We start from the raw sequence: 57,671 nt of genomic DNA, 5'->3' as shown, positions 1-57,671 counted from the left end.
CGAAACATGGCTAGAGCCCGGTGAGACGGCGTAGTTGAAAGGAGTTCATGATGGTCAAAGTAGTCGCGGAACTTAGCGCCTTCTTCTTCTTTTCCCTCAATCACTTTGGCCGCCAGATGGGCATTCTTCCACAGATAATCACGAATTTTACCCAACAGTGCAGCATCTTCGGCGAAGCGTTCCATTAGAATGTAGCGAGCCCCGTCCAGCGCTGCTTTAGTATCAGCCACGCCCTTATCATTGTCGACGTAGGCGGCCGCGGTGGTTTCAGGATCTTGTTGAGGATCCTGCCATAGGCTGTCGGCTAAAGGCTCAAGGCCCGCTTCAATAGCAATTTGGCCACGAGTACGGCGTTTTGGTTTATAAGGCAGGTAGAGGTCTTCTAGCTCGGTCTTACTCATTGTGCCATTTAGCGCAGCGGCCAGTTCAGCAGAGAGCTTACCTTGTTCATCGATTGATTTAATAATGGTCCGGCGGCGATCCTCCAGTTCACGCAGGTAAACCAATCGGGTTTCAAGCTGCCTGAGCTGTGTGTCATCTAGGCCGCCCGTGACTTCTTTACGATAGCGGGCAATAAAGGGAACCGTGTTGCCTTCATCCAGCAGGTTGATGGTAGATAAGACTTGCTCAGGCCTTACCTGTAATTCATTTGCAATAATGCGGCTGAGTGGATTATTCATAAAAAATGCTATCTATCTAAGTGAAAAAATTAATGTCGTTATACGGATTGCTGCATAAAAATGCTAGCAGAACCAGAGGTAATCGGGTGTTAATACGTATAAAATGGGGTCAATTAGCGCTAATTGCGCTACAATTTGAAACAGTTTGAAGCGCTGAGAATCTAATGGCAAGAAGCAATTACATTACCCGCCAAGGCTGGCAGGCACTGGATGATGAGTTGAAATATTTGTGGCGGGAAGAACGCCCGATAGTCACTCAGGCGGTGTCTGAAGCAGCAGCAATGGGCGATCGCTCTGAGAATGCAGAATATATTTATGGCAAAAAGCGATTACGTGAAATCGATCGTCGGGTCAGGTTTTTAACCAAACGCCTTGAAGTGCTAAAAATTGTTGATCCTAATGTGCAACAAGAAGGTAAAATTTTTTTCGGGGCTTGGGTTAAAGTTGAAAATGAAGAAGGCGAAGAGAACGTTTTTCGCTTAGTCGGTCCAGATGAGTTTGAACCGGCGAAAAAGTGGATTTCTATTGATTCTCCAGTAGCACGTGCGCTCTTAGGTAAGAAAGTCGATGATGAAGTGAGCGTACAAACGCCAAATGGTATTGCGACATACTGGGTTTTAGACATTAGCTATCAGCCGGTTGACTAAGTTATGGACATAAATTTATAGTCAGCGTCGGGTTGCTAGCGAGTTTTCCTGATAAGAATAAGCGTATGTTTGACGGCTAAATTTTAGCTAATTTGTTGATAATCAATCTTTGTAACAATTTACTCTTGTCAGTTATGCAATTTACATTGTCTCAGCTAATTATTCATTTCGAATTTATTTGTTGTCAGGCAATAAAACCTTTGGAGCAAAATTATGCAAGAGAATCATAAAATTCTGGTCGTTGATGACGATATGCGTCTACGTGGCTTATTAGAACGTTATCTTACCGAACAGGGTTTTCAGGTTAGGGGGGTGGCTAATGCAGAGCAGATGGATCGCCTGTTAACCAGAGAGTCATTTCACCTGATGGTGCTTGATCTCATGCTTCCGGGTGAAGATGGCCTGTCCATTTGCCGCCGCTTGCGTAGCCAGAGTAACCCGATTCCTATCATCATGGTTACGGCCAAAGGTGAAGAAGTTGACCGTATTGTCGGCCTAGAAATTGGGGCTGATGACTACATTCCTAAGCCGTTTAATCCACGCGAACTTCTGGCTCGTATACGGGCGGTGTTAAGGCGTCAGACCAGTGAGCTACCCGGGGCGCCTTCTCAGGAAGAAGCCGTGATTCTATTCGGGAAATTCAAACTGAATCTGGGAACGCGTGAAATGTTCCGTGATGATGAGCCTATGCCTTTAACCAGCGGTGAATTCGCAGTATTAAAAGCTTTAGTGAGCCATCCGAGAGAGCCATTATCTCGCGATAAACTGATGAACTTAGCACGCGGCCGTGAATACAGCGCAATGGAGCGGTCGATTGACGTTCAAATTTCCCGCTTGCGTCGTATGGTTGAAGAAGATCCGGCTCATCCACGCTATATCCAGACTGTATGGGGCTTAGGCTACGTATTTGTGCCAGACGGTAGCGCTGCATGAGTTTTTGGCGATTTCCTCCCCGGAGTTCAGTCGCTCGTACATTATTATTGATAGTGTCGTTATTGTTTATCAGTCTGGTAACGACCTATTTTGTAGTCCTGCATTTTGCCATTCTTCCGAGTATTCAACAGTTCAACAAGGTATTAGCATACGAAGTCCGTATGCTAATGACCAATCGACTCAAGCTTGAAGATGGTTCCTATCTCATTATTCCTCCCCAGTTTCGGCAAGAAATGTACCGTGAGCTGGGAATTTCGCTTCATACCGATGCCTCTGCCGAAGAGAGCGGTTTACGCTGGGCCCAGAGCTATGACTTCTTAAGTAAGCAGATGGAACAGCAGCTCGGTGGGCCAACTGAGGTCCGGATTCAGGTTGGTAACCACTCCCCGGTAGTCTGGCTGAAAACCTCCCTTTCACCTGATGTTTGGGTCAGAGTACCGCTGACCGAAATACGGCAAGGCGAGTTTGCTCCACTATTTCGTTACACCATGGCGATAGTTTTGATGGTGATAGGGGGCGCTTGGCTGTTTATCCGCATTCAGAACCGACCATTGGCCGATCTTGAACATGCAGCTCAGCAGGTCGGCATGGGCATTGCTCCGCAGCCATTGCGTGAGTATGGAGCATCGGAAATCAGATCGGTTACCCGAGCGTTTAACCAAATGACATCCGGCGTGAAGCAGTTAGATGATGACCGAACGCTATTGATGGCCGGCGTTAGCCACGATCTCCGTACGCCTTTAACCCGGATTCGTTTAGCAACGGAAATGATGAGCGTGAAAGAAGAGTATCTGGCCGAGTCAATCAATAAAGATATTGAAGAGTGCAACGCCATTATTGAACAATTTATTGATTATCTACGTACCGGCAAAGAGCTTCACACTGAGCCTGGCGACATTAATAGCATTCTGGCTGAAGTGGTCTTAGCCAGCACCGGCTATGAGGAAGATATTGAAACCGACCTGTATAACGGTGAGCTGATGGCCAATATCCATCCGTTATCCATCAAGCGTGCGGTAGTCAATATACTGGTTAATGCTTCCCGCTATGGAAATGGCTGGATCCGCATTAGCAGCGGGCGGGAAGATCATCGAGTTTGGTTCCAGATTGAAGACAATGGCCCGGGGATCCCTGAGGATCAGCTAGAAATACTGTTTCAACCGTTTGTTCGTGGCGATAGTGCCCGAAGCATCAGTGGTACCGGGTTAGGTTTGGCTATCCTGAGGCGAATTGTTGATGGCCATAACGGTGAAATTCTGATGGGAACTAGCTCTCAAGGGGGGCTGAAGGTCACGGTATATCTGTCAGAATGGAAAGACTATGGACTGGTGTAATTAATGAATTGTACTGGCTTATACGTATAACGGTAGAAAGGCGCCCAACGGCGCCTTTGTCTTATTTAACCGGCAATGATTTGCCGGATTATCGAGGATTAAACTTTCTCTTCTTCTAAATGCGGGCCTGCAGTAATCAGCGCCTCACCGGCTGGTGTATCGGTGTATTTATCAAAGTTGGTGATAAACAGCGTGGCCAGCTCTTTGGCTTTCTTTTCCCACTCATCTTCGTTGGCGTAAGTATCCCGTGGGTCGAGAATGGCAGGATTAACGCCCGGAAGGGATGTTGGAACAGCTAGGTCAAAAATTGGCAAAGTAAACGAATCGGCTTTATCAATTTCACCGTTTAGGATGGCGTCAATAATGGCTCGGGTATCCTTGATGGAGATTCGCTTTCCTGTGCCATTCCAGCCGGTATTCACCAGATAGGCATGAGCGCCAGAGGCTTTCATTCGCTTAACGAGAACTTCCGCATATTGCGTCGGGTGCAAGGATAAGAAGGCTGCGCCAAAGCAGGCTGAGAAGGTAGGCGTAGGCTCAGTAATTCCGCGTTCAGTTCCCGCCAGCTTAGCCGTAAATCCAGACAGGAAATGATACTGAGTCTGGTCTGGAGTTAAACGGGAAACGGGAGGCAATACGCCAAATGCATCGGCAGTTAAGAAAATAACCTTTTTAGCGTGTCCGGCTTTAGATACCGGTTTGACGATATTATGAATATGATAAATCGGATAAGAAACCCGCGTATTTTCGGTTTTAGAACCGTCGTTAAAATCAACGCTACCGTCATCTAGTACGGTGACGTTTTCCAGCAGTGCATCTCGCTTAATCGCGTTGTAAATATCTGGCTCAGCTTCTTGAGAAAGCTTAATGGTTTTGGCGTAGCAGCCACCTTCAAAGTTAAATACCCCGTCGTCGTCCCAGCCGTGCTCATCGTCGCCGATAAGCTGGCGTTTAGGATCGGTCGACAGCGTGGTTTTTCCGGTGCCGGACAGGCCGAAGAAGATTGCGACGTCGCCCTTATCGCCCACGTTGGCAGAGCAATGCATCGAGGCAATACCTTTAAGCGGAAGCAGATAGTTCATGATAGAGAACATACCCTTTTTCATCTCTCCACCGTACCAGGTTCCGCCGATCAGCTGTATCCGCTCGGTCAGGTTGAAGGCCACAAAGTTTTCAGAGTTAAGGCCCTGCGCTTTCCAGTCAGGATTGGTGCATTTCGCCCCGTTCATCACGATAAAATCAGGCTTAAAGTTTTGTAATTGCTCATCAGTCGGGCGAATAAACATGTTCTTAACGAAGTGCGCTTGCCACGCCACTTCAGTGATAAAACGTACCTGAAGCTGGGTGTCCGTATTTGCTCCGCAGTAGGCATCAACCACAAACAGGCGCTTACCAGAAAGCTGATTTGCTACTAGCTTTTTCAGGTCGCCCCACACTGCCGACGTAATCGGTTTATTGTCGTTTTTGCCTTTTCCCTGATCTGCCCACCAGACGGTATTTCGGCTTGTATCATCGCGGACAATATATTTATCTTTAGGCGACCGGCCGGTAAAAATACCGGTATCCACGGCGATTGCACCTAACTTAGTCATTATGCCTTTTTCAAATCCCTGCAGATCTGAACGTGTTTCTTCTTTATATAGGTAATCATAGCTTGGGTTATAAACGATCTCAGTAACGCCTTGTATCCCATAGGTTGTCAGGTCTTTTGCTGTGATGCGATTTGTGCTCATAATTTTTCCTCAAAAAGATGAATGCTGAATATGATTGTAAAGTCTTTCCTGACGATGACTGAGACAACTATCAAGGTTCGGCATATTGTTCTAAATTTTGATAAGAGATGCGATCTAGGTCGCTGGATTATGAGACGTGAAACGATTAAGGCGAGGTATTTAGCCTCAAAATAGGACTAATGTGTCGAGAGTGAAGGCGTTTCACTCTCGACTTTATTATTTAGTGGCGGGTGTCATTTCCAATATCGCTACCGTTATTTACACGAATCGCTTCAATATCCATTTTTTCGAAAATATAGTGATTACCGCAATAGTCACAGTGCATATCAATATTACCTTCTTCAGTGAGAAGTGAGTCAATCTCTGATGGTGCAATGGCAATCAGGGCCTGAGCACAACGATCTCTGGAGCAGGTACAGTGAAAGCTGACGTTCTGGGATTCAAACAAGGTGACATCTTCTTCATGGTATAAACGGTGCAAAATCTCTTCAACGTTTAGGCTAAATAGCTCTTCTGCCTTGATAGTCTCAGTCAATACGGCAAGATGTTCAAATTCACTGATGTTACTTTTATGCGCAGGCAAAACCTGAAGTAACATACCCGCAGCAGCAGCCTTACCGTTATGCGCTCCGGTTTTAATAAACAGGCGGGTAGGAAGCTGCTCTGACTGACGGAAATAATCTTCAATGCATTCAGCGACCGTTTCACCCTCAAGGCCAACAACGCCCTGATAGCGTTCACCTTCTTTTGGCATGATAGTGATTACTAAGTAACCATGACCAATCATCTGCTTTAATGAATCGCTATCGCCGACTTCGCCCTGTAGCCGAGCAACACCGCGCATTTGCTGTAAGTTATCACCGTTAATCACTGCCAGTTTCACCGGCCCATCACCCTGAAGTTGAACGGTAATATCACCATCAAATTTTAACGTGGCGGTTAATAAGCTGGTAGCAACCAACATTTCACCTAACAGGCGCTGAACGGCAACCGGATAGTCATGGTTTTCAAGGACCTGACTATAAGTATTGCTGAGGGAGATAAGCTCACCCCGGACATCGTGTTTTTCAAATAGATAACGGTGTAGCGTGTCTGCAGTTGGCATTTGTCTTCTCTCATTAAGGTAAGCAACGATTAGGGGCTTGGCTGAAAATCTAGGCCCGTTACTCGTTTTCACCATATTTAAATTTGATTAAGCTGCGGCGCTCTTTCTTGTCTGGCCGGCGATCGGGATGAGGCATCGTTAAGGCATTCAATTTACGAGCCTGAGAAACACTCTCTCTTTTGGCAATGCTTTCATCTGTTTCAATATAGAGTTGCTGAGCCTCATTGGCCCCGCGTCGCTGAAGGCTGAGGGCGGTAACTTGTATCGTTTTCTCATCGTTGCCCTGGCGTAGTCGAATTTCAGCGCCAATTTCTACTAGTTTACTCGGTTTAGCCCGTTGGCCGTTGTAGTGGACTTTACCACTGTCCGCCATTTCTCTGGCGATGGCTCTGGTCTTATAGAAACGAGCCGCCCAAAGCCATTTATCGAGCCGTATTTCCTGCTCTTGCGCTGCGTTTGCTAACATAGATTCTCCCGACGTGTTCTGCGGTAGTTGATACAATCCGACAGCGTAAAACTGGGTGAAAAATTGAGATAACTAAACATATGGGCGAAATGCCAGAAATCAAGATGCATCTCTCGGGGTGAACCATGAGATGCACCGAGATAATTAGCTTTGCTGAACCTTGAGGCTCCGATCGTTAGCAAAACACAGGTCATAATAATTTTGAATTTTTAGTATTCGCTGTGAGTTCTTACTGACGCGGATGATTAGCATAATTGTATTATAGAGCAGGCTACCGATCATCATGATAAGCAGTAGGCTGGCCCCAAAGTAGCGCCAGAAAGAGATCAGGCTAGATTCGCTGTGTAATGAAATTTTGGTTGTTTCGTTATCTATTTTTTTGATTTCAATAACAATACCGCTGGTTGAAAATGGCGTATTCAGCAATGAACTAGATAGTTGCTTAAGTTCAAACCATTGTTTTATCGCGATGTTGTCATATAACGTATCAAGCGAAATATCAGGATGAGTTAAATCTTTCGCCGCATCACTACTCACCATTTGCTTCTCATCGTCATCGTTTCTGATATAAAAACCGCCCTGAGGCTTGATATATAGTGCCTGAGCCGCGAGGTGGGTTTGACTATAAAAGAAAGACGAAACAATAGAATTAACCTGTGAACGAAGGGCATCTGCTGTCATCGGTCGCAAGAACACGTCAGTATTTTTTAGGGTATGATTCTGCGACTTTTCGACTAAACCTTCCCACTCTTTTTCGTTACTAAGCACTAATAAGGAATTCTTTAGTCTGCGGCAATCGCCGGAATCCCGGCACAGGTTTTCGGTCTTCAATATAATGTCAGAAAAGTTTGGAACTACCGTCATTCCTGCGCGTTGTGCTGCTTTCGCTAATTCAGGATTCCTGTGGAGCACTTCATTATTCAGCGGATTAAGCTGGTAGTTCACGCTATCCAGTAACGCCATCGCATTATCAATGATTTCGGAAGAGGGGAGCGACGGTAAGTTTTCAGCTCCCCAGTACATTTCTGTACAGTCAAAAGGCATGAATGGATAGATAATATCACTGCGATATATTGCGGGAATACTGCACATCCCGGTGCCGCTGATAGTCAAATTATCGCCAATTTTTACTTTAGCCTCGGTTAATTGTTCCGGGGTAGCCACGGTAATATTTTTTGTACCCTGAAGCCATGCCGCACTTAGCTCAAGAGGCAGCTTTAACGAAATAAATGACGTTAGCAAGATAATGATAAACAGAGACGCGATAGTCAGAATTAAGTTTTTCCCCCAGTGGTGCAGCGGGAAATTAACTGATTCATCATGCAGAGATAAGAATTCGCCTTGCTTAACGACGTAGCGATTGGGGTAAATATCAATGTTGGTTGGGTGCTCGATATCACAACCAACATACGGCTTCCAGTGAGGGGGATAAATCAAATCAATCGTACCAACTGAAATACTGGTCAGTTGATCGGTATCAGATTCACCGAATAGGCCCCAACGTTTAGGCACGCCCCGCAAACAGTGAATCGTAAACTGGGTACGTTTGGTTGAGTCGCGCAGTAATCTCCATATGCCAATGGCCAGTAATATCAAGGCTAAAATAATTAACCACGGTAGTAGCATCGTCGGGCTAAGCAGACTAAAGAAAATAATGGTATAGGCGATGGAAAGAATAACTGATTCATACAGCCGCCTTTTATGTTTTAAGTTAAATTCCTCAACGGTTTCTTGCCGTAGCCGGATTAATTCAACGTTTTCATCTTGTTCTTCAATTTTACGTTCAGCCTGTTCGGAATAGTGCGTCGGTGATGGTCCCTGCTGGCGTTTACTTAATACGTAGTCAATCAGCTTTTGGTCATTTAGCTCAAGGACTAGAGGGATGGTTTGAGTTTTAACTACGCTTACCTGATTGACGTCCTGAAGATATTCCGCCCAGCTCGGCTCGAGGGCAATTTCAATGCCATCCATGTAATAGCGCTTTCCCGGACTCTTTTCATCAGAACCGTTGATGATCGTAATCGCAGAATTGAAATAATAAAGATTATCGCTATATGGCATAAGGGATAATTTAATCGGTGTTGCTGACTTGCTACCGTCTTGATTATCGGCTTCTAGAAATTCGAGATATTCATCAATAGCCAGCTTTTCTACTGAAGATAGTTTACGGCTCTTGTTGTGTACAAATGGCAAATGGTGGTAGTCATTCTTACTATTTTTGGCTTTATTGCGTAACTTCCATTGGTAAATGGCCATGCTAAAGAGCACAACAAAGGTAATAAGCAATAATAGGGTGAATGCGTTTACATCATCACTTACTAGCATGGAAAACTCTCACAGATAATCCTGTTAACTTTTTTAGTTGATTGTTATTTAACGTAATTAAGACTGTTCTCGGCATCACTTATGGTATGGGCACGCGTCATTATTTTCGCAATGTCTCTTCTTATTTGTAGTGTGCGGCCGACCAATTTACCAGAAATAGACGGTTAACTATTGCCTATATTAAAATGTGATAGGCTAGAATACAAAATCAGGCGTGCCGTCGGGCATTTTTCAATGTTATCTTGGTGGCTAGGTTATAACCATTATCGGCCGTATTATAAACAAAATCAGATATTTTTCATTATGGGAATTTTTTCGCCCGGGGCATCGCCAATGAGTAAAACACATCAGAAACCCAAAATACTTAACGTTGAGACCGTAGCCCGTTCCCGTATGTTTCGGATTCAGTCGGTCAATTTAATCTTTAGCAACGGGGAAAATCGGGTTTATGAGCGGCTATTACCCGAAGGGCGTCAGGCGGTAATGATTGTGCCAGTTATGAATGACAATATTCTGTTAATTCGTGAGTATGCTGTAGCAATAGAAGACTACGAGCTTGGCTTTCCTAAAGGGTTGGTTGAGCCTGATGAAGATATCTTGGTCGCAGCAAATCGGGAAATGATGGAAGAGATAGGGTATGGCGCAAGGAAGCTGACGGTTTTGTCTAAACTTACTCTTGCTCCGTCTTATTTTGCCAGCTCAATGACGATTGTACTGGCGGAAGATTTATATGAACACCGGCTTGAAGGCGATGAACCCGAACCTTTAACGCTGGTTCCATGGCCGAGAAGTCATATGATGAAACTACTTGAGCAACATGATTTTAATGAAGCCCGTAACGTTAGTGCGTTATTTCTGGCCCGGGAATATTTAAATCAGCGGTAGTGGGTGGTTATCTTATTGCGCGGGTTAATATCTAATTTATTGAGTCTGCCGACAGCGTAGTTCAATAACTTGCCAACAGTTAGAAAAAAGCCGTTCAGTTGAACGGCTTTTTCGTGGGACCCATTAGAACAACTCTTGGGTTTCTCCGCCTTCCGTTACCGTTGTGCCGATTTCAGAAGTCGTGTGAGACGTTGGCTCAGTGCCTTTAATAAAGTATTCTGATTTACTCCGCCCGCCACCGGCCAGCTGGCCGTTGTACATATCGATCATCACGCTGATGATACCTTTAGGTTTTGGCGTTTGCTGAACGGGTAGGCCGTTTAATGCAACTTTCATGTAGTCAATCCACGCCGGCTGAGCGCTTTGCGCACCCGCTTCACCTCGGCCTAAGCCACGGCGATGATCGTCAAAGCCAATCCAGACTGACGTCACGGTTGAAGGACCAAACCCGGAGAACCATGCATCTTTTGAACCGTTGGTGGTGCCCGTTTTGCCACCAATATCGCTACGTTTCAGGTCTCTTGCCGCACGCCAGCCGGTACCGTTCCAGCCACCGCCCGGTTCACCCGCGATATCACTTTTTAACGCATCCTGCATCAGGAACGCTAATTCCGAGCTGATAACGTGCGGTGCATACGGTGAATCAACCTTTACAGGCACTTTATTAGGATCGATTTTTTCCAGATTAGGCACAGGAGCAATACTGTTTACAGCACTTTCTGTCAGCGGATCAACTTCATCGCTGCCATCGTCGCTAGGATCGGTCGATGGAGGCGTTGTTGCTACCGCATTGGCGTCCGTTTGAGTACTTAAATCAATCGTATTACTGATTAATGCCTGAGACTTTTCGGTATTGCCGAAAACAACTGGAATATCACATTCAAATCCGCAGGCGACTTTCGGTTTGGCTTCAAATACTACGCTACCATCGTCTTTCTCTATTTTTGAAATAAAGTAAGGGTCGATAAGGTACCCGCCGTTGGCAAATACCGCATAGCCCCGGGCTATCTGCATTGGCGTAAAGGATGCTGCGCCTAATGCCAGAGATTCTGTTCGTGAAATATTTTGCGCAGGGAAACCAAAACGCGGCAAATAATCTACAACATAGTCAACGCCGACCGCACGCATAGCACGAACAATCATCACGTTTTTAGACAGGCCAAGACCGACCCGAAGACGTAGCTGACCCTCATACTGAGGTGGGGAGTTTTTCGGCGACCAAATTTTACCGCCGCCAACGCTCAGGCTGATTGGTAAATCGGTTAATAGCGTCGAAAGCGTCAGACCTTTGTCCAATGCGGCAGTATAGACAAACGGTTTAATGTTTGAACCCGCCTGACGAACGGCTTGTGTAACTCGGTTGAATTTACTGTAGTTAAAATCGAATCCACCGACCAGCGCCTTAACGGCTCCGTCGTGAGGATTTAACGAGATTAAGGCCGAGTTTACATTAGGTACTTGTGACAGAACCCACTCGTTATCGTTGTTCTTACGTATCCAGATTTGCTGACCGGATTGAACGACATCGGTCACTTTTTTCGGGCTTGCACCTACCGCACGATCGTTGAGAAACGGGCGCGCCCAGCGCATGGCTGAGAAAGGTAAAACGAGCGGTTCGCCGTTAGCCAGCATCAGAGTTGCCTGCTGTGCTTCAGTGTGCGTTACAACTGCTGGCGTTAGCGGACCGTAACTTGGTATCGCTTTCAGAGAATCAACTATTTGCTGCTTAGCCCACGGCGTTTCGTTAGGTTTCCACAGGACGTTTGACGGGCCATGGTATCCGTGGCGAATATCATACTGAATTACATTGTTACGAACGGCGTCCGTTGCGGCCGTTTGCAACGTTTTGGTGATGGTGGTGTAAACCTTATAGCCGTCGGTATAGGCATTTTCACCATAGCGATCCATCATTTCCTGACGTACCATTTCAGCTAAGTAAGGGGCCGCGAAGGCCATTTCAGGCTCATGGTAGTTAGCAATTAGAGGGGTATTTTTTGCATCGATGTACTCTTGCTGGGTGATGTATTTTTCTTCCAGCATGCGGTAAAGCACAGTATTACGGCGGGCAAGGGCTCGATCGTGTGAGTAAAGCGGGTTATAGGTCGACGGCGCTTTCGGTAAGCCTGCAATCATAGCCATTTCGCTTAACGTCAACTGACTAACATCTTTACCAAAGTAAACGTGGGCCGCAGAGCCAACGCCATAGGCTCGATAGCCCAAATAAATTTTGTTCAGATAAAGTTCAAGAATCTCATCTTTAGACATTGAACGTTCTATGCGCATTGCAAGAAATGCTTCTTTAGCTTTTCGAGTGATTGTTTTTTCAGGGCTTAAGAAGAAGTTTCTGGCCAGTTGCTGGGTAATGGTACTCGCCCCTTGTTTAGCCGAACCCGCACCAACAGCGACAACGGCCGCACGCACAATGCCAATTGGGTCGATTCCGTGATGCTCATAGAAACGGCTATCTTCAGTTGCAAGGAATGCATGAATTAGCTGTGGCGGGATTTGCTCCAGCGTCAGGGGAATTCGGCGCTTCTCACCGAACTGAGCAATAAGCTCACCATCAGCACTGAACACCTGCATAGGCGTCTGTAAGCGCACTTCTTTTAGGGTAGAGACATCTGGCAATTCTGGCTCAAGGTATTTATAGAGGCCAAAAATCGAGCCAATTCCCAAAAAAAAGCAACAGACTGCAATAATGAAAAGATACTTTACGAACTTCACCTGAGATTTCCCATAACGTGGCCACTGTGTGGTTTATAAACAGCTGCTGGATAGTATAAAGGCAACGTTGCTTTGTGGATACGTTCTTTTATCTGCGAAATGAATATAAAGGAGATTTCAAGATATGCAGATCTGGCAAGTGGGTTTAGACATTCAGGAAAGTGGTTTTTATGCGTTCGCCGTCCAGCGCCAGCGCTATGGTTGGCAGCTCAGGCATTGGTGGCATCAGTCGGTTGCAGCGCCATTTTTTAGCAGTTCAACGCTAACTGATTCGCACCTATTTATTGATTCTCTGAAAAAGTGGCGTCAGAAGTTACCAAAGGGCGTTTCCATCCGGATAGCATTACCGGCAAGTGCGATACTTCAGCAATCAGTGGCTTTACCCGATCAAAAGCTTTCACCGCAGGAGCAAGATTGGTTTGTTGGTGCTTCAGTAGGAAGACTATTCCCTCTGGCGGCCAGAGAGCTGGCGGTTGACTATCGGATAACCCGCTCCGTTTCAACTGAACCACCTACTTCCACGGACGTTGTTATTACCGCTGCCAAACGTTCAGACGTTGACCGTTGGGTAACAATACTGGCGAAAGCCAATATTATTCCCACCATTATAGATACCGTCCCGTGCGTTTTAAGATCGATGGCCAGTATGGCCGGGCTTAATCCTGACTATTTACTCGTTCATCAGTTGGAGCATCAGTATTTATTGGTTTCTCCGCTCAAAGCCGAATTTAACTATCGCTTGCTGCCTAATGACGGGCAATCATGCCCGCAGCGCGTGGAGTGTGCACTTCTGACTTACCGGCAGCTATCCGGATGCCAGGTTGATAATGTCTACTTCAGCGGGCTAGAAATATTGCCGGAGCAACCGGATAACGTTCACTGCTGGTCACCTATGGTAGCACTGCATCAGATGCAGCCGCCGCTACCCGAAGTTCCTCATCAGTTTGTTTTAGCCTGTGGTCTGGCGCTAAGACGTGAGGATGCCTGATGCTACAGGTTAACTTTTTACCCTGGCGTAGGGTGAAGCAGCGAAAACAGATGAGGCAATTTATTCTGCTGGTTCTCTGCTATCAGGCAAGCATTGCTGTTGCACTGGGTGCGGTGTATTCCTCAGTTCATGTTCATCAAAATCTATTATCAGGAACGCTGGCTGACCTTGCTGCATCTAATCGGCTGATGGTCCAGAAAGTGGTACAGGTCAAGCAATATCAGAAAGACCTCGCTGAGTTGAGTGCCCGGCAAGAAGAGATCCAGAATATTAAGCAGTCCGTTGCTAATCTGGAGCAACTTTTTGCGTACTTTGAACAGATATTGACGCCGGACGTCGGCTTCAAACGTATCGATCTTACCCATGCTAGATTAAGCGTTGAAGGGCAGGGGCGAGGGTACTCATCGATTGTCGATTTTTATCGTAAAGCAGACGCAGCACCCCTTATTCACGACGTTCAGTTAGGCAAAGTTACCGTTTCTGCAACCGATAGTTCACAGTTCCTGTTTTCTTTGACGGCCGAACTGTTTGAGATATTGCCATGAATCTTAATATTGATATTGACTGGCAGTACGTTGCTTCCGGTCCACTCTGGCTGCGTCATCTGATCCCCCTATTGGCCGGGTTAATACTCATTGCTGCCGTGTTGTACCTTTATATTATGCCAGCTCGGGCCGACAACCAGGACATTGACCAGCAAATTCAGGCGGCTGAGCAAATGTCAGCGAGTTATGAACAGCAGTTAGCGGCTCTGCCTTTAGTTAATCAGTTAAAACAACAAATTCAGGCGCTAAAAGAGCAGCAAAAAATTTATCGTTATTCTTCTTCGGCGGCGGCGAAATTAACCAGTGCCATAACTGACTATGTAGCGGTATCCGGTGGGCAACTTATCGATTTGAAGCGTGAGTCTGGGTTGAATAAGGAGTTGAACAAGGCCGATGCCAACGTCATGGTTTACCGCTGGAGATTAAATATGAAGGCAACCTATTTTCAATTCTTTGAGTTTACCCGATTGATTAATCAAGGCGTTTTACTGTTGACCATTGACAGCTTGGCAATGAGTACCGAATCAGAGCGGCTCAATCTAACCATGAACTTAAGCCTATATCAGCTAAAAATGGAGTACCCATGAACCGGCTATTGCTCACCGTTTTCGGATTTATCATGAGTGCATCCACTATATCGATCGCTTTTGCCGCCGAGCCGGACGTTCAGCTGTCAATGCAGGACAGGCGTAATCCTTTCATTTTCGACGATAAGTCTGAGTGCCGAAAAGAGATGGCTGAGGAAGGGAAGATCCTCTCAGGTTGGCGGCTTTATGGCACTATTGGTCAGATGCCTGATTTGCGGGGGTGGATAAAATCATCATCCGGGGAATGGGTGAAAATATTTACTCAGGCCAAGCTGCCGCTACTGTACTGGCAGCTTAGTGAGATTAATTCCGGCGCAGTGCTCTTTTCCTCTCTGGCTACCCCGCAAGGGTTTTGTAATACGGCCGAAATAATCGAACTTAGAATAAGGAAGTGATGATGAGGTTTATGCGCAGCTTCGGGGATTTTTCTGTGTTTAAAGCGTTCTTATTGATTTTTAACCTGCTCTTTACCAGCTCTTTATTCGCCCAACCTGCAGTACAGGATAAACCTATCTCGCTGGAGTTTCAGGATGCACCGCTAAGCGTGATATTACAGGCATTAGCTGATTATCAGCATCTTAATCTGGTCGTTATGGATAGCGTCGGCGGTAAACTGAGTATTCGCCTTGATAATGTTCCATGGAAACAGGCTCTGTCTGTGATTTTGAAAGCCGGCCAGCTTGATGTTGAACTAGACGGAAACGTGATGGTAGTTATGCCTCTTCAGGAAAAAGATGCCCGCCGCCAGCGCAGTGAGCAGACTCAACAAGAACAAACGGCACAATTACCGTTAACGACTTTTAAGCATGTCGTTCAGTATGCGGATGTCAATGAACTGGTGAAGATGGTCAATAGCCAGAAAGGTAGCCTGCTGTCTGAGCGCGGAAGTGTGATTGCTGATGCCAGAACCAATACGATTATTGTGCGAGACCTTGGTGATTCGTTACCGGCGGTGGAAGAATTTATTAAACACATTGACCAGCCGCAGCCGCAGGTTTTACTCACGGCCCACATCGTGACGATGAATCATGAGAACCTTGAAGAGCTGGGGGTGAAATGGGGATTAAGCAGCGATGTTGATTCCAGTAGCAACGCGATGGGCGGTATGTTTGATGTTAATCTTTCGGTTGCTAATCCGACGGCTCGAATCGGGTTTCAGGTTGCCCGGTTAAAGGGTAAGTTTCTTAATCTGGAGCTTTCTGCGCTAGAGTCTGAAAACCATGTTGATATTATCGCCAGCCCTCGCTTGCTTACCGTGAATAAACAAACGGCAAGTATTAAGCAGGGGACTGAAATTCCATATGAGGTTTCCAGCGGATCCAACGGCGCGACGTCTATTGAATTCAAACAGGCCGTTTTAGGGTTAGAGGTCACGCCCCGAATTTTTCAGGGCGGGCAGCTGGAGCTCGATTTATTGATTAGCCAGAATATGCCGGGTAAAAGCCTGAAGAAGGGAGACGGTAGCGAAATACTGACGATCGATACTCAGGAAATTAAAACTCAGGTTTCAGTATTCGACGGTGAAACTATTGTTTTAGGTGGTATCTTTCAGCAAACCAATATCTCGGGAACGGAAAGTGTACCGCTGTTAGGTGATATACCTTTGCTGGGTACACTTTTTCAGCGCAAGTCGGATAAACAGAGTCGGCGGGAACTGGTTATCTTTATTACACCGACAATCGTTACGCCTTCGCCAATAATTTCAGAAAATAAAATAGAAAGTGGTTAATATCTGGTGAGATAAAGCCGATAAGCTTAATTTTCAAAGGTGAATAATAAGTAGGTCAACCGGTTTATTTTCTTTTTTAAGCTCATGGAAGTTTGACGAGTTGACTGATTTAGCTTACAAGTGTCTATCTGAAACAAACTAGGCGATGAGGTTTAGGGTTGGATTTGATGGGGATTTTTAGTTTCACCCATCTGAAGTTAGTGCTCCGTATTTATTCGGTTGCCAAACTACCTATAGTGTTGAGATAATTTCCAGTCTGATCTCACACATAATGCTTATGAGGTTTCAGGTGTACTCCCGTAGCTGTTTAGATTTGGCGGGGCGGGTTGTCATTAACGAATTATCTTAGTAATACCAAAAAACATGGCAGAAAAACGCAATATCTTCCTGGTCGGCCCTATGGGTGCGGGTAAGAGCACAATAGGTCGTCAGTTGGCTCAACAGCTTAATATGGAGTTTGTTGACTCCGATCACGAGATTGAACGCCGTACTGGAGCTGATATAGCCTGGGTATTCGACGTTGAAGGCGAAGAAGGTTTTCGCGATCGTGAAGAGAAAGTGATTAATGAACTGACGGAAAAGCAAGGTATCGTCCTCGCAACCGGCGGTGGTTCTATAAAATCGAAAGAAACGCGTAACCGCTTGTCTGCTCGAGGTGTGGTTGTTTATTTGGAAACCACCATTGAAAAACAGCTAGCCCGTACTCAACGTGATAAAAAGCGTCCGCTCTTACAAGTAGATACGCCACGTGACGTTCTAGAAACATTAGCGCTTGAGCGAAATCCTCTGTATGAAGAAATTGCTGATGTAACAATCCACACTGATGAGCAAAGTGCAAAAGTTGTTGCGAATCAAATTATTCAACTGATTGAAAACAGCTGATTTCAAAGCAGCTATCCTGCTTTGGGCCCAATAACAATATATAAGAAAGGCATATCATGGAGAGGATTGCAGTTACTTTAGGCGAGCGTAGCTATCCTATTACGATTGAAGCGGGGCTATTTAATGAGCCAGCTTCCTTTCTTCCTCTTCGTGCTGGGGACAAAGCGTTACTTGTCACCAACGATTCAATTGCGCCACTCTATCTTGATATTATTCAACGCAGTTTGCAGGCATTGGGCGTTACTGTGGATACCGTTATATTACCCGATGGTGAAAAATATAAGACGTTGTCCATTATGGATCGGGTCTTTACTAAGCTATTGGAGAATAATCACGGTCGGGATACTACGCTTATTGCTTTAGGTGGTGGCGTTATCGGGGACCTGACCGGTTTTGCAGCGGCCAGCTATCAGCGAGGAGTGCGCTTTATTCAGGTGCCTACCACGTTGCTATCTCAGGTGGATTCGTCCGTTGGTGGCAAAACCGCAGTGAATCATCCGCTGGGTAAAAACATGATTGGTGCGTTTTACCAGCCGGCCTCTGTTGTTATTGATATCGACTGTTTGAAAACGCTACCCAAGCGTGAGCTTTCGTCTGGCCTGGCCGAAGTGATTAAATATGGCATTATTCTGGATGCTGATTTATTCGTTTGGCTTGAGGAAAATATAGACTCTTTATTGGCACTTGATGCGCAGGCACTGGCTTACTGTATTCGCCGTTGCTGTGAAATAAAAGCTCAGGTCGTCGCTGCTGATGAACGCGAAGGCGGTATTCGCGCTTTATTGAATTTGGGCCATACTTTTGGCCACGCGATTGAAGCTGAAATGGGATACGGTAACTGGTTGCACGGTGAAGCAGTTTCCGCCGGAATGGTCATGGCGGCTGAAACTGCTCGGCTATTAGGGCAATTCAGTCAGCATGATGTTGACCGGATTAAGCGTTTATTAAAGCGTGCAAATCTTCCCATTACGGGGCCAGAAAGCATGAGCCCTGAATCCTATATGCCCCACATGCTTCGAGATAAGAAGACGTTAGCGGGTGAGTTACGTTTAGTTTTACCAACGGCTATTGGCCAGTCTGAAGTCAGAGGTGGCATTGCTCATGAAGTTGTATTGTCGGGTATAGTCCATTGCCTGATATGATATAGCGGTAGTCGTTCTAATAATCCGTATAAGTATCAGTTTTAGCGTGTAGTTGTGGTGTTGTGTCATTTATTGTGAGGGGTGGGAAAGTGCAAGAAGACTTCGAATCTGAATCTAATGGTAACGATAATAGTATGAGACCTGATGCCAGCGATCGTGCTAATCAGCGTGAACGCTCGAAGCCTCGTAAAAATATGCCTATGTCCCGCCAGCATATAAAGATAGGTATCGGAATATTAGTTCTGTTGCTCTTGATTTTACTGGTCAGCTCAGCGCTTAAATCGCCTGTGCCAGAAAGTAACGGTAATAGTAATAATCAGCCTCGTGAAGTTAATTTAGGTAATACGCCATCCAATACTTCTCAGCCAGCGCCAGCCGATGCGAATACGCAGTCCGCAACTACAGCGCCGCTGACTGGGGCCACACCCGCACAAGAAATCAGTGCTCCACCTGTTTCAGGTACACCAACGCAGTCACCGCCATTGCCAGAAGTTGCTAATCAGCAGCGGGTAGAAATACCGGGTGAAATTACTGATGCGCTTTCCGCACAGCAAGAACAATTGAACAAATTGAAAGAGACTGAGATGTCCGGTTCGCCGTCAACGTCAAATACTGCGCCGTTGCCAAAAGAATCGCAGGCGATGCCGTCGTCTCAAGGCTTGCAGACTGCCACATCTCACCAAAGTGGCGCAACTCAGACTCAGTCAGGCCAGGTTAAGAATAAACCTGTAACAGAAGCTAAGTCACCAGCTAAGCCTACTGAAACTGCAGGAACTAAGCCACCAAGTACTAAGCCATCCAGCACTCCGGTAAGTACTCCGTCAAGTAATAAGGCTCCTAGTCCTAAAGGTTCAGTAACGGCAGGTTCGGTGGCTGAACTAACGGCAATTCCAGCAAGTCATGTGACTTTGCAAGTGAGTAGTGCCTCTCGTTCTGAATCGCTGTTAGCGTTTGCGAAGAAGAATAACATGACTGACTACTGGGTTTATCCTACCCGCCGGGATGGAAAACCTTGGTTTATTTTAATCACGGGTAACTATGCTTCTTCTTCTGAAGCCCGTGCTGCTTTATCAACTCTACCGACAGACGTTCAAGCTAACAAACCATGGGTAAGATCTGTGCAACAAGTGCACCAAGATCTAAAACAAAAATAAATTATAGATGTGCAAATGTGCTGCTTAAAACAGAGTGCAAAACGCCGTTTTGAATTGTATAAGTAGCTGACTCGCAGCATGAAAAAAAGCCGTTCTTTTTTAAAGTGGGCGGGAGGAAAGTATCCTCTTGTTAATGAGATTCGCGAACATTTACCGAAAGGTGAACGTTTAATTGAGCCATTCGTTGGCGCAGGCTCGGTGTTTTTAAATACGGATTATGAAGAGTATATTTTAGCTGATATTAACAGCGATCTAATTAATTTGTATAACATCGTTAAACAATGCACGGACCAAGTCGTTCAGGATTCACGAGAACTTTTTACTGACGAATATAACCAGGAATCGGTTTACTACCAACTGCGAACTGAGTTTAATCAAAGTCGTGACTCATACCGGCGTGCATTGCTATTTCTTTATCTGAATCGCCACTGTTATAACGGGTTATGCCGTTATAATTTGAGCGGTGAGTTCAACGTGCCTTTTGGTCGTTATAAGAAGCCCTATTTTCCTGAGTTTGAGTTGTACCGTTTTGCTGAAAAAGCCAAACGAGCGACATTCTTTTGCGAAAACTATGAGCAGACCATGAGGAAGGCTTCACAAGGGGCGGTGGTTTATTGCGATCCGCCTTATGCACCTTTGTCGGCAACGGCTAATTTTACGGCTTATCATACCAATAGCTTTAATATTTACGATCAGCAGCAGTTAGCACTATTGGCTCAAGATATCTCAGAAAGTATGGGCGTACCGGTATTAATCTCTAATCATGATACGGAGTTAACCCGAGAATGGTACAGCGCCGCAGAGCTGGTGGTTGTTAGAGGGCGTAGAACTATTAGCCGTAACGTTTTGGGCCGTACAAAGGTAGATGAACTGTTGGCGTTATATAGCCAGCGTTAATTAAATTTGGGACACTATTTTTTGGCTATACGTCGTTATGTAAAATAGTATCCTGAATTTTTTACTCTATTGCTAACACGTAATTTTCTATAACGAGTGGATACGCAGATGAAAAACTTTCTGATAGCTCCTTCGATACTTTCCGCTGATTTTGCGCGGTTAGGTGATGATACCGCGAACGTTCTGGCCGCCGGCGCTGACGTAGTACATTTTGACGTTATGGATAATCACTATGTGCCTAATCTGACCATTGGTCCTATGGTGTGTAAGGCATTACGTGATTATGGTATTACGGCGCCGATCGATGTGCACCTAATGGTAAAACCGGTTGACCGTATCGTTCCTGATTTTGCCAAGGCGGGAGCCAGCTATATTTCGTTTCATCCAGAAGCCTCCGAGCACGTCGATCGCACTATCCAATTAATCAGAGAGAACGGTTGTAAAGCAGGGCTGGTTTTTAACCCTGCCACGCCGCTAAGCTATCTTGACTATGTCATGGATAAGCTGGATATCATTTTACTGATGTCAGTCAACCCGGGTTTTGGCGGTCAGTCATTTATCCCTTCGACGCTTGATAAGCTTCGTCAGGTGCGCAAGTTAATCGATGACGGTGGTTATAATATTCGTCTGGAAGTTGATGGTGGCGTTAAGGTTGATAATATTGGTGAAATCGCTGCTGCAGGTGCGGATATGTTCGTTGCCGGTTCAGCTATTTTCAATCAACCCGATTACAAAACGGTGATAGACGAAATGCGCGCTGAGCTGGTTAAGGTGAGTGAATGACCATATTCACCGGAATTAAAGGGCTAGGATTCGATCTTGATGGCACTTTAGTGAATAGTTTACCGGGATTAGCCAGTGCAGTTGACGCTACGTTAAAAACGCTGGGTTTACCACAACCCGGTCAAGAGCGCGTTTCTCACTGGATTGGAAACGGTGCCAGCGTATTGATTAAGCGGGCATTAAACTGGGCCGGGTGTGATACGGCAAAAGAGCAGTTAGACAGTGCCAGAATATTGTTTGATCGTTACTATAGCGAAATGCTTGAGACGGGGACTGAGCTTTATCCTCAGGTGGCATCGACCCTGAAACAGCTGGCGGGTGCAGGAATGAAAATGGCGTTAGTGACTAATAAGCCAACGCCTTTTGTCGGTCCGTTATTGAGCTCCCTTGGTATTATCGATTATTTTAGTGTGATTATCGGTGGTGATGATGTGGCTGAAAGAAAGCCGCACCCTGCACCGATTTATTTAGTGTTAGGGCGGCTAGGGTTAAGGGCCAATGAGCTGATTTTTGTGGGCGATTCCCGCAATGACATTCAGGCCGGTCAGGCGGCGGGTTGCCCGACTATCGGTTTATCTTATGGATATAACTACGGTGAGTCGATTGCACTGAGCCAGCCCGATCGCGTTTTAACCTCATTTGCCGATATTTTACCCGTTGTTGGCCAACTGACTTCAAAGATTAATTAGGAATAACTCATGAGTAAACCCATTGTATTTAGTGGCGCACAGCCATCCGGAGAACTGTCCATTGGTAACTATATGGGAGCGCTGCGTCAGTGGGTACAAATGCAAGATGAGTATGATTGCATCTACTGTATTGTTGACCTGCACGCGATTACCGTTCGCCAGGATCCGGAAAAACTGCATAAAGCAACCTTAGATACCCTTGCGCTGTATCTTGCCTGCGGTATTGATCCTAAGAAAAGCACTATTTTTGTTCAGTCCCATGTGCCTGAGCATGTGCAGTTAGGCTGGGTTCTGAACTGTTACACCTATTTCGGCGAACTGAGCCGCATGACCCAGTTTAAAGATAAGTCTGCCCGCTATGCGGAAAATATTAATTCAGGCCTGTTCGGTTATCCGGTGCTGATGGCCGCAGATATACTGCTGTATCAAACCACGCAGGTACCCGTTGGTGAAGACCAGAAGCAGCACCTCGAATTAAGCCGTGACGTTGCACAACGCTTTAATGCGCTGTACGGCGATATATTCGCGGTACCTGAGCCATTCATTCCTAAATCCGGTGCGCGGGTAATGTCGCTGCTTGAGCCAACCAAGAAAATGTCTAAGTCAGACGAGAACCGCAATAACGTCATTGGTTTATTAGAAGATCCTAAATCAGTGACTAAAAAGCTGAAACGGGCGGTGACTGATTCCGATGAGCCGCCGGTTATTCGTTACGATGTTGTCAATAAGGCCGGCGTTTCTAATCTGTTAGATATTCTGTCGGGCGTTACCGGTAAGTCTATTGCTACTCTGGAACAAGAGTTTGAAGGCAAAATGTATGGTCATTTGAAAACAGAAGTGGCCGACGCCGTTGCCGCAATGCTGACCGAACTTCAGGCTCGTTATCATCATTTCCGCAATGATGAAGCTTTTTTACAGCAGGTTATGCGTGAAGGTGCTGCTAAAGCCAGCGCTAAAGCTAAAGAGACCATGGCGAAGGTGAATAAAGCCGTTGGGTTTGTGACTTTGCCATAAGGTTCTGTTTTATTTTATCTATAAGAAAATGCCGCTGATAAAGCGGCATTTTTGTGATCCGAATAATATAATTATCGCGCTACTTTACTGAATGACTGTCGTCCGGGTGGTTAATCTGCGCCCGGATACTGTCGATATCAACTCGATCAATATACTGAACAATATTGTAATAAGCCCACTGGTGATAGCCGAACTCCGGTTGCTTAAGCTCAGCCAGCGCGGCATCTTTCGGCCAGCCCTGATAAACCATACGGTACATTGCCACCATCAGGCCCGTTCTGTCGCTGCCGTGCCAGCAGTGGACTACCATCGGTTTTGGCGCATATTTCATCACCCTTAGTGCAGAAATAAGCTGCGGTTCTGTTAATCGCCCGGCTTCCATTGGCACATGATAAAGCTTTAGCTGAGTTCCTTTGGCCTCATTATTGTCCGTATGGAAATTACGCAGGTTGAGAATAGATTTAACGCCCCGCTGTTCCAGTTCTTTCATTTGAGGGGCACCAGGTTGGCCGGAACGATAGAGCTCATCACTGACCTGATAAAAATTATCTACGCTTGAATTTGAGACCTGTTTAGCTGCCTGAATAACGCCTGTTTCAGACGTTGCCATGGCATAACCGCAGGTAAAAAGAATAAAAAATATTGCCATACGCGGTAAGAATTGAGGGAGTAGTCTCATTAATCGTCCATTTTTTATAAAAAAAATCATCTTAATTTTCATCACTATGACAGGTTACGGCCTTTGGCGAAAGACGAAATCGATTGCTTTATTAGCTAGAGTATATAAGATACGGCCGATTTTTTGGCCCGAATTTACTATGAGGAGGTATTGTGTCGCAGGATAACAATTATAGTCAGGGGCCCGTCCCTCTGGCTGCGCGAAAAGGCGTAATTGCACTGACTTTTGTCATGTTGGGATTAACGTTTTTTTCAGCCAGTATGTGGACCGGCGGTACGCTCGGTACCGGTTTAAATTTTCATGATTTCTTCCTCGCAGTGTTCTTTGGTAATCTCCTCCTCGGTATTTATACAGCTTTCCTCGGTTATATCGGTGCTAAAACCGGACTCTCTACCCACCTCCTTGCTCGTTATTCATTTGGTATTAAAGGTTCATGGCTTCCCTCTTTCCTGCTTGGCAGCACGCAGGTCGGCTGGTTTGGCGTAGGCGTTGCCATGTTCGCGATACCGGTGAGTAAAGCCACTGGTCTGGATACCAATATGCTGATTATGGTCTCCGGTATCTTAATGACGGCGACCATTTTCTTTGGCATTTCAGCGCTCACTATTTTATCGGTTATCGCCGTACCTGCGATTGCCATTCTGGGGAGCTACTCTGTTTATCTGGCCGTTAATGACGTTGGTGGGTTGGACCATTTACGGCAAATTATTCCTACCGCTCCGCTGAGCTTCTCAACGGCAGTCGCTCTGGTTGTCGGCTCTTTCGTTAGTGCAGGTACGTTAACCGCCGACTTTGTGCGCTTTGGGCGTAACGCTAAAGCAGCCGTGCTGGTTGCGATGATTGCCTTTTTCTTGGGTAACTCGCTGATGTTTATCTTCGGTGCGGCGGGTGCGGCAGCGGTAGGGCAGGCGGATATTTCTGACGTGATGATTGCCCAAGGTTTGCTAATTCCTGCCATTGTTGTTCTGGGACTGAATATCTGGACTACTAACGATAATGCTCTATATGCATCAGGTCTGGGTTTTGCCAATATTACCGGGCTTTCCAGCCGTAATTTATCCATTATGAACGGTCTGATCGGTACCCTGACGGCGCTATGGTTATACAATAACTTCGTAGGCTGGCTAACCTTCTTATCAGCAGCGATTCCGCCTATCGGTGGGGTTATTATTGCCGACTATCTGATGAATCGTCGTCGCTACAATAGCTTTACGGATGCAAAATTTATGGTAGTTAACTGGATTGCCATTCTGGCCGTTGCGCTTGGTATCGCTGCCGGTCATTATTTACCGGGTATTGTTCCGGTGAATGCCGTGTTGGGCGGAGTGCTAAGCTATCTGGTTCTGAATCCTATTTTTAATCGTAAATTTAATCAGTTACCTAAGGTTAGCCATGCAGAATAATTCGTTAACTATCACCGATGTTCGCCTGCAAGACCGCGAAGGGCTATGGCAAATAAGCATTGAGAATGGTGTTTTTAAAGCGATTGAACCTCAGCAATCTGCGGCGCCAGCGTCTGGCAATGTGATTGATGCCAAGGGCGGGCTGGCGATCCCTCCGTTTGTTGAACCGCATATCCATTTAGATACTACGCAAACGGCCGGTGAACCTAGCTGGAATCAGTCTGGAACCTTATTTGAAGGTATTGAGCGTTGGGCCGAACGCAAAGCCATGCTGACTCATGATGATGTGAAAAAGCGCGCGATGCAGACGTTGAAATGGCAGATGGCCAATGGTATTCAGCATGTGCGTACTCACGTAGACGTGTCTGACCCAACGCTAACGGCGCTTAAAGCCATGCTGGAAGTGAAACAGGATGTGGCACCGTGGGTTGATGTGCAGATAGTTGCTTTTCCGCAAGAAGGGATTCTTTCTTATCCTAATGGCGTGGAGCTATTGGAAGAAGCGATGCGCTTAGGCGCTGACGTTGTTGGCGCTATTCCACACTTTGAATTCACCCGTGAATACGGCGTGGAATCGTTGCATAAGGCTTTTGCTCTGGCTCAGAAATACGACCGTTTAATCGACGTTCACTGTGATGAGATTGACGATGAGCAGTCGCGTTTTGTTGAGACCGTTGCCGCATTGGCGCACCGTGATGGTATGGGTTCGCGAGTAACCGCCAGCCATACTACCGCGATGCACTCTTACAACGGCGCTTATACTTCTCGCCTGTTCAGGCTGTTGAAAATGTCCCATATTAACTTTGTCGCTAATCCGTTAGTTAATATTCATTTACAGGGGCGTTTTGACACCTATCCTAAACGTCGCGGTATTACGCGGGTTAAAGAGATGCTGGAAGCTAATATTAACGTTTGCTTCGGTCATGATGACGTGTTTGACCCTTGGTATCCGTTGGGAACGGCCAATATGCTGCAGGTTCTGCATATGGGGCTGCACGTTTGCCAACTGATGGGATATGGTCAGATTAATGATGGTCTGAACCTGATAACGACACACAGCGCCAAAACGCTAAATCTGCAGGATTATGGTTTAGTCGTTGGGAACACTGGTAATCTGGTTATTCTTCCTGCAGAGAATGGCTTCGATGCCGTTCGTCGTCAAACTGCCGCGCGCTACTCTATTCGTCGCGGAAACGTGATTGCCCAAACGGTGCCAAGTCAGACAACTTTATTTTTAGACAAAGAAGAGTCGGTTAACTTTAAGCGTTAAGGTTTAAACGGCCAGCTGCTAAGGGCTTCAATATTTTATTGAGGCCCTTTGTTTATTCGGAATAAAGTTAAAACGATAAATTAGTAGCTGATAGTGGCTAAAGCCTCTAGAATTTGTTGAAACTTATATTGATGATTTATCAACAACAAGAAGGTGTATACCTATGTTTAAACGTATCTGTATGACTCTGGCAGCTTTGTTTTCACTGGTATTGATTGCGCCAGCGGCACTGGCGGCTAACGCTCACGTACTGTTGACGACTGCTGCAGGCAATATCGAAATTGAATTAGATAATGAAAAAGCGCCGGTTTCTACCAAAAATTTTCTGACTTACGTCAACGATGATTTTTATAATGGTACTATTTTTCACCGTGTAATCCCGGGTTTTATGGCTCAGGGCGGTGGTTTTACTGCTGATATGAACCAAAAGAAACCGAATGAGCCTATTGCCAATGAAGCAAAGAATGGTTTGAAAAACGTAAGAGGTTCTGTGGCAATGGCCCGCACTAACGTGGTCGACAGCGCCACCAGCCAGTTTTTCATCAACGTAGTAGATAATGATTTTCTGGATAATACCCCGGATAACTTTGGCTATGCGGTATTCGGTAAAGTGGTTAAAGGTATGGACGTTGTCGATAAAATGATGGTGGCTCCGACTCAGTCCGTTGGCGGACATCAGGATGTGCCGGTTACGCCGATAGTGATTATTTCGGCCAAAGTTTTACCGTAACGGTGAATTGTAGTTGGCATTGATGCCGATGCCTATAGGATGAATGCGAATGTTTGAACCCCTAATGATTGCCAAAAGTAATGACTTAGCGCTGGCAATTCTGCCCGCTCTGGCTAACCGTCATGGATTGATTACCGGAGCAACGGGAACCGGAAAAACCGTCACGTTGCAAAGAATGGCAGAAAATTTTTCCCGGATCGGCGTGCCCGTTTTTATGGCCGATGTAAAAGGTGACTTATCCGGTATTGCCGCCCCGGGCGTATTATCGCCAAAGCTTCAGTCTCGCTTGGAAGCGTTAAACGTTACCGACTGGGATCCTGCCGCTTGTCCGACGGTTTTCTGGGATGTGTTTGGTGAGAAAGGTCATCCGGTTCGCGCCACCGTTTCTGATATGGGGCCAATTCTGTTAGGCCGCCTGCTGAATCTTAACGATGTGCAGTCTGGCGTTTTACAGCTAGTTTTTAAAATTGCTGATGATAAAGGGCTGTTGCTGCTCGACATGAAAGACTTGCGCTCTATGGTGCAGTTTGTCGGTGATAACGCGAAGCAGTTCCAGACGGAGTACGGTAATATCTCCAGCGCTTCGATCGGAGCTATTCAGCGAGGTTTACTGACCCTTGAGCAACAAGGTGCGGAACACTTCTTTGGTGAGCCGATGCTGGACGTCTTTGACCTTATTAAGACCGACGCCTCAGGGCTGGGCATGATCAATATTCTGGCGGCAGACAAGTTATACAATCAGCCTAAGCTGTATGCGATTTTTCTGCTGTGGCTATTGTCGGAGCTGTTTGAACACCTGCCAGAAGTCGGGGATATGGATAAGCCGAAAGTGGTGTTCTTTTTTGACGAAGCCCATTTGCTATTTAGCGATGCTCCCGCCGCGTTATTACAGAAAATTGAGCAAGTGGTTCGTTTGATCCGTTCCAAAGGGGTTGGTGTCTACTTTGTAACTCAAAACCCTCTGGATATTCCTGACAGCGTGTTGGGGCAATTGGGCAATCGAGTTCAGCATGCGCTGCGGGCATTTACGCCACGAGATCAAAAAGCGGTAAGAGCCGCGGCGGAAACCATGAGAGCTAATCCGGCATTTAATGCGGAGCAGGCGATTACCGAGCTGGGCGTGGGTGAGGCGTTAATTTCTTTTCTTGATGAGAAAGGCCGGCCAAACGTGGTTGAGCGCGGTTTTGTTATTGCGCCTTGCTCTCGCATGGGGGCATTAGCTGACGATGAGCGAAATAGCTTGGTTAATCATTCGCCGCTGTACGGTCGCTATGAAGATAGGGTAGATCGGGAGTCTGCTTATGAAAAACTGGCTACCGGTTCAGCACCGTCGGCGGGAAATTCATCCGACGGTTCATCTCATCCTGCTTCCGCTGAACCAGCCGCTCAGTCAGACGACGGTGGTTTGTTTGGTGGGCTGAGCGATATTCTGTTTGGTACTACCGGCCCAAGGGGCGGTAAGAAAGATGGTCTTGTTCAGACTGCGGCTAAATCGATGACCCGACAGTTGGGGAATCAAATTGTCCGCGGTATTTTGGGCAGTATTCTTGGTGGCCGTAAGAAGTAAAATAAACCCGAACGACATGGGTGAAAAAGGGGGGGCAGCCGAAAGGCTGCTCCCCCTTTTCTAATTACATCAGATGGTTTGTTCGACCGGTTCAAACCAGTCAGTATTGCGGGTTGATATGGTGGTCAGTGTGGATACCATCTCAATCAGATGCTGGTGGATAGCCTCTTCTGCGGCGTCCGGGTCGTGTTTTTCTAACGCATGATAAATTCGGTAATGCTGTTCTATCAAACTTTCTGGCGGTGACACATCGGCCAGGCTCATAAAGCGCACGCGGTCCATGGTGGCTTTAATACTTTCGATCGTTTCCCATGCCATAGGGCAGTTGACGATTTGGGTAAACGAACGGTGAAACTCGTCGTCTAGTTCCAGAAACTCTTTGATGCGTTTATTGTTAGACGCGAGCTCTTGACGGTGCAGATTATGCTTTAGCTGCATAAGCTGCTCGGCCGTAATCACGGAGGCAACCCGGCGGATAATCGCCGATTCAACCGCTTCGCGAATAAAACGGCCATCGGCTACCCGTTTAGCCGATATCTTCATAACGAAGGTACCGCGCTGAGGCAGGATCTGTACTAAACCCGTTTCAGATAGTTTGATAAAAGCCTCTCTGACGGGCTGTCGGGAGACGTTAAAGCGGGTTGATATCTCTTTTTCTGACAACAAAGTTCCCGGGCGGATCGTACAGTCGACGATTTCCTGTCTTAATAAACGGTAAATCTGTTGATTAACCGGTTCATTGTTGGTGAATGGGTAGACAATGGTCATTAGACTTAACAATACTCTTATCGTTATTAGCAATTTCTTGCATTATAAAGGTATTTAGCTGGCGCTTCGCTAAATTAATTCTGCAAGATTATCACTATTTAATGAAATTAATCATTCAAATGTCAGTTTAATTTGTGGTTTTCAGCTTAGCGGTTCCATTCACTGAAAATAAAGGCACCCGAAGGTGCCTTATGCGCTAGTTATTTTCTGAAGTTCCAAACTAGAATCGTTGAGCTAACTTCGCTACTGATTCTTTGGCTCCGAATTTAAGCAAATGCTCATAGGCTTCAGTTACTGCAGCCACAAATTTAGGATTTTGTGGTAACTCGTTACCAAATACAACTTCCAGCGACAGCAGAGCTTTAACGCGCGCAGAACCTTCTTGGCTTCCGCTAACCAGCGCTTGAAGTTGGGCAAGCAGCGGATCGCTGACTTCAATTGCCAGACCTTGCTCATCAACTCCTCCGACGTAGCGGATCCAAGCAGCGATGCCCAGAGCCAGACAGTCGAAGTTGCCGTTGTTGGCCAGATGATAGCGAACTGAATCCAGCATACGCTGTGGCAGTTTCTGCGTACCGTCCATGGCGATTTGCCATGTGCGGTGCTTCAGGGCCGTATTGCGATAGCGGTTAAGTAGTGAATCAGCATAGGCAACTAGGTCCACGCCTTGGGTTCTTAGAGTAGGAGCCTGTTCATTCAGCATCAGATGACGGGCCGCGGCCGCATAGTTATCATCCTGCATACAGTCATTAATATGCTGATAGCCTGCCAGATAGCCAAGATAAGCCAAGAATGAGTGGCTGCCGTTTAGCATTCGCAGCTTCATCTCTTCAAACGGCAGTACGTCCTGTACCAGCTCAGCACCGACTTTTTCCCACTCAGGGCGACCGTTAACAAAGTTATCTTCAATCACCCACTGACGGAATGGTTCACAGGCAACGCCGGCCGGATCGTTGATCCCACCCAGTTGCTGCGCGATCTTTTCTAAGGTTTCCGGCGTGACGGCAGGAACGATACGATCGACCATGGTTGAAGGGAAGCTAACGTTAGCTTCGATCCATTCCGCGAGTTTCTCGTCCTGCAGCTTGGCTAACCCTAAAATAACGTTGCGGGTTACGTGGCCATTTTCCGGCATATTGTCGCATGACATGACGGTAAAGGCTGGTAGCTGGCGCTCACGGCGTAAACGCAGCGCTTCAACGATGACGCCCGGAGCCGATTTTGGCACCCTCGGGTTAGTCGTATCATGCTGAATCAGTGGGTGGTCTTGAATCAGTTTTCCTGTAGCAGGCTGATAGCAGTAGCCTTTCTCAGTAATCGTGATTGAGACAATGGCCACCTGTGGCTCAGCCATCGCTTCAAGTACCGTATCGATACCTTCAACTTCAGCGTGAATTGCCCGGCAAATGACGCCAATAACGCGGCCTGACCAGCCCTCAGAAGCCATTTCGGCAACTGAATACAGATTGTCCTGTGCGTTAAGGTCGGCAATTTGCTGCTCACCACCAATCAGGTTAACTTCACAAAAACCCCAGTCACTGTCGAACTGCGAGGCCAACTGGTCCGCATAGACTGCCTGATGGGCGCGGTGGAACGCGCCAAAGCCTAAGTGTACGATCCGAGTTTTAATCTTCGTTCTATCATAAGATGGAACAATGATACCTGTCGGAAGATTTGATAACGTCTTACTGGATAATTTCATTTAATTTATCAACCATTTACATTGGTAACGGCATTGGGCATTAGATCTTGTATATGACTAAACTTCTGCCGCATCTCTTGGGTCAGTTAAATCACGATCTTTCACTTCTGGCATGCATATTGCCGAAATTAAGCCAATAACTGAATAAGTAATTAGCATAACAACAATCGGCCACCAGGATTGAGTCATATTGCAGAAGATACCTGCTAATACTGGACCAAATCCCACCGCGACTAAGCCACCGGTTTCTTTCGAAATAGCCATTCGGGTAAAGCGGTTTCGTGAACCGAAGATTTCCGCCATGGTAATGTTTTCAAGAGCAAACAGGCCTAATACAGCAACGTTATGAATAACGATGATACAGGCCATGATGGTGTTGACGTCGTTACTCTTATCAACAATCATCGAGATAGTTGGGTAGGCTAAAACGATTGCTGAGACGCTCATAATCATATAAGGAATACGACGGCCAATTTTGTCTGACAGCCAGCCCAAGAACGGTATGGTAAAGAATCCAATGATAGAACTGATCATCAGTGCATCGGTTGGAATTTTCTTTTCAAACAGTAAGGCTTGAACTAAATAACCTGCGAGGAAGGTTTGGATTAAGCCTGAGTTACCGGCCTGCCCAAAGCGTAACCCTGTTGCTATCCAGAATGATTTACTGGTAAACATCGCTATCAGTGAATTATCTTGCGCTTTTTGAGCCTTAGCCGCGGCTTTTTCAGCCGGCGTATGCCCTTTAGCAGCTTCCTTTGCGGCTTCAAAAACAGGGCTTTCTTTAAGATTCATTCGTAACCATACGGCAAAGATCATAACCACTACGCTAGATAAGAACGGGATACGCCAGCCCCAATCTACCAGTTGCTGTTTATCCAATAGGAAGAACATGAGTGCCCATATTGCCGTTGCGCTTAATGTTCCACAGTTGGTTCCCATGGCAACTAAAGAAGAGACAATCCCGCGTCTACCCTTTGGCGCATATTCTGCCAGCATGGTTCCCGCGCCGGAGATTTCAGCACCCGCGCCAAGCCCTTGAATGATACGTAGGGTAATCAGCAATATTGGTGCAAAGATACCAATTTGAGCGTAGGTCGGTAGAACGCCGATTAGCGTGGTACAGATGCCCATCATGGTGATAGTAATAAAGAGTACTTTTTTCCGGCCGATGGTGTCGCCCATTTTGCCGAAGAAGAAAGCACCGACGATACGAGCAACATAGCCCGCGCCATAGGTACCCATTGCCAGAATTAGGGCCATAGCCGCTGATTGTTCAGGGAAAAATATTTCATGAAAAACCAACGCCGCGCCCAGCGAATAGAGCTGGAAGTCCATAAATTCTAGGGCGGTGCCTAGCCACCCTGATACTGCAGCTTTAACTAAATCAGAAGTACTTCTTTCTGGATTATTTTGTTTGAGGTCCATGTTTTTATTCATATTTCTGTTCTCTAGGGTTTGTTGTTATATATACAGAAAAGTTATAGGTATCGTAATTGTTTGTTAGAATTTCAGTAAAATTTTGCAGCAATGTTTTTGGTCTTTTTCGAATACCTCTAATGCATCAATAACCTGTGTGTAATCAAAACGGTGAGTAATAAACTTCGCCGGATTAATCTTTTTCTCAGCCATCCACTCGATCACCATCGGAAAACGTTTACTGTTTAGACGTGACGAGAAGATCGAAAGCTCTTTGCTAGTGATACCTTGTTGAGTAATAGTGCAAGGATCGCTGGAGAAGCCCATTAGGCCGATACGCGCCGCAGGGGATGCGATGGTAATGGCTTCTTGTAAAATGGTTGGATGGCATGCTCCGTCAACGATAACCGTCGGGCGGATCCCCAGTTTTTGCAGTTCATCAACTAGCGATAGATTACTGTTATCAATCGCTAAATCGGCACCGCACTCTTTTGCCATGGTCAGTCTTTCAGGGATGCGGTCAACAATGATAATTTGTTTAACGCCATAAACCCCTTTTAGCGCCTGAATTACGGTGATGCCCATTGGGCCAGCACCATACACTAAGGCGATATCCTGAGCCGTAGGCTTCAGGTGAGAAAGGATGTTCGCTGCAATCGTAAACGGTTCGATAGTGGTTGCGAATTCATCGCTGATTGAGTCAGGAACAAGGTAAGCATTTTGCTCCGGTGCGCAGGCATATTGGCTGAATCCGCCGTCCCGATGCACGCCGATTACCTGTAGTTCACTACAAACATTCGGGCGTCCTACTGAACATGGGTAGCAATGGCCGCAGCTGACAACCGGATCTACAGCGACGCGCTGACCAATACGCGAGGCATCTACGCCATTACCAACGGCATCAATAATGCCAAAGAACTCATGGCCGATAACGCGCGGATACTTGGCGAACGGGTTTTTACCGTGATAAATATGGCTGTCAGAGCCACAAATACCCGCCAGTTTTACCTTTACTCTAACTTCGCCTTTTGCTGGCTCAGGTATATCCCGTTCTTGCATGACTAGCTTGCCCGGTTCTTCGATTACAACGCTTTTCATCACTCTCTCCTTCAATTTGTGGACCTTTCGCTATATCGCCAGTGGAGTGGTTTTGATATAGCGGAAGGTTTATTACATATCGGCACCGCTAGCCCATTACTTTAGGATTGCGATTTTCCCCACGAGTGGAGCTCTTTTCCGATTTTTTGTGGCGCACTTTCAGGCATCAGCATTAGGCCGATAACAGAAATAACCCCTAAAACAATTACATAGCCGGCAAGGCCGTAATAATGCCCTCCGGTCATTTGCAGAATTTTTATTGCAACCAGACCGAGCACTCCGCTACCAATGAGGGATCCAATCTGCCAAATCAGGGCAATTCCGCTACAGCGGATATGGGTTGGAAATAGCTCAGGGAAGAATGAGGCCTGCGGGGCATAGCACATACTATGACCAAACGTCAGAACCATAATCATCGCCAACTGGGTTAGCCAGAATGTGTCTTGGTTAATCGCCATAAAGAATGGAACGATCATGATGACTTGTAGGATGGCACCGGTGATATAGATAGGTTTTCGGCCAAACTTATCGGATAAATGCCCCATTACCGGAATGATCATGATCTCAAGGATGATGGCAATAATCATGGTTTCCATCAGCAAGGTTTCATTGAGATGGTTGGCTTTAGCGTAGGCCAGAACAATAACGGTGAACATCGCGAAGGTGCAGGCTTCTACTAATTTCGCGCAAACGCCTTTTACAACAATGGCTGGGAAATCTCGTATAACCTCAATTACCGGGCGGGATTCTGCAGCCTTGGTTTCACGAATTTGTGCAAACACGGGTGATTCATCAATGCGCAGGCGGATAAACAGCCCGACGATGACTAACAGTAAGCTCAATAGGAATGGAACCCGCCATCCCCAGTCCATCATTTGCTCCGGTGAGAGCGTTGCATTCAGTGCGGCAAATAGCGCCAGTGGCAACAGGAAGCCGACAGGGGCTCCGATTTGTACCCAACTGGCATAGAATCCACGGCGCTTGGGCTGTGAGTATTCTGCGGTCATCAGGACTGCGCCAGCCTGTTCGCCACCGACGCCAAAGCCTTGCAAAATACGGATTAGGATCAGCAAGATTGGCGCCCATATGCCAATTTTTTCATAGGTTGGCAGCAGACCAATACAGAATGTGCCTAAGCCAACGATGAGAATAGTAATAACTAATGCTTTTTTACGGCCAACTTTGTCACCGATATGGCCAAAAACAATGCCGCCTAACGGTCTGGCTAAGAAACCAACGGCATAGGTAGCAAATGCCGCTAGGGTACTAATTAAGGGGTCTGTGCTTGGAAAAAATAGATGGCCAAAAAACAGTACAGCGGCTGTTCCGTAGGCAAAAAAATCATAATATTCAGCCGCAGTGCCAATGGCTGAGGCTGTAGCAACACGTTTAATGACCGGTGTGTTGTTTTCTAATTCAGAATGATTCGCCATATTTAACGCCTTCTTATTTTTATCACGTTGATTTCGCCTGTAATGAAGCGAGCGCTTCATTACAGGCTATGATAGAAAGACTTTGCGCCGATCGATTACCAGTTCCAGAGCGTGCCATCTTCCAGACGAGCTACCGGAAGGTAGGCTGGTTCGTACGGATATTTGGCAGCCAGTTTTTCGTCAAAATCGATACCCAGACCTGGTTTATCGCTCGGATGCATATAGCCATCGTTGAAGGTCCAGTTGTGCGGGAAGACTTCCAGCATTTTTTCGGAGTAGCCCATGTATTCCTGAACGCCGAAGTTAGGCACCCAAAGGTCGAAATGCAGGGCCGCTGCGTGACAGATAGGCGATAGATCGGAAGGACCGTGAGAACCGGTACGAACCTGATACATTGCGGCAAAGTCAGCGATACGACGCATGTGGGTGATACCACCTGCATGGGTAATGGTGGTGCGGATATAGTCGATTAACTGCTCTTCAATCAGTTGCTTACAGTCCCAGATACTGTTAAATACTTCACCAACGGCTATTGGCGTCACGGTATGCTGGCGAATTAAGCGGAAGCATTCTTGGTTTTCTGCCGGCGTAGGATCTTCCATCCAGAACAGGCGATAGTCTTCAATGCTTTTACCAAAGCGGGCCGCTTCGATTGGCGTTAAACGGTGGTGCATGTCATGCAGCAGGTGTTCGTCAAAACCGAACTTATTACGCACGGCATCAAACAGTTTTGGCGTGAAGTCTAAATACTTTTCAGTTGACCACAGTTGCTCTTCGGGATGATGGCCCTTAGTTGCCGGTTCATAAGCTAGATTTTTACCTTTGCTTAGTCCGTAAGTGGTTTTCATACCCGGTACGCCGCACTGAACGCGAATGGCCTTAAAGCCCATCTCTTTGTGTTTTGCGTAATCTTCAAGCACTTCATCAATAGTACGGCCAGTTGTATGGCAGTAGACCATAACGCCGGTGCGGGATGCGCCGCCCAATAGCTGATAAACCGGCATATTGGCCGCTTTGCCTTTGATATCCCATAGGGCCATATCAATAGCTGAAATGGCCGACATGGTGACCGGACCACGACGCCAATAAGCGCCTTTGTAGAAGAATTGCCAGATATCTTCAATCTGATGGGCATCACGACCAATCAGTTGCGGGCAGAGGTGATCTTTTAGATAAGAAGCAACGGACAGCTCACGGCCGTTTAACGTAGCGTCACCAACACCATATACGCCTTCATCGGTGGTTATTTTGACGGTAACGAAGTTACGTCCCGGACATGTAACAAATACTTCAGCCTTTACGATTTTCATAGTGCATCCATCCTGAAGGGGGTAATTTTTAAATCTAATTGCGTCGAAAAGTTGGCTCAAGATACGTCTAGATTGACTACCATACAAGTATGTACGATGTGAATGGAGGTGGAAAATCTTCAATATGTGACTGGTATCACTGACAGAAAGCGTGGTTTTAACCGGAAAAATGAAAGATTGATTAGAGTTTACTGGTTAATTATTCAATTTAGATATTTTGTAATTTATTGAATATTAGAATATAGAATTAATTTAATGATTTTTTATTTGTATAAATTGATTTTATATTCAATTTTGTTAGTGTTGTTGCATTGAGTTAAAAATAACAGGGCTGGATTATATGAGTAGTTCCGCGTCAGTAAACCGTGAAACGTTTGATAACGTAATGTTACCCGTTTATGCACCGGCCGCGTTTGTTCCGGTTAAAGGTAAGGGGAGCCGAGTTTGGGATCAGCAGGGCAACGAATTCATTGATTTTTCCGGCGGCATTGCCGTTACCGCTTTAGGACACTGTCATCCTGCTTTAGTTAATGCTTTGAAAGCGCAGGGCGAAATGATTTGGCATACCAGTAATCTATTTACTAATGAACCCGCCTTACGTCTGGCTCAAAAGTTGATCGATGCCACTTTTGCAGACAGAATCTTTTTTGCCAATTCCGGTGCAGAAGCCAATGAAGCTGCATTTAAGCTGGCTCGTCGTTATGCTATTCAGCGCTACCACCCTGATAAAACAAAGATTATTGCGTTTAATAATGCCTTCCACGGGCGTACGCTGTTTACCGTGTCTGTTGGAGGGCAGCCTAAATACTCAGACGGCTTTGGCCCAAAACCGGCTGATATTGTGCACGTGCCTTTTAATGATTTAGCGGCAGTGAAAGCGGTTATCGACGATCGCACCTGCGCGGTGGTGCTTGAACCGGTTCAGGGTGAAGGCGGAATTACGGCCGTTGATGCAGATTTCTTACGCGGTGTACGTGAATTATGCGATAAGCATCGGGCTTTGCTGGTATTTGATGAAGTCCAGTCAGGAATGGGCCGGACCGGTTCCTTGTTCACTTATATGCAATATGGCATAACGCCGGATATTTTAACCTCGGCTAAAGCGCTGGGCGGAGGTTTTCCGATCAGTGCGATGCTAACGACCAATGAGATTGCCGATGTGATGGAGCCGGGCGTGCATGGCACCACGTATGGCGGCAATCCGTTAGCCTGTGCCGTGGCTGAAGCGGCGTTTGATGTGATTAATACGCCGGAAGTATTGTCGGGCGTACGGCAGCGCCATCAGTATATTGTTGCTCAGTTAGACGCCATTAATCAGAAGTATCAGGCGTTTTCAGACGTGCGTGGATTGGGGCTATTGATCGGTGCTCAGCTACAGCCTAAATTTCAGGGCAAAGCCAGAGAATTTTTGGCGGCAGCGGTTGAGCAAGGGTTGATGGTATTGAATGCGGGCCCTGACGTTATTCGGTTTGCTCCTTCATTGGTCATTACGGCTGAAGAGCTAGTATCGGGTATGCAGCGGTTTGAAAAAGCGGTTAAGGCAATGGTTGAGAAACCAAGCTGATAGCCATTGCCCATTCTGGCCGCCATCCGTTTGTTTTACCACGATAGGGTGGCGGCTTAGCCTCTAAACGCCGCCCCTCAATTTTCGTTTCAGCCAGATCCCATGATGTGGCCGTTGCTGCCAGGCCAGTGAGGATATGGTATGCATTGCTTTCAGGTGTGCAAGTATCCGTTCAATATGTCTCTCCATCAACGTTTCTGGTAAATCATCATTGGGTTCAACCAGCGTGAGCATGCTGGTGTCACTGCTTGGTCCGTCGTACTCCAGTCGCTGTTGGCAAATCTGAATCGCGATTTCACAGGCGTTCAGATAATCATTCGATAATTCAGGGACTAATACATACTGGTCTCTGGCGATGACGGTCATACCGTTTAAATGTTCCACCAGAAACTGGCTGTGGGTAATCCACAGGCGCATATCGGTTAAGTAGCGGGTATTGAATCCCGGCTCTTGCATCGCCTGATTAAGCGAAGTGAACAGCGTATTGTGGGCCTGACTCACCTTCATGCGGGCGTAGGAGAGTTCTGGCGCGTTATCCGTCATGCTAAACATCAGACGTAAATGCTGCTGGTAACTCTCCAGCGCATTATGGGCATTTTGCCGTAGTAGGCCGCTTTGCCACTGAGGCCACAGCCAAATGGTGCTGGCAAAGACCAGAATACAGCCAATAATGGTATCAATCAGGCGCGGCAATAAAATATCCATGCCGCTGAGCGCAATGATCTGCAGGGTATACACCGCAGTGATGGTGAAGCCGATGACCGCAATACCATAATTTTTACGCACAGTTAAGTAAGAGCAGAGCGTTATCGCCAGCATGACCAGCAGCATGGTGTTTTGCGGGTAGCGCAGTTGAAGAATTCCAGCTCCGGCAACGATTCCAAACATTGTACCTAGCGCACGGTGTTGAATTCTTATGCGGGTGGCATTATAGCCGTTCTGGCTAACCAGCATGATAGTGAGCAAGATCCAGTAAGGCTTGGGTAAGTTAAGCATGGTTCCGATGCCGCTGCCTGCGGCCAGCGTGAGCCCTAACCGGGCGGCATTTCTCAGGCCTACCGATTTGAGAGAACAGTAACTTTTCAGCGCCCTCCAGAACGGGAGGATGCTTTGACCCTGCATCAGAGAGCGAACATATAACGGCGATTGACTGCTGAGCAGGTGGGCAATACGTCCAAAATGGTAGTAGCAGAATGCGCCGACCGGATTATCCGGGTGCTGGTGAGCTATTTTGGCCAATGCCGATAGCTCATTATCCATATTGAATGGCGTTGGCTGGCGGTGGTAGAGAATATTATTGGCCAGTATCCGCAGCCTTGAGCTGATAATTTTGGCGTTAAAGCGGATAACGGCTTCAGCATGGCTCTCTTCCACCAGCTTTTGAACTTCATCCGGCAAATGGAGGCTTACCGTAATGTGTTCCTGCAGATCTAACGCTACCTGAAATGCCTGCATCAGACGTTTATGCCGCGGATGCTTCAGGTCGGTAATCATATAAATTTGCTGATAGACCTGCGTAATTGTGTCCATCACCTGCTGCTGTCGTTTAAGCAGCGGCGGGAGAGCGGTTTCAGGATCGGTATGTTGGGTCAGCAGGCTGTATTTATCTTCTAAGTAGTCGGCCAGCTGTCGGTATAACAGGCTTAAAGATTCCCGCATTGGCTGTTCTTGCCAGAGTCTGAACCAGACATAGGTAAATATTCCATACCAGATAGTCCCGATGACATAGATAGCGGGTGCATACCATATAGGATATGAGCCAACCAGACTGAGAGTAAAGATGGCAGCAACCATGGCGGCAGGTAACATTCGACCGTGCAGGGGGCTAATTTCGGCGGTAACGCCAAGCAGTAAAGCTAAAATTAATAAGCAGACCGGTAATGGAACCGACCAGAGCAACAGTTGCTGAAGTAATAAACTGCTGACGGAAAACAGCACGCCGCCGATAGCTAATCGCTTGAAAAAACGTTTATGAGGGGTGTCTAAGCCACCAATGTTACAGCAGGCGGGGACCAGTGAAAGTAAGAACCCAAAGCGCAATTCGCCCAAAGACCAGGTTATCGCTATAGGTATGCACAGAACCAGCGTTTGTCGCAGAGCATAGTTAACTTCTGGATGATAAATGACACGTCGCCACATACGTTTTCCGGAGAGGAAAAACGGGCACGCCGGTGGCAATGCCCGTTTCTATTTGATATTTAACGCGTTCCGTAAACGACGATAGTTTTTCCATGTGCTGAGATCAGGTTCTGATCTTCTAACATTTTTAAGATGCGCCCTACGGTTTCACGTGAACAACCAACGATTTGTCCGATTTCCTGACGGGTTATTTTGATTTGCATTCCGTCTGGGTGAGTCATTGCATCGGGCTGTTTTGCCAGATTCAATAAAGTTTGTGCGATACGCCCCGTTACGTCAAGGAAGGCCAAACTGCCGACTTTTTCTGACGTTACTTGCAAACGGCTGGCCATTTGAGCGGATAACCGCATTAAAATGTCCGGGTTAACCTGAATCAGCTGACGAAACTTTTTGTATGAAATTTCAGCGACTTCACAGGCCGTTTTTGCTCTTACCCACGCGCTTCGTTCCTGACCTTCTTCAAAAAGGCCCAGTTCACCAATGAAATCCCCCTGATTTAGATAGGAGAGAATCATCTCTTTACCTTCTTCATCTTTAATCAGAACGGCTACGGCACCTTTTACAATGTAGTAAAGTGTTTCTGCTTTTTCACCTTGGTGAATAAGTGTGCTCTTGGATGGGTATTTATGGATATGACAATGAGATAAAAACCATTCGAGAGTAGGGTCTGTTTGTGGTTTGCCGAGAACCATTTGTTGTTATCCTCTTTGTAATCACTGCCTAAAACAGCAAAGCCATTCGCTCGCCGAAACCTAGCCCGCTCCAGAGCATAATTATTTGCTAAGTGAGCGCCATAATCTTAGACGATGCATAATAGAATAAGAGGTATTTACCCATTTTGCATTGTCTAGGCATAACTTATTTTATGTACTTGTTCTGCCATATGGTTGTAACACAGGTTAGCTAAAGAGTCTCGTATTGTCTTATGGAAATGAGGGGTAATCGATTCAATACCTGATTATTTGCTCATTTTAACTACGATCCGTTATTCCAAAATCCGGCCTTCCCGCAGCCGTTGAATTAACGGTGTGATAATCAGCTCCATCGCCAGCCCGACTTTTCCCCCGGGGATGACCAACGTGTTCGTTTGAGATATGTACGAACCGTGAAGCATCGTCAATAAATAGGGGAAATCGATGCCGGTGAGCCCTCTGAAATGGATTACCACCAGGCTTTCATCCATGGTCGGAATGCTTTTAGCTGAGAATGGATCGGATGTATCCACCGTCGGGACTCGTTGGAAGTTAATATGCGTACGGGAAAACTGTGGTGTGATGTAGTTGATGTAGTCATCCATTGAACGGACAACGGAATCAATGACCGCTTCGCGAGAGTGCTCTCGCTCAACGGTGTCTCGGATAAGCTTTTGTATCCACTCTAGGTTAACGATAGGCACCACGCCGACTAACAGGTCAACGTGTTGTACAACGTTGTGTTGTGCAGTGACAATTCCGCCGTGCAGACCTTCATAAAAGAGTAGATCTGTTGATTCAGGTAGTGGTTGCCATGGCGTAAACGTACCCGGAATTTGGTTATAGGGTACGGCTTCGTCATAGGTGTGCAGGTACTTCCGGGTGCGTCCGGTGCCGGTTGCCCCATATTCGACAAAGCTGCTTTCTAACAGCGCAAAGTCATTGGCCTCGGGGCCGAAATAGCTAATGTGGCGGCCTTGCTCGCGGGCTTTTCGTATTTCAGCATCCATTTCGGGGCGAGTGTAGCGATGGTAGGCATCGCCTTCTATTCTGGCCGCGTTCAGCTTTAGCTGTTGGAATATTTTACGGAAGGCTTGGCTGGTGGTGGTGGTACCGGCGCCGCTTGAGCCGGTAACCGCAATAATCGGATACTTTGCTGACATTGGCCTGATTCCTTTATTTTATTGCTATGGGTAGAACATCGTTCAGCAGGGCGGTGGATTGACCACCTTTTTTTAATGATTAATACATCTGTTCTGTCTGTTCTTCATCACCGTCATTGAACTGGCCTTTGGGCATGATATTAATTGTTTCATGTAATTCTGACCAGACCAGAACGATATCACCGTTTTTTAGCTGTCGTTTAACGTCGTCAACTTTCTGGCTGAGGGACTTTTCATGCTCACCGTAATCAGTGCCTTCACGCAGAACAAAAGACTCGATAATGCTGTCAAGGGTTTCCGGAGCTACGTCGCTCCATGGAATAATCATATTGTTTTCTCCAGATAAGCGCTTAGCCATTCAGGTATTCGTTGTTCTAGCCACATCTCGGGCTTTTTCCACGTACCGCTGACGAAGCCTACGTGTCCACCGTGTTCGGTGAGCTGATATTCAATGTTGTCTGGCAGATTGCCCCAGTCAGGAATAACGTCCGCAGCCATAAACGGATCGTCTTTAGCATGAATAATCAGTAACGGGATACGAATTTTGGGTAACAGGGGTAATGCACTGCAACGTTGGTAATAGTCGGATGAATCTTTGAACCCGTGGAGCGGTGCGGTAACCGCGTCATCAAACTCTCGCAACGAACGGATATGCTTTAAGGCTAAGCCCGGTAAAGGCAGGCTTTGAGGATAGCGGACTAATTTGCGTTCGGTGCTTTGTTTTAGCTGGCCGACCAAATAGCGATTATAGACTCGGGCAAGTCCTTGCTCCAGATGCTGTGAACAAGAGCCAAGCATCAAGGGCGCAGAGACCATCACCGCAGCCTGCAACGGCACGTTCACACCTTCTTCTGCTAAATAACAGCCCAGCATGTTGCCGCCCAGAGAATAGCCGACGGCGGCGGTAGGCGCCTGACCGAAGCTTTCTTGCAGCCAGTTTAGGAAAAAACGGGCATCGCTGGTTTCTCCTGAGTGATAAGCCCGGCTGATTCGGTTGGGTTCGCCGCTACAGCCGCGAAAATGCATTACTACGCCGAGCCAATTGAGCCGTCTACAGATATCCAGTAAACCGTGTGCGTAAGGACTGTAGACGCTGCCTTCTAATCCGTGAAACAACACCAGCCTTGGCTTATGGCATGCCTGTTCAGGGTCTTCGCTCCACGCCAGATCGAGAAAATCTCCGTCCGGTAGCTCCAGACGTTGCCAAAAAGGTTGTTGTTTTATTTTTCGCCGAAATAGCCGCGGAAGTAAGGTTTGTAGATGGGGGTTAGCCGTTCCCCTCATGGGCTGAAATGATTGTGCATCCATAACTCAATAAAATTCACTCAAGGGGTCTTGTGCGATCAATATCACACTGTTAGCTTGAATGGAATGACAAAACATATTCGAAAAGCGAAGGGTTGCACAAAATGGAGTTAAGCTGGTTTCTTTCAATGTTAATATTTTTGTGGATTGCGGCAATCACTCCCGGCCCTAACAATATGCTGTTGACTTCATCGACGGCGAATTTCGGATTTGTCCGTTCTTTACCTTTAATGTTCGGGATTATGGTCGGCATGCAGCTGTTGCTATTGCTGGTGGCTGCCGGGGTTGGCGGTATTATTACGGCTTATCCTCAACTGCATCTGGCTTTAAAGATATTGGGTAGTCTGTATTTGATCTGGCTGGCGTGGAAAATAGCCACTTCCCGTTATGAAAAGTTGGAAACCAATAGCGGGGCTGCTAAGCCGGTACGTTTATATCAAGGTCTGTTATTGCAGGCTTTAAACCCCAAAGCATGGTTAATGGGCATTGGGTCGGTTGCCAGTTACAGTCTGGCCGGTACGCATTACAGCGCGTCGATTATTGCTATTAGTATTGCCATGTGTTCGGTGAATATTGTTGCAGGTGCCGTCTGGATGGGCTTCGGCACGGCCATCAGCCGTTTGCTACAAAGCCGTAAGTCGTGGGCTATTTTTAATTTCTGTATGGGTATACTAACGGCCGGGTGCGTTGTCTTTATCTGGATTTAACGCATATCACTGATGATCCGCTTTCCTAAATAAGAAGGTGCACAGCGGCACCTTCTTTAGTGAGTATCACTCGAGACACTGGTTGAACTCGGTGGTCATTTCTTCGAGCTGCTCATGAAGTTCCAGCCAGATCATTTCTAGCTCTTCCTGCGTAGATTTAATCGTAACCTGCCGTTGTAAAAGCGTGGTTAGCTCCGATTTTTTCTCCATTTCATAAATCGCGCTGTCAGAGAGGGATTGCTCAATATCATTCAGCTGTTTACTGAGTTTTTCCAGTTCAGCATCCAGTTTGTCGATCTTTTTACGAATAGGCTGGGTTTGAGCCCTGAAGTCTGCGTCACGCCGCTTTTGGTCTTTACGGGCCTGAGCGCTATTGGCGGTGACTTCTTTGCTGCCTTCTTCTGGCTGTGATTCTTGGCGCTGTAAGTCGGCTAACCATTGCTGATAGTCTTCGAGATCGCCATCAAAAGGCTCGACTTTTTTATCATGGACCAGATACAGCTCATCGGTGGTGGAGCGCAGTAGATGACGATCATGGGAAACGACGACCAGCGCGCCTTCAAAATCAATCAGAGCTTCAGTCAGTGCCTGACGCATGTCGAGGTCTAAGTGGTTAGTTGGTTCATCGAGCAGGAGTAGGTTCGGGCGCAGCCAGACAACTAAAGCCAGAACTAAACGGGCTTTTTCTCCGCCGGAGAAACGCTCGGTATTTTCCGTCACTTTATCGCCACGAAACCCAAAGCCGCCCAAATAGTCACGAAGCTGTTGTTCATACTCTTTCGGTGCCAGCCGGCTGAGGTGTTGTAACGGCGATTCATCGGCTCTCAGCGTTTCTAACTGGTGCTGAGCGAAGTAGCCCAGTTTGATCCCTTTGGCTAAACCAATCTCGCCCCGTTGAGGAGCCAGCGTTCCGGCCAGAAGTTTAATCAGGGTTGATTTACCTGCACCGTTACGACCAAGCAGGCCAATACGGGAACCCGGAACCAGATTGAGCTTGATTGATTCCAGAATGGTTTTGTCGGCATATCCGGCGCTGACCTTTTCCATCCGCAATAACGGATTTGGTAAGCTTTCCGGCTGGCGGAAACTGAAGCTGAACGGGTTATCAACGTGGGCCGGGGCAATCAGCTCCATGCGTTCTAGCATTTTTATCCGGCTTTGGGCCTGTTTAGCCTTGGTCGCTTGGGCTTTAAACCGGTCGATATAGCTTTGCAGGTGGGCTACTTTTTCCTGCTGTGATTGGAAAAGCGCCTGTTGCTGTGACAGCTTAGTGGCCCGCTGGCGCTCAAACGATGAGTAATTGCCGGTGTACTCATTCATCTGCTGTTGTTCGATATGCAAAATTTTATCCACGATCGGATCAAGAAAATCCCGGTCATGAGAAATAAGAATAAGCGTGCCGGTATAGCTTTTTAGCCATTTTTCCAGCCAGATCACGGCGTCTAAATCTAAGTGGTTGGTTGGTTCATCCAACAGCAAAAGATCGGAACGGCAAAGTAAGGCCTGTGCGAGGTTTAAACGCATTCGCCAGCCGCCGGAGAAAGCGCTGACCGGCTGCTGGAGCTGCTCTTGGGAAAATCCCAGCCCGTGCAATAGGCTCGATGCTCTGGGGTAAATGGTCCACGCTTGGATAGCGTCTAGCTGACCGTGAACGACGGCAATGGCATGGCCGTCATTTTTTTCATTGGCTTCAGACAGATTTTTTTCTAGTTGGCGGTATTCTCTGTCTCCGTCAATCACGTATTCAACGGCGGGAATTTCTAATGTCGGCGTTTCCTGATTGACCCAAGACATTGCCCAGTTGCTCGGGAACGTGGCGCTACCGCCATCTGCGGATAACTCACCTTTTAGTAACGAAAGCAGGGTTGATTTGCCGCAGCCGTTTTTTCCTACCAGGCCCACTTTTTGCCCGGGATTAATTGTTGCTGTTGCGTTATCAAGTAAGACGTTTACACCGCGTCGGATCTGCAATGAAGAAAATACAATCATAGGGCCACGTATCAGGTTATCAGTCAGTGGGTTATTAATCGGAAGGGCAACGGACCTGATTTGGCCTTGGTTTATTGCCGCTAACCGTTTATTGATAAAAGCGCTTTTCCGAACCGATCGGGTTTCGGATAAAGAAATCAGTTTTTTAATAAAAGCCTATTTTTCAATGCTATCATTTATCAACATGCGAATACTTTAACTAAACTTACCGTGTGCGGCGATGATATGTCACTGCAGTTTCTGTCGCTGGTAATTTATAGGTCATGCATGGTAGCGGAAAATTCTAATGATGACGATGTTTAGGGGAAGCAAAAATGTCGCAATTACCCAAGGCTCTTATTTTATATGCTCATCCTGAACCAAAACGTTCGGTAGCGAACCGGGCCTTATTAAAGGTTGTCAGAAATCTGGATAACGTTATTGTCCGTGACCTCTATGCTTATTACCCCGATTTTTTCATCAATGTTCATCGGGAACATCAAATGCTCAGAGAGCATGACACTATCGTATTCCAGTTTCCCATTCATACCTATAGCTGTCCGGCGTTGATGAAAGAGTGGATCGATCGGGTTCTGAACCTACAGTTTACCGGTAGCTTAGGGGCCAGTGAACTTTCGGGTAAAACGTTTCGTCTGGTTGTCACTGCGGGAGCGACTGAAGCCAGCTATCAAACCGGTGGCGTTGTGGGCTATTCACTGGACGATATTTTATTGCCGTTCAAAATTATGGCCAAAGCTTGCGGTATGGTGTGGGTTTCTCCACTGATCGTTTACCGAGCGCGGCGAATTGAGGGAACTGAACTACAGCAGCATGCGCTTGAATACGCTCAGTGGCTGAATTCATCACTGACTGAGGAGATTGAATAATGGAAACGTCTCCGCAGTTGATTGCCGTATTACTTTTCCTGTTCGTGGCCGTTTTAATGGTGCCTCTTGCCCGTCGGTTGGGGATTGGCGCCGTTTTGGGCTATTTAATTGCGGGCATCGTCATTGGCCCGTGGGGATTCAGGCTGATCAATGATGTGGATGAAATCCTGCATTTTTCTGAGATGGGCGTGGTGCTACTGCTGTTTGTCATCGGTCTGGAACTTAATCCGGCGAAGCTCTGGAAGATGAGAAAGCCTATTTTTGGGCTGGGAACCGCTCAGGTCCTGTTAACCGCGGCTATTCTGTGCGGTTTGCTTTACTGGGCCGGTTTTGGTTTTTCCGCGGCGATTGTTGGCGCTCTTGGGTTATCTATGTCATCAACAGCAATGGCGCTGCAACTGATGAAAGAAAAGGGTATGCAGGGGAATGAAGGCGGCCAGGCTGGTTTTGCCGTTTTGCTGTTTCAGGATATGGCCGTTGTTCCCGCGTTAGCGTTAGTTCCTATTCTTGCGGGGAAGGGGAATGGTGATGCGGACTGGTTTACGATTCTCAGTAAGGTGTTGGGGCTGGCTATATTAGTTCTCGGCTGTCGCTATTTATTGAAACCTCTTTTCCGCTACGTAGCCTCGTCGGGCATTCGCGAAGTTTTTACCGCGACCGCTTTGTTAGTTGTGTTAGGTGCCGCAGTGCTAATGCAAGAGATTGGCTTTTCTATGGCATTAGGAACGTTCCTTGCGGGAGTACTGTTGGCTGAAAGTGAATATCAGCATGAATTAGAAGTCGCGATCGAACCGTTCAAAGGGCTACTGCTGGGGCTATTTTTCATCTCGGTCGGCATGGTTCTGAATCTTGGCGTGTTCTACTCTCATATTTTGCAGGTTTTGGCCGGTGTCTTTATTTTATTGCTGGTTAAAGGCGTCGTATTGTATGTGCTGTCCCGTAGTTTCGGCATTAAACGCTCCGAACGGTTACAGTTTTCCGCGGTATTAAGCCAGGGTGGAGAATTTGCCTTTGTGCTTTTTGCTGCGGCTCAGGCCCAAAAGATATTTAACGTCGACCAAATAGCCATGTTATTGGTTGTGGTGACGATTTCTATGATGACGACGCCTTTGCTGATGCAGCTCGTCGATAGAATTTTAGCGCGACGCTATAACCAGCCCGACGAAGGTGCTCAAGAAGCGGACGTAGAAGATGATGAACCTCAGGTGATTATCATTGGTTTTGGGCGCTTTGGGCAGGTAGTGGGTCGGTTATTAATGGCCAATGAAATTCGCCTGACCGTGCTAGAGCGGGACGTCAGTCAGGTGAGTATATTGCGAAGCTATGGGTATAAGGTTTACTACGGTGACGCAACCGAGCTGGAACTTCTCAGGGCTGCGGGAGCCGAAAAGGCAAAAGCCATTATTATTGCCAGCGATTTGCCAGAAGAGACCATGATTATTGTTCGACTATGTCAGCAATATTTTCCTAATTTATCTATTCTTGCACGCGCCAGAGGGCGGGTTGAAGCCCATGAGCTATTAAACGTGGGCGTGGAACTACTGGCCCGTGAGACATTTGCCAGTGCGCTAGAGTTAAGTCGTAAGGCGCTAATTAATCTAGGCATGCACCCTCATCAGGCTTATCGCGCTCAGCAACACTTTAAGCGCCTAGATGAGAATATGTTGCGCGAGTTAGCGCCTAATCGTCAGGGCGAAGTTCAACAGATATCCCGAGTTGCAGAAGCCCGGCGTGAGTTGGAAAGTCTTTTTCAGCGTGAGATGCAGCATGAGAGCAAGCTGTCTGACGGTTGGGATTTCGATGAAGAGATTCAAGACAATCAGCATGACGCTTTAGAGTGATGGCTGCATCGCAGATTAACGTAAATGAATATTCGACATTCATCATACTTAGTAATATAAAGTTGCCTAAATTTTTATCTCAGTGAGTACAGCGCCGTTGATTTCAGCTACAATCAGCGGAAATTTAGTTTCAACGGTTAGGAGTAATCATGAAAGTAGCAAAAGACCTAGTGGTCAGCCTGGCGTATCAGGTTCGTACAGAAGATGGCGTATTAGTTGATGAATCTCCGGTGAGTGCACCGTTGGATTATCTGCATGGACATGGCTCTTTGATTGCTGGCTTAGAAAAAGCATTAGAAGAACATAGCGTTGGCGATCGCTTTGATGTTTTTGTTCCTGCCAATGAAGCATACGGCAACTATGATGACGTGCTGGTTCAACGCGTTCCTAAAGACGTTTTTATGGGCGTTGAAGAGCTTCAGGTTGGTATGCGCTTTTTAGCTGATACCGATCAGGGTCCGGTTCCCGTTGAAATTACAGCAGTTGAAGACGACCACGTAGTGGTTGACGGAAACCATATGTTGGCTGGCCAGAATCTGAATTTCAACGTTGAAGTTATCGCTATTCGTGAAGCAACCGAAGAAGAGTTAGCTCATGGTCATGTACATGGTGAACATGACCACAGCGAAGGTGGCTGCTGTGGCGGTCACGGTCATGAACACGGCGAAGGCGGCGGTTGCTGCGGTGGCGGTGGGCACGACCATGACCACGATCACGGCTATGAACATGGTGCTGGCGGTTGTGGTGGAAAAGGTAACGGCGGATGTGGCTGTAGCCATTAATTTCCCTCGGTAAACTGAAAAAATGGCAGCTTATTAAAGCTGCCATTTTTGTTAACGTTTAACCGTTAAAGAGAGTTAGTAGTGTGGCGGTGGAACTTCTTCTGACTGTGATGCAATCATCGATGGTTGTGATGCTTTTAGTTTATCGGTCAGTAATCGTAACTGTTCGCGGAGTTTCGTGATTTCCCATTGATGCTGGATGATTGTTTGATTCAGATCTTCGATAGTCACTTCTTGGAAAGCTTGTCTGCTTTCCAATAACTCTAAGCGTTGTAGTAGTTCGTCAGTGTCCATCTTTGGCATCTTGTCCCCGGTGAATAATGATTAATCTTGTACGGTGAATATGATATTAATGTGCACATTCATTAAGGAGCTACCATACTTTGTGATGGCGGCAGAAATGAACATTGATAGCTTTATTCTACAATGAAACACGAGGAATATATTGATGTCTTTTTTTACTAAGCAGCTGTATGCAGCCGGGGTGGTTCTGTTTACGCTTCCTGTATTTAGCACATTTGCAAATCAGGCTGTTGATAATAAAGAGCAAAATGCCCCAGAGGCCGTTCAAGCGGAACAGCCGCTCAAGTCATCAACCGAAGGAAATAGCGCACAGCAAGTGAATGCTCCGGTGGCGGCATCCACTACTGACAAACTCGTAACCGAGACGGCAACGACATCGGCTGTTCAAGCGCCTGCAGCTTCTGCTGACGCGCTTCAAGCATCTCCAGATGCTAAAAACACTCTTCCGGTTGCAACCCCTGTAAGCAAAGAGCTAGAAACATCGGCGCTGGCACCGGTAAAATTTACTCTGGATAGCGAAGAGCAAAAGCGCGCTTATGCCAGTGGCGTTACCTTAGCCCGATATCTACAAGAAAATATGGTTCAGCAGCAAAAACTGCATATCACCTTAGATCCTCAAATCGTTATTGCCGGTATTGTTGATGCATTTAAGAAAGATATAAAGATGGATGATGCAACTATCCAAAAAACCATGTCTGCCTTTGATGAGCAGGTTAATATTCTGAATCAAGCTAAATTCGAGCAAGAGTCCCAGCGTGAATTAGAAATAGGTCGTGCTTATCAGGCTGAATTTGCACAGCAAGATGGCGTGAAAAAAAGTAGGTCAGGTTTACTTTATTTGATTATCACCCAGGGTAGCGGTGCTGCAATTAAAGCAACTGATGTTGTTGAGATTGAACTGGTCGGTACGTTGGTGAGCGGCCAGACATTTGAGAAAACGGCTCAGCCAATTACGTTAAAAGTCAGTGATGTCATTCCTGCTCTGCGCAGCGGTATTCAACTGGCAGGAAGAGGGGGTGAGATCAAACTGGTTGTGCCTTCTGAGCAGGGATACGGACCTAAAGGTGCCTTACCGAAAATTCCACCAAACGCGACTCTGATTTTTGAAATTAGAGTATTGCAGGCTAATAGCAGTAAATCTAAGTAATTACTCATGCATGAGCAACTGCTGCGGTGTCATTTACTTGGGTTTTTGCTGAGTTATTGACTTGAATGATATGTAAAGTGATTCCTGACTAATAAAGCAACTATTGTCATGAACCAATTCTATTTTTACTGTCGAACATAAATTCGTTGAATCAAGAACCTTATATTTAACGTTTGGATTTTAATTTTTTACTGTGGAACATTTTTCTATCACTGGAGAAGTAGATGAGATCATTATTTAAAATAACGCTATTAGCCACTACCATGGCTTTGGCAACTGGTGCGATGGCCGAAGAAGCAAAGCCTAAAGCAGAAACTCCAGCGATAGCGGCACCCGTAGCAACTACGCCTGCAGATGCGACATCTCCGGAAAAGTTTGCAAGTGAAGATCAAAAAGCAGCCTATGCGCTGGGTGCGTCTTTAGGTGGTTATATTAATAACTCACTGAAAGAGCAGGATAAATTAGGCGTTGTCTTAGATCGTACTCAAATTCAGGCGGGCTTCGAAGACTCTTTCGCTAACAAAAGTAAGCTAGGTAATAATGAAATTGAGCAGTCTTTACAGACATTCGAAGAGCGTATTAAGGTACAAGCAGCAGAGAAAGCCAAAAATGAGGGTGCAGAGTTCAGCGCTAAATTCGTAAAAGAGGCTGGCGTTAAGAAAACTGAATCTGGCTTGATGTATAAAGTGGAAGCCGCTGGTACTGGTAATGCGCCAAAGAGCAGTGACACCGTTGTGGTTAACTACAAAGGTAGCTTAGTTGACGGTACTGAGTTTGATAGCTCTTATACCCGAGGCCAGCCTGCGACTTTCCGTCTAGACGGCGTGATCCCTGGCTGGACTGAAGGCCTGAAGCACGTTAAGAAAGGCGGTAAAATCAAGTTAGTTATTCCTGCAGATTTAGCCTACGGCGATAATGCAGTAGACGGCATTCCTGTGGGTTCAACTTTGGTATTTGACGTTGAGCTTTTAGACATTAAAGCAGAAGTTAAAGCGCCAGAGCCTAAATAAGTCCTCCGACTGAACCATAAAAAACCGCAAGAGAAATCCTGCGGTTTTTTTATTTACTGAGTTATTGTGGTATTTGTTAGAGTAGAATGACTTATTGAAAAAAGTCTCCAGGTTTCTTTTTTGTCTGAGGACCAACATAGACTAAATTTTTGGAGAAAGGGCAATGCCGAGTTCGGAACTATCAAGCGAGTATGAACCTTTGGATGAAAAACCATTTTCTTCTGAGGATCACCAAATCCTCAAGTCGTATGAGTCAGTGGTTGATGGGCTAGCAATGCTGATTGGCTCCCATTGCGAGATAGTCCTACACTCCCTTGACGATTTAAAATGTTCAGCGGTGCGTATTGCTAACGGCGAGCATACCGGTCGTAAAATAGGATCTCCCATTACTGACATGGCGCTTCGCATGTTGCATGCAATGTCTCATGATGACAGTAGCGTTTCTAAAGCTTATTTTACCCGGGCAAAAAGTGGCTCATTAATGAAGTCACTGACGATAGCTATACGTAATAAAGATCGCCGCGTGATTGGCCTGCTTTGCATCAATATGAATCTCGACGTGCCTTTCTCCCAAATTATGCAGACATTTTTACCGCCTGAAACCAATGACGTCCATTCGAATGTGAACTTTGCGTCATCGGTTGACGATCTGGTTGCTCAAACTCTTGAATTCAGTATTGAAGAGATTAATGCCGATCGTAACGTATCCAATAATGCTAAGAATCGCCAGATTGTCCTTAATCTTTATGAAAAAGGTATTTTTGATATTAAAGATTCTATTAATCAGGTCGCCGATCGTCTGAACATTTCAAAACATACGGTATATCTTTATATCCGTCAGTTTAAAAACGGTGACTTTTCAGGAAACGAGCGGTGAAATTGCGTTATGTTCTGCTAGTTACCGGGCCTGCATATGGAACTCAGCAGGCAACCAGTGCTTATCAGTTTTCTCAGGCTTTAGTTCAAGAAGGGCATCAGATAGACAGCATTTTTTTCTATCGTGAGGGTATCCATAACGCGAATCAGTTAGCCTCACCGGCCAGTGATGAATTTGATTTAGTCAGGGCGTGGCAAAGGCTGGCTGAACAACAGGACATCATTCTGAATGTCTGTATCGCTGCCGCCTTAAGGCGTGGCGTGATCGATCGGCAGGAAGCAGAATTACGTCAGGCATTAACAAGCGCCAATTTACAGTCGGGATTTATGCTGAGTGGCCTAGGCGCATTGGCTGAAGCTATGCTGACCTGTGACCGTGTGATTCAGTTTTAGGTAGCCAATAATAATGAAGAAGATTGCTTTTGTCTTTACTCATGCTCCACACGGCACTTCCGGTGGGCGAGAGGGTTTGGATGCCGTTTTGGCTACGTCAGCCTTGACCGAGGATATTGGGTTATTTTTTCTGTCTGACGGTGTGTTCCAGCTTTTGACTCAGCAGCAGCCTGAAACTATATTATCGCGTAATTACATAGCGACATTTGGCGTGCTGGCTTTGTATGATATCGATGATTGCTTCATCTGTACCGATTCTTTATGCGTTAGAGGATTGAGCCATGATATCGATCTGGTGCTGGATGCCGAGCGCTTAAATAGCCAACAGATGCGAGAGCGGCTGTCTTCTTATGACGTTGTTCTTACTTTTTAAGGAATATCCGTGCTGCATACCGTATCACACTCTTTATACCAAATTGATATTGATGCGTTGCTGCAAAGCATTGGAAGCAACGATGGTATCCTGCTGCTTCAAGATGGCGTAACGTCCGTAGTTTCTGGAAATCGGCTCCTTTCATCGCTTTTAAATATGGGTGTTCCGGTATACGCCTTAAGCGAAGATATTCTAGCCAGAGGGTTGCAACATAGGGTAGATGGTCATATCAAATTGATTAACTATACTGGTTTTGTGGAACTCACTACTCATCACCGACAGCAGATGTTTTGGTAGAACGCCATTTGAAACGTGATAAAACATTATTCATTAGTTCTAAATACAAGATATGAGATAACCAATCGGGCTTTTCTTTTGTTATTCGCCATATTATCCAGCGATATTAAACAAAATAAGAAATATATGGTCCTGTTAGCCGACTATAGCTGTATATTTCTTGACACTTCACCGCTTCAGCCATAAAATTTTGCGTCCCTCAGTGTACCCTTTGCTAAGGGATCGATTTATCACGTGTTTACGAAGTAAAAACCAGGAGCTTTTTTTAATGGCAACAATTAATCAGCTGGTACGCAAACCGCGCACAATGAAGGTTGCAAAAAGCAACGTTCCTGCGCTGGAAGCTTGCCCGCAGAAACGTGGCGTATGTACTCGCGTATATACTACCACTCCAAAGAAACCAAACTCTGCATTACGTAAAGTTTGTCGTGTACGTTTGACCAACGGTTTTGAAGTTTCTTCATACATCGGTGGTGAAGGCCATAACCTGCAGGAGCACTCAGTGATCCTGATCCGTGGTGGTCGTGTTAAAGACTTGCCTGGTGTGCGTTATCATACCGTTCGCGGCGCGCTGGACTGCTCAGGTGTTAAAGACCGTAAGCAATCCCGTTCTAAGTATGGTGTGAAGAAGCCAAAGGCTTAATGGTTACCCGTTAAGTAAGGCCAAACATTTTAACTTAATGTCAAAATAAAACTCGTAGAGTTTTGGACAATCCTGAATTAACAACGGAGTATTTCCATGCCACGTCGTCGCGTCATTGGTCAACGTAAAATTCTGCCGGATCCTAAGTTCGGATCAGACTTACTGGCCAAATTTGTAAATATTTTAATGGTAGATGGTAAGAAATCTACCGCAGAAGCTATCGTCTATACTGCGTTAGAGACCTTAGCTCAGCGTTCTGGAAAAGGACACCTGGAAGCTTTTGAAACTGCCCTGGACAACGTAAGACCAACTGTTGAAGTTAAGTCTCGTCGTGTAGGTGGTTCTACCTATCAGGTGCCGGTTGAAGTTCGTCCGGTTCGCCGTAATGCGCTTGCCATGCGCTGGATAGTAGAAGCCGCCCGTAAACGCGGTGATAAATCCATGGCTTTACGCCTAGCGAATGAACTGTCTGATGCTGCAGAAAACAAAGGTACTGCAGTTAAGAAACGTGAAGACGTTCACCGTATGGCTGAAGCTAACAAGGCGTTCGCCCACTACCGTTGGTAATCCCTTTTCGGTAGTCATGCTAACCATGCGGGCGCTTTTTAAGTTGACCCGCATGGGTTATCTGAAGAACGACCTAGTAATAGAGGAATAAAATGGCTCGTATAACTCCTATTGAGCGTTATCGTAATATTGGTATCAGTGCTCACATTGATGCCGGTAAAACAACCACTACCGAACGTATCCTGTTCTACACCGGTGTAAACCATAAAATCGGTGAAGTGCACGATGGCGCAGCGACTATGGACTGGATGGAACAAGAGCAAGAGCGTGGTATTACTATCACTTCTGCTGCAACCACCGCGTTCTGGTCTGGTATGGCTAAGCAGTTTGATGCGCATCGCGTTAATATCATCGACACCCCAGGACACGTTGACTTCACGATCGAAGTAGAACGTTCAATGCGTGTGTTGGATGGTGCAGTAATGGTTTATTGTGCTGTTGGTGGCGTTCAACCACAGTCAGAAACCGTATGGCGTCAAGCTAACAAATATAAAGTTCCACGTATTGCGTTCGTTAATAAGATGGACCGTATGGGGGCGAACTTCCTGCGCGTCGTTGGGCAACTGAAAAGTCGTCTTGCTGCTAACCCAGTTCCAATTCAATTGGCAATTGGCGCAGAAGAAAAATTCACCGGTGTTATTGACTTGGTGAAAATGAAAGCTATTAACTGGAATGAAGAAGACCAGGGCGTAACTTTCCAATATGAAGAAATTCCTGCTGACATGAAAGATCTGGCCGAAGAATGGCACCAGAATCTAGTTGAATCGGCAGCTGAAGCTTCAGAAGAGCTAATGGATAAATACTTGGGCGGCGAAACGCTGACTGAGGAAGAAATCAAGAAAGCTCTGCGTCAGCGCGTACTGAATAACGAAGTTATTCTGGTTACCTGTGGTTCAGCCTTTAAAAATAAAGGCGTACAGGCAATGCTGGATGCAGTTATTGAATATCTGCCTGCACCAACTGACGTTGAATCAATCAACGGCATGTTGAATGATGGTAAAGATACTCCAGCTGTTCGTCATTCAAGCGACAAAGAGCCGTTTGCTGCATTAGCATTTAAAATTGCAACCGACCCGTTTGTTGGTAACCTGACGTTCTTCCGCGTTTACTCTGGCGTTGTTAATTCAGGCGATACCGTTCTGAACTCAGTGAAAGATAAGCGTGAGCGTTTTGGTCGTATCGTTCAAATGCACGCAAACAAGCGTGAAGAGATTAAAGAAGTTTGTGCTGGTGATATCGCAGCCGCTATCGGCCTAAAATATTCTACCACTGGTGATACCCTGTGTGCCGAAGATCATCCGATCATTCTTGAGCGCATGGAATTCCCAGAGCCAGTAATCTCTGTTGCAGTTGAACCGAAGACTAAAGCTGACCAAGAAAAAATGGGTATTGCTCTGGGCCGTCTGGCTCAAGAAGATCCATCATTCCGCGTTTGGAGTGATGAAGAATCAGGTCAAACCATTATCGCTGGTATGGGTGAGCTACACTTAGACATTCTTGTTGATCGTATGCGTCGTGAGTTTAACGTTGAGGCTAATGTGGGTAAACCACAGGTTGCTTACCGTGAAACAATTCGTGCTTCCGTTGAGCAAGAAGGTAAACACGCGAAACAGTCTGGTGGTCGTGGTCAATTCGGTCACGTATGGATCCGTATTGAGCCGCTGGCATCTGGTGGTAAAGGTTACGAGTTCGTCAACGAAATCTCTGGTGGTGTAATTCCTAAAGAATTCATCCCTGCGGTTGATAAAGGCGTTCAGGAGCAGCTGAAAGGCGGTGTTCTGGCTGGCTATCCAATCGTTGACGTGAAAGTTTCGCTGTTCGACGGTTCTTTCCATGACGTTGACTCCTCGGAACTTGCGTTTAAAATCGCTGGATCTATGGCATTTAAAGAAGGCTTCATGAAGGCTAAACCAGTTCTGCTGGAACCAATCATGAAAGTTGAAATTGAAACGCCAGAAGATTACATGGGCGACGTTATCGGTGACTTAAACCGCCGCCGTGGTATGATCGATGGCATGGAAGATACTGCTACGGGTAAAACTATCCGAGCTCAGGTTCCACTGTCTGAAATGTTTGGTTATGCTACCGACCTGCGCTCACAGTCTCAAGGTCGTGCTTCATACTCTATGGAGTTCTTGAAGTACAATGAAGCACCAAACAACGTTGCAACAGCAATCATCGAAGCTCGTAAGGCTAAATAAGCCTCGGGTAAAAATTAATATCCCAGTCCCCCTCGGATAGAGGGGGATAGAGTAAAGGAACATAATCGTGTCTAAAGAAAAATTTGAACGTACAAAACCGCACGTAAACGTCGGTACTATCGGCCACGTTGACCACGGTAAAACAACTCTGACTGCTGCTATCACTACCGTATTGGCTAAAACCTACGGCGGTAA

General features: G+C 46.4%; 55 protein-coding genes (1 of these 55 running past the window's edge). 35 read left to right on the top strand and 20 right to left on the bottom strand.

Annotation, left to right across the window (positions count from 1 at the left end; translation table 11 throughout):
* Positions 1–680, bottom strand: the start of a protein-coding gene (locus GVI43_RS11565; RefSeq protein ID WP_159567017.1) for a Tex family protein. 1,648 nt of this gene lie to the left of the window's left edge; the window shows 680 of its 2,328 coding nt (coding positions 1–680); the start codon lies at positions 678–680; the stop codon falls past the left edge of the window.
* 164 nt (positions 681–844) lie between these two features.
* Here GVI43_RS11565 and greB point away from each other — a divergent pair, with 164 nt between their 5' ends.
* From greB to envZ, 3 genes are all read left to right on the top strand, one after another.
* Positions 845–1,327, top strand: a complete 483-nt coding sequence (greB, locus tag GVI43_RS11560; RefSeq protein ID WP_159567016.1) for a transcription elongation factor GreB — start codon at positions 845–847, stop codon at positions 1,325–1,327.
* Positions 1,328–1,540: 213 nt separating this feature from the next.
* Entirely contained in the window at positions 1,541–2,260 is a 720-nt protein-coding gene (gene ompR, locus GVI43_RS11555) for an osmolarity response regulator transcription factor OmpR (RefSeq protein ID WP_159567015.1), read from the top strand.
* Positions 2,257–3,594, top strand: a complete 1,338-nt coding sequence (gene envZ / locus GVI43_RS11550) for a two-component system sensor histidine kinase EnvZ (RefSeq protein ID WP_159567014.1) — start codon at positions 2,257–2,259, stop codon at positions 3,592–3,594. The genes ompR and envZ overlap by 4 nt, the downstream gene beginning before the upstream one ends.
* 98 nt (positions 3,595–3,692) lie before the next feature.
* Here envZ and pckA read toward each other — a convergent pair whose 3' ends face one another.
* From pckA to GVI43_RS11530, 4 genes are all read right to left on the bottom strand, one after another.
* Positions 3,693–5,327: a phosphoenolpyruvate carboxykinase (ATP) gene (gene pckA / locus GVI43_RS11545; protein WP_159567013.1), complete on the bottom strand. Its 1,635-nt coding sequence runs from the start codon at positions 5,325–5,327 to the stop codon at positions 3,693–3,695.
* Between the two features lie 220 nt (positions 5,328–5,547).
* On the bottom strand, positions 5,548–6,432 hold the full coding sequence (gene hslO / locus GVI43_RS11540; protein ID WP_159567012.1) for an Hsp33 family molecular chaperone HslO: 885 nt from the start codon (positions 6,430–6,432) through the stop codon (positions 5,548–5,550).
* A 58-nt stretch (positions 6,433–6,490) separates the two neighbouring features.
* Positions 6,491–6,898: a ribosome-associated heat shock protein Hsp15 gene (gene hslR / locus GVI43_RS11535; RefSeq protein WP_159567011.1), complete on the bottom strand. Its 408-nt coding sequence runs from the start codon at positions 6,896–6,898 to the stop codon at positions 6,491–6,493.
* Between the two features lie 144 nt (positions 6,899–7,042).
* Positions 7,043–9,223, bottom strand: coding sequence for an IgaA/UmoB family intracellular growth attenuator (locus GVI43_RS11530; RefSeq protein ID WP_159567010.1), 2,181 nt, complete (start codon positions 9,221–9,223; stop codon positions 7,043–7,045).
* Between the two features lie 333 nt (positions 9,224–9,556).
* On the opposite strand from GVI43_RS11530, the gene nudE reads away from it, so the two are divergent.
* Positions 9,557–10,108, top strand: coding sequence for an ADP compounds hydrolase NudE (gene nudE, locus GVI43_RS11525; protein ID WP_159567009.1), 552 nt, complete (start codon positions 9,557–9,559; stop codon positions 10,106–10,108).
* A gap of 123 nt (positions 10,109–10,231) precedes the next feature.
* Here the strand turns inward: nudE and mrcA are convergent, their stop codons facing one another.
* On the bottom strand, positions 10,232–12,832 hold the full coding sequence (gene mrcA / locus GVI43_RS11520) for a peptidoglycan glycosyltransferase/peptidoglycan DD-transpeptidase MrcA (protein WP_159567008.1): 2,601 nt from the start codon (positions 12,830–12,832) through the stop codon (positions 10,232–10,234).
* Positions 12,833–12,956: 124 nt separating this feature from the next.
* On the opposite strand from mrcA, the gene pilM reads away from it, so the two are divergent.
* The 12 genes from pilM to trpS all read left to right on the top strand — a co-directional run bounded on the left by pilM (position 12,957) and on the right by trpS (position 23,242).
* A complete protein-coding gene (gene pilM, locus GVI43_RS11515) occupies positions 12,957–13,820 on the top strand; it encodes a pilus assembly protein PilM (protein WP_159567007.1) in 864 nt (287 codons plus the stop codon).
* A complete protein-coding gene (locus GVI43_RS11510) occupies positions 13,820–14,365 on the top strand; it encodes a PilN domain-containing protein (RefSeq protein ID WP_159567006.1) in 546 nt (181 codons plus the stop codon). Before pilM ends, GVI43_RS11510 begins: the two co-directional genes overlap by 1 nt.
* A complete protein-coding gene (locus GVI43_RS11505) occupies positions 14,362–14,952 on the top strand; it encodes a hypothetical protein (protein ID WP_159567005.1) in 591 nt (196 codons plus the stop codon). Before GVI43_RS11510 ends, GVI43_RS11505 begins: the two co-directional genes overlap by 4 nt.
* A 32-nt stretch (positions 14,953–14,984) precedes the next feature.
* Positions 14,985–15,347 (top strand): hypothetical protein, encoded by a 363-nt coding sequence (locus GVI43_RS11500; protein WP_159567004.1) that lies wholly within the window; start codon positions 14,985–14,987, stop codon positions 15,345–15,347.
* A 35-nt stretch (positions 15,348–15,382) separates the two neighbouring features.
* Entirely contained in the window at positions 15,383–16,681 is a 1,299-nt protein-coding gene (gene hofQ / locus GVI43_RS11495) for a DNA uptake porin HofQ (RefSeq protein ID WP_246201841.1), read from the top strand.
* Positions 16,682–17,044: 363 nt separating this feature from the next.
* The gene (gene aroK / locus GVI43_RS11490; RefSeq protein ID WP_159567003.1) at positions 17,045–17,563 is read left to right on the top strand and encodes a shikimate kinase AroK; all 519 of its coding nucleotides are present in this window, start codon (positions 17,045–17,047) and stop codon (positions 17,561–17,563) included.
* A gap of 56 nt (positions 17,564–17,619) precedes the next feature.
* On the top strand, positions 17,620–18,705 hold the full coding sequence (gene aroB, locus GVI43_RS11485) for a 3-dehydroquinate synthase (RefSeq protein ID WP_159567002.1): 1,086 nt from the start codon (positions 17,620–17,622) through the stop codon (positions 18,703–18,705).
* Positions 18,706–18,794: 89 nt separating this feature from the next.
* Positions 18,795–19,859 carry an SPOR domain-containing protein gene (locus tag GVI43_RS11480; protein WP_159567001.1) on the top strand — a complete coding sequence of 355 codons (1,065 nt, stop codon included), beginning with the start codon at positions 18,795–18,797 and terminating at the stop codon, positions 19,857–19,859.
* A gap of 78 nt (positions 19,860–19,937) precedes the next feature.
* On the top strand, positions 19,938–20,756 hold the full coding sequence (dam, locus tag GVI43_RS11475) for an adenine-specific DNA-methyltransferase (protein WP_159567000.1): 819 nt from the start codon (positions 19,938–19,940) through the stop codon (positions 20,754–20,756).
* Positions 20,757–20,864: 108 nt separating this feature from the next.
* Positions 20,865–21,539, top strand: a complete 675-nt coding sequence (gene rpe / locus GVI43_RS11470; protein WP_159566999.1) for a ribulose-phosphate 3-epimerase — start codon at positions 20,865–20,867, stop codon at positions 21,537–21,539.
* Positions 21,536–22,228 (top strand): phosphoglycolate phosphatase, encoded by a 693-nt coding sequence (locus tag GVI43_RS11465; RefSeq protein WP_159566998.1) that lies wholly within the window; start codon positions 21,536–21,538, stop codon positions 22,226–22,228. Before rpe ends, GVI43_RS11465 begins: the two co-directional genes overlap by 4 nt.
* Before the next feature lie 9 nt (positions 22,229–22,237).
* Entirely contained in the window at positions 22,238–23,242 is a 1,005-nt protein-coding gene (gene trpS / locus GVI43_RS11460) for a tryptophan--tRNA ligase (protein WP_159566997.1), read from the top strand.
* Between the two features lie 79 nt (positions 23,243–23,321).
* Here the strand turns inward: trpS and GVI43_RS11455 are convergent, their stop codons facing one another.
* Positions 23,322–23,921: a dual specificity protein phosphatase family protein gene (locus GVI43_RS11455; protein ID WP_159566996.1), complete on the bottom strand. Its 600-nt coding sequence runs from the start codon at positions 23,919–23,921 to the stop codon at positions 23,322–23,324.
* A 152-nt stretch (positions 23,922–24,073) separates the two neighbouring features.
* Between GVI43_RS11455 and codB the strand changes: the two genes are divergently transcribed.
* From codB to GVI43_RS11435, 4 genes are all read left to right on the top strand, one after another.
* Positions 24,074–25,324 carry a cytosine permease gene (gene codB, locus GVI43_RS11450; protein ID WP_159566995.1) on the top strand — a complete coding sequence of 417 codons (1,251 nt, stop codon included), beginning with the start codon at positions 24,074–24,076 and terminating at the stop codon, positions 25,322–25,324.
* On the top strand, positions 25,314–26,594 hold the full coding sequence (locus GVI43_RS11445; protein WP_159566994.1) for a cytosine deaminase: 1,281 nt from the start codon (positions 25,314–25,316) through the stop codon (positions 26,592–26,594). Before codB ends, GVI43_RS11445 begins: the two co-directional genes overlap by 11 nt.
* 163 nt (positions 26,595–26,757) lie before the next feature.
* Positions 26,758–27,324 carry a peptidylprolyl isomerase gene (locus GVI43_RS11440; RefSeq protein ID WP_159566993.1) on the top strand — a complete coding sequence of 189 codons (567 nt, stop codon included), beginning with the start codon at positions 26,758–26,760 and terminating at the stop codon, positions 27,322–27,324.
* 43 nt (positions 27,325–27,367) lie between these two features.
* On the top strand, positions 27,368–28,891 hold the full coding sequence (locus GVI43_RS11435; protein ID WP_425482147.1) for a helicase HerA-like C-terminal domain-containing protein: 1,524 nt from the start codon (positions 27,368–27,370) through the stop codon (positions 28,889–28,891).
* A 69-nt stretch (positions 28,892–28,960) separates the two neighbouring features.
* On the opposite strand, the gene GVI43_RS11430 is transcribed toward GVI43_RS11435, so the two are convergent.
* The 6 genes from GVI43_RS11430 to manD form a co-directional block, all read right to left on the bottom strand.
* A complete protein-coding gene (locus GVI43_RS11430; RefSeq protein WP_159566991.1) occupies positions 28,961–29,659 on the bottom strand; it encodes a GntR family transcriptional regulator in 699 nt (232 codons plus the stop codon).
* Between the two features lie 220 nt (positions 29,660–29,879).
* Positions 29,880–31,361, bottom strand: coding sequence for a mannitol dehydrogenase family protein (locus GVI43_RS11425; protein WP_159566990.1), 1,482 nt, complete (start codon positions 31,359–31,361; stop codon positions 29,880–29,882).
* A 57-nt stretch (positions 31,362–31,418) separates the two neighbouring features.
* Positions 31,419–32,786, bottom strand: coding sequence for an MFS transporter (locus GVI43_RS11420; RefSeq protein WP_159567067.1), 1,368 nt, complete (start codon positions 32,784–32,786; stop codon positions 31,419–31,421).
* A gap of 75 nt (positions 32,787–32,861) precedes the next feature.
* A complete protein-coding gene (locus tag GVI43_RS11415; protein WP_159566989.1) occupies positions 32,862–33,875 on the bottom strand; it encodes a Zn-dependent oxidoreductase in 1,014 nt (337 codons plus the stop codon).
* A 101-nt stretch (positions 33,876–33,976) separates the two neighbouring features.
* The gene (locus tag GVI43_RS11410) at positions 33,977–35,308 is read right to left on the bottom strand and encodes an MFS transporter (RefSeq protein ID WP_159566988.1); all 1,332 of its coding nucleotides are present in this window, start codon (positions 35,306–35,308) and stop codon (positions 33,977–33,979) included.
* A 95-nt stretch (positions 35,309–35,403) separates the two neighbouring features.
* Positions 35,404–36,618, bottom strand: coding sequence for a D-mannonate dehydratase ManD (manD, locus tag GVI43_RS11405; protein WP_159566987.1), 1,215 nt, complete (start codon positions 36,616–36,618; stop codon positions 35,404–35,406).
* Between the two features lie 340 nt (positions 36,619–36,958).
* Between manD and argD the strand changes: the two genes are divergently transcribed.
* Positions 36,959–38,182: a bifunctional acetylornithine/succinyldiaminopimelate transaminase gene (gene argD, locus GVI43_RS11400; protein ID WP_159566986.1), complete on the top strand. Its 1,224-nt coding sequence runs from the start codon at positions 36,959–36,961 to the stop codon at positions 38,180–38,182.
* A gap of 63 nt (positions 38,183–38,245) precedes the next feature.
* Here the strand turns inward: argD and GVI43_RS11395 are convergent, their stop codons facing one another.
* The 5 genes from GVI43_RS11395 to GVI43_RS11375 form a co-directional block, all read right to left on the bottom strand.
* Positions 38,246–40,321 (bottom strand): YccS/YhfK family putative transporter, encoded by a 2,076-nt coding sequence (locus GVI43_RS11395; RefSeq protein WP_159566985.1) that lies wholly within the window; start codon positions 40,319–40,321, stop codon positions 38,246–38,248.
* A 59-nt stretch (positions 40,322–40,380) separates the two neighbouring features.
* Entirely contained in the window at positions 40,381–41,013 is a 633-nt protein-coding gene (crp, locus tag GVI43_RS11390) for a cAMP-activated global transcriptional regulator CRP (RefSeq protein ID WP_027273485.1), read from the bottom strand.
* A gap of 293 nt (positions 41,014–41,306) precedes the next feature.
* Positions 41,307–42,176 carry a phosphoribulokinase gene (locus GVI43_RS11385; protein WP_159566984.1) on the bottom strand — a complete coding sequence of 290 codons (870 nt, stop codon included), beginning with the start codon at positions 42,174–42,176 and terminating at the stop codon, positions 41,307–41,309.
* 79 nt (positions 42,177–42,255) lie between these two features.
* Positions 42,256–42,504, bottom strand: a complete 249-nt coding sequence (locus GVI43_RS11380; RefSeq protein ID WP_159566983.1) for a YheU family protein — start codon at positions 42,502–42,504, stop codon at positions 42,256–42,258.
* Entirely contained in the window at positions 42,501–43,484 is a 984-nt protein-coding gene (locus GVI43_RS11375) for a hydrolase (RefSeq protein WP_246201839.1), read from the bottom strand. The genes GVI43_RS11380 and GVI43_RS11375 overlap by 4 nt, the downstream gene beginning before the upstream one ends.
* Positions 43,485–43,585: 101 nt before the next feature.
* Here GVI43_RS11375 and GVI43_RS11370 point away from each other — a divergent pair, with 101 nt between their 5' ends.
* Entirely contained in the window at positions 43,586–44,188 is a 603-nt protein-coding gene (locus GVI43_RS11370; RefSeq protein WP_159566982.1) for a LysE family translocator, read from the top strand.
* A gap of 66 nt (positions 44,189–44,254) precedes the next feature.
* Here GVI43_RS11370 and GVI43_RS11365 read toward each other — a convergent pair whose 3' ends face one another.
* Entirely contained in the window at positions 44,255–46,177 is a 1,923-nt protein-coding gene (locus GVI43_RS11365) for an ABC transporter ATP-binding protein (protein WP_159566981.1), read from the bottom strand.
* A 314-nt stretch (positions 46,178–46,491) separates the two neighbouring features.
* Here GVI43_RS11365 and kefG point away from each other — a divergent pair, with 314 nt between their 5' ends.
* From kefG to slyD, 3 genes are all read left to right on the top strand, one after another.
* On the top strand, positions 46,492–47,043 hold the full coding sequence (gene kefG, locus GVI43_RS11360; protein ID WP_159566980.1) for a glutathione-regulated potassium-efflux system ancillary protein KefG: 552 nt from the start codon (positions 46,492–46,494) through the stop codon (positions 47,041–47,043).
* Positions 47,043–48,884, top strand: coding sequence for a glutathione-regulated potassium-efflux system protein KefB (kefB, locus tag GVI43_RS11355; RefSeq protein WP_159566979.1), 1,842 nt, complete (start codon positions 47,043–47,045; stop codon positions 48,882–48,884). Before kefG ends, kefB begins: the two co-directional genes overlap by 1 nt.
* Before the next feature lie 149 nt (positions 48,885–49,033).
* Positions 49,034–49,666 carry a peptidylprolyl isomerase gene (gene slyD, locus GVI43_RS11350; RefSeq protein ID WP_159566978.1) on the top strand — a complete coding sequence of 211 codons (633 nt, stop codon included), beginning with the start codon at positions 49,034–49,036 and terminating at the stop codon, positions 49,664–49,666.
* Between the two features lie 75 nt (positions 49,667–49,741).
* On the opposite strand, the gene GVI43_RS11345 is transcribed toward slyD, so the two are convergent.
* Positions 49,742–49,960, bottom strand: coding sequence for a SlyX family protein (locus tag GVI43_RS11345; RefSeq protein ID WP_211959090.1), 219 nt, complete (start codon positions 49,958–49,960; stop codon positions 49,742–49,744).
* 154 nt (positions 49,961–50,114) lie between these two features.
* On the opposite strand from GVI43_RS11345, the gene GVI43_RS11340 reads away from it, so the two are divergent.
* The 10 genes from GVI43_RS11340 to GVI43_RS11295 all read left to right on the top strand — a co-directional run.
* The gene (locus tag GVI43_RS11340; RefSeq protein ID WP_159566976.1) at positions 50,115–51,116 is read left to right on the top strand and encodes an FKBP-type peptidyl-prolyl cis-trans isomerase; all 1,002 of its coding nucleotides are present in this window, start codon (positions 50,115–50,117) and stop codon (positions 51,114–51,116) included.
* 224 nt (positions 51,117–51,340) lie between these two features.
* Positions 51,341–52,126, top strand: coding sequence for an FKBP-type peptidyl-prolyl cis-trans isomerase (fkpA, locus tag GVI43_RS11335; RefSeq protein WP_159566975.1), 786 nt, complete (start codon positions 51,341–51,343; stop codon positions 52,124–52,126).
* A 163-nt stretch (positions 52,127–52,289) separates the two neighbouring features.
* Positions 52,290–53,003, top strand: a complete 714-nt coding sequence (locus tag GVI43_RS11330; RefSeq protein WP_159566974.1) for a helix-turn-helix transcriptional regulator — start codon at positions 52,290–52,292, stop codon at positions 53,001–53,003.
* A gap of 2 nt (positions 53,004–53,005) precedes the next feature.
* Entirely contained in the window at positions 53,006–53,395 is a 390-nt protein-coding gene (tusD, locus tag GVI43_RS11325) for a sulfurtransferase complex subunit TusD (RefSeq protein WP_159567065.1), read from the top strand.
* Between the two features lie 13 nt (positions 53,396–53,408).
* A complete protein-coding gene (gene tusC, locus GVI43_RS11320) occupies positions 53,409–53,768 on the top strand; it encodes a sulfurtransferase complex subunit TusC (RefSeq protein WP_159566973.1) in 360 nt (119 codons plus the stop codon).
* Between the two features lie 9 nt (positions 53,769–53,777).
* Complete coding sequence (tusB, locus tag GVI43_RS11315) at positions 53,778–54,065, top strand: sulfurtransferase complex subunit TusB (protein ID WP_159566972.1); 288 nt, start codon at positions 53,778–53,780, stop codon at positions 54,063–54,065.
* Between the two features lie 268 nt (positions 54,066–54,333).
* Positions 54,334–54,708: a 30S ribosomal protein S12 gene (gene rpsL, locus GVI43_RS11310; RefSeq protein ID WP_159566971.1), complete on the top strand. Its 375-nt coding sequence runs from the start codon at positions 54,334–54,336 to the stop codon at positions 54,706–54,708.
* 96 nt (positions 54,709–54,804) lie between these two features.
* Positions 54,805–55,275 carry a 30S ribosomal protein S7 gene (gene rpsG, locus GVI43_RS11305; protein ID WP_159566970.1) on the top strand — a complete coding sequence of 157 codons (471 nt, stop codon included), beginning with the start codon at positions 54,805–54,807 and terminating at the stop codon, positions 55,273–55,275.
* A gap of 92 nt (positions 55,276–55,367) precedes the next feature.
* Complete coding sequence (fusA, locus tag GVI43_RS11300) at positions 55,368–57,476, top strand: elongation factor G (protein ID WP_159566969.1); 2,109 nt, start codon at positions 55,368–55,370, stop codon at positions 57,474–57,476.
* Between the two features lie 67 nt (positions 57,477–57,543).
* A partial coding sequence (locus tag GVI43_RS11295; RefSeq protein WP_000031650.1) for a GTP-binding protein occupies positions 57,544–57,671 on the top strand: 128 nt, incomplete at its 3' end.

The organism is Budvicia diplopodorum (assembly GCF_009800925.1).
In the GTDB taxonomy this organism is placed as follows: domain Bacteria; phylum Pseudomonadota; class Gammaproteobacteria; order Enterobacterales; family Enterobacteriaceae; genus Budvicia; species Budvicia diplopodorum.
Note: the sequence above shows the minus strand (reverse complement) of the source record. Positions and strands in the feature narration are given on the sequence as shown.

Coding starts and splice junctions, on each gene's coding strand:
- GVI43_RS11425 (WP_159566990.1), bottom strand. CDS start 31,361: ATGAAATTATCCAGTAAGACGTTATCAAATCTTCCGACAGGTATCATT.
- GVI43_RS11340 (WP_159566976.1), top strand. CDS start 50,115: ATGTCTTTTTTTACTAAGCAGCTGTATGCAGCCGGGGTGGTTCTGTTT.
- kefG (WP_159566980.1), top strand. CDS start 46,492: ATGTCGCAATTACCCAAGGCTCTTATTTTATATGCTCATCCTGAACCA.
- rpsL (WP_159566971.1), top strand. CDS start 54,334: ATGGCAACAATTAATCAGCTGGTACGCAAACCGCGCACAATGAAGGTT.
- tusC (WP_159566973.1), top strand. CDS start 53,409: ATGAAGAAGATTGCTTTTGTCTTTACTCATGCTCCACACGGCACTTCC.
- argD (WP_159566986.1), top strand. CDS start 36,959: ATGAGTAGTTCCGCGTCAGTAAACCGTGAAACGTTTGATAACGTAATG.
- GVI43_RS11365 (WP_159566981.1), bottom strand. CDS start 46,177: ATGATTGTATTTTCTTCATTGCAGATCCGACGCGGTGTAAACGTCTTA.
- GVI43_RS11505 (WP_159567005.1), top strand. CDS start 14,362: ATGAATCTTAATATTGATATTGACTGGCAGTACGTTGCTTCCGGTCCA.
- dam (WP_159567000.1), top strand. CDS start 19,938: ATGAAAAAAAGCCGTTCTTTTTTAAAGTGGGCGGGAGGAAAGTATCCT.
- GVI43_RS11385 (WP_159566984.1), bottom strand. CDS start 42,176: ATGTCAGCAAAGTATCCGATTATTGCGGTTACCGGCTCAAGCGGCGCC.
- pckA (WP_159567013.1), bottom strand. CDS start 5,327: ATGAGCACAAATCGCATCACAGCAAAAGACCTGACAACCTATGGGATA.
- GVI43_RS11455 (WP_159566996.1), bottom strand. CDS start 23,921: ATGAGACTACTCCCTCAATTCTTACCGCGTATGGCAATATTTTTTATT.
- GVI43_RS11415 (WP_159566989.1), bottom strand. CDS start 33,875: ATGAAAAGCGTTGTAATCGAAGAACCGGGCAAGCTAGTCATGCAAGAA.
- GVI43_RS11445 (WP_159566994.1), top strand. CDS start 25,314: ATGCAGAATAATTCGTTAACTATCACCGATGTTCGCCTGCAAGACCGC.
- envZ (WP_159567014.1), top strand. CDS start 2,257: ATGAGTTTTTGGCGATTTCCTCCCCGGAGTTCAGTCGCTCGTACATTA.
- GVI43_RS11500 (WP_159567004.1), top strand. CDS start 14,985: ATGAGTGCATCCACTATATCGATCGCTTTTGCCGCCGAGCCGGACGTT.
- GVI43_RS11410 (WP_159566988.1), bottom strand. CDS start 35,308: ATGGCGAATCATTCTGAATTAGAAAACAACACACCGGTCATTAAACGT.
- GVI43_RS11345 (WP_211959090.1), bottom strand. CDS start 49,960: ATGGACACTGACGAACTACTACAACGCTTAGAGTTATTGGAAAGCAGA.
- trpS (WP_159566997.1), top strand. CDS start 22,238: ATGAGTAAACCCATTGTATTTAGTGGCGCACAGCCATCCGGAGAACTG.
- GVI43_RS11380 (WP_159566983.1), bottom strand. CDS start 42,504: ATGATTATTCCATGGAGCGACGTAGCTCCGGAAACCCTTGACAGCATT.
- ompR (WP_159567015.1), top strand. CDS start 1,541: ATGCAAGAGAATCATAAAATTCTGGTCGTTGATGACGATATGCGTCTA.
- GVI43_RS11375 (WP_246201839.1), bottom strand. CDS start 43,484: ATGGATGCACAATCATTTCAGCCCATGAGGGGAACGGCTAACCCCCAT.
- greB (WP_159567016.1), top strand. CDS start 845: ATGGCAAGAAGCAATTACATTACCCGCCAAGGCTGGCAGGCACTGGAT.
- aroK (WP_159567003.1), top strand. CDS start 17,045: ATGGCAGAAAAACGCAATATCTTCCTGGTCGGCCCTATGGGTGCGGGT.
- fusA (WP_159566969.1), top strand. CDS start 55,368: ATGGCTCGTATAACTCCTATTGAGCGTTATCGTAATATTGGTATCAGT.
- GVI43_RS11430 (WP_159566991.1), bottom strand. CDS start 29,659: ATGACCATTGTCTACCCATTCACCAACAATGAACCGGTTAATCAACAG.
- rpe (WP_159566999.1), top strand. CDS start 20,865: ATGAAAAACTTTCTGATAGCTCCTTCGATACTTTCCGCTGATTTTGCG.
- kefB (WP_159566979.1), top strand. CDS start 47,043: ATGGAAACGTCTCCGCAGTTGATTGCCGTATTACTTTTCCTGTTCGTG.
- hslR (WP_159567011.1), bottom strand. CDS start 6,898: ATGTTAGCAAACGCAGCGCAAGAGCAGGAAATACGGCTCGATAAATGG.
- crp (WP_027273485.1), bottom strand. CDS start 41,013: ATGGTTCTCGGCAAACCACAAACAGACCCTACTCTCGAATGGTTTTTA.
- manD (WP_159566987.1), bottom strand. CDS start 36,618: ATGAAAATCGTAAAGGCTGAAGTATTTGTTACATGTCCGGGACGTAAC.
- aroB (WP_159567002.1), top strand. CDS start 17,620: ATGGAGAGGATTGCAGTTACTTTAGGCGAGCGTAGCTATCCTATTACG.
- GVI43_RS11330 (WP_159566974.1), top strand. CDS start 52,290: ATGCCGAGTTCGGAACTATCAAGCGAGTATGAACCTTTGGATGAAAAA.
- nudE (WP_159567009.1), top strand. CDS start 9,557: ATGAGTAAAACACATCAGAAACCCAAAATACTTAACGTTGAGACCGTA.
- fkpA (WP_159566975.1), top strand. CDS start 51,341: ATGAGATCATTATTTAAAATAACGCTATTAGCCACTACCATGGCTTTG.
- GVI43_RS11510 (WP_159567006.1), top strand. CDS start 13,820: ATGCTACAGGTTAACTTTTTACCCTGGCGTAGGGTGAAGCAGCGAAAA.
- pilM (WP_159567007.1), top strand. CDS start 12,957: ATGCAGATCTGGCAAGTGGGTTTAGACATTCAGGAAAGTGGTTTTTAT.
- GVI43_RS11435 (WP_425482147.1), top strand. CDS start 27,368: ATGCGAATGTTTGAACCCCTAATGATTGCCAAAAGTAATGACTTAGCG.
- GVI43_RS11440 (WP_159566993.1), top strand. CDS start 26,758: ATGTTTAAACGTATCTGTATGACTCTGGCAGCTTTGTTTTCACTGGTA.
- GVI43_RS11465 (WP_159566998.1), top strand. CDS start 21,536: ATGACCATATTCACCGGAATTAAAGGGCTAGGATTCGATCTTGATGGC.
- GVI43_RS11370 (WP_159566982.1), top strand. CDS start 43,586: ATGGAGTTAAGCTGGTTTCTTTCAATGTTAATATTTTTGTGGATTGCG.
- GVI43_RS11395 (WP_159566985.1), bottom strand. CDS start 40,321: ATGTGGCGACGTGTCATTTATCATCCAGAAGTTAACTATGCTCTGCGA.
- slyD (WP_159566978.1), top strand. CDS start 49,034: ATGAAAGTAGCAAAAGACCTAGTGGTCAGCCTGGCGTATCAGGTTCGT.
- GVI43_RS11420 (WP_159567067.1), bottom strand. CDS start 32,786: ATGGACCTCAAACAAAATAATCCAGAAAGAAGTACTTCTGATTTAGTT.
- hslO (WP_159567012.1), bottom strand. CDS start 6,432: ATGCCAACTGCAGACACGCTACACCGTTATCTATTTGAAAAACACGAT.
- GVI43_RS11530 (WP_159567010.1), bottom strand. CDS start 9,223: ATGCTAGTAAGTGATGATGTAAACGCATTCACCCTATTATTGCTTATT.
- rpsG (WP_159566970.1), top strand. CDS start 54,805: ATGCCACGTCGTCGCGTCATTGGTCAACGTAAAATTCTGCCGGATCCT.